The sequence below is a fragment of the Bordetella sp. genome (genome assembly GCF_051960075.1).
In the GTDB taxonomy this organism is placed as follows: Bacteria; Pseudomonadota; Gammaproteobacteria; order Burkholderiales; family Burkholderiaceae_B; genus Bordetella.
In genome coordinates this window covers 1-55,829 of sequence record NZ_JBQCER010000084.1, presented here as the reverse complement: position 1 = coordinate 55,829, position 55,829 = coordinate 1, and the positions used below count along the sequence as shown (strand labels likewise).

The following is a 55,829-nucleotide window of genomic DNA, read 5'->3' as shown; positions in this document are numbered from 1 at the left end:
CGCAGCAGCATCGCGGCAACTACAGCATCTACGCCGTGGCCGATCAGACGATCTGGCAGCCCGACCCCGAGGACTCCCGCGCGCTCAACGTCTTTGCCCGCATCATGGGCTCGCCGGGCGACCGCAACCTGGTCAGCTGGTCCGCCAACACCGGGCTGGTGCTGAAAAAACCCTTCGCCGGCCGCGACGACGACAGCCTGGGCATAGGCCTGAGCTATATCCGCGTCGGCAGCCATGCCATCGGCTACGACCAGGACAGCGGCAACACCGTGCGCAGCAGCGAAACCGCGTTGGAACTGACCTACCAGTACCAGGTCACGCCGTGGTGGCAGATCCAGCCCGACTTTCAATACACGATTCATCCTGGCGCGGGCCAGAACCCGAACAATCCGCTGCAATCCCTGCGCAACACCTTCGTAGTCGGCGTGCGCACCAACATCACGTTCTAAGCTGAGCCTCTTTCATGAAGAATCCTTTCTCTTTCTCCATCGCCCATCGAACCCACGGCGGCAGGCTGGCCGCGACCGCCCTGCTCCTGGGCCTGACCGCCGCCGCAGGCGCCGCCCATGCCGCGCCGCAAGGCTTTCTCGAAACCCTGCACCACAACACCACGCTGATCAACACGGTTCCCGACAACGGCGACCAGAACCCCTACGCCATCTTCGTGGCGCCGGTCTCGGCGGGCACCGTCAAGAAGGACGACGTGCTGGTGGACAATTTCAACAACTCGGCCAACCTGCAAGGCACGGGCAGCACCATCGTCGACTACCACCCCGATACCAAGAAGATGACGCTGTTCGCCACCATCCCGCGCGAGCTCAAGGGCTGCCCCGGCGGCATCGGTCTGTCCACGGCCATGGTGATGCTCAAGTCCGGCTGGGTGATCGTCGGCAGCACGCCTAGCAACGACGGCACCACCGACACCAAGGGCGCGGGCTGCCTGGTCGTGCTCGACTCCAGCGGCAAGGTGAATTCGGTCATCAGCAATCCCAACATCAACGACCCCTGGGGCAACATGGCCGTGGTCGACAACGGCGCCAGCGCGACGCTCTTTCTCAGCAACGCCGGCTTCGGCATCGGCTCGGCCAAGGGCGAGCCGCCCGTCGTCAAGCAGGCCACCGTGCTGCGCCTGGATCTGGACATCCCGGCCGGGCAGCCCCCCGTCGTCAAGCAGCAGTCCGTCATCGGCAGCGGCTTCGGCGCGCAAGCCGACAAGGGCGTGTTCCTGATCGGCCCGACCGGCCTGGCGCTCTCGCCGGACCGGAAAAAGCTCTACGTTTCGGACGCGATCAGCGACAGCGTCAACGTCATCGACGATCCGCTCACGCGCAGCGACAGCGCAGGCATGGGCCGCACACTGACCAAGGACGGGCTACTGCATCGGCCCCTGGCCATGACCATGCCGCCCGACGGGCACCTGCTCGTGACCAACGCGCTTAATGGCCAGGTGGTCGAAATCGATCCCGAGACCGGAAAGCAGCTCTATGCCCGTTGGATCAACGTAGACAGAGCCCAGACGCCTCCGGGCAGCGGCGACCTGTTCGGCATCGCCATGACGCCCGAGCGCGACGGCTTCTACTACGTCGCAGACGACGTGAACACGCTGGTGCTGGCCAAATGAGCGGCAACCACGGCGAGGCCCCCCGCCGTCCTGCGCGCCGCAGTTTCCTGAAAGCCGGCGGCGCGGCGGCGATCTCGGCCGGCGCGCTGGGCTCCGCCGTCCAGGCACATGAAGCGGTCGAGGCCTCTGCCCGGCGCGTCGAGCCTTTTTACGGCGAACATCAAGGGGGCATAGTCACGCCCCAGCAAAGCCACGCTTACGTCGCGGCCCTGGACTTGACGACCGACAAGCGCGAAGACGTCATCGCTCTGCTCAAGACCTGGACTACCATGGCGGCCCGCCTGACACGCGGCGAACCGGCCGCCGCCTTGAAGGAGACCGACGACAAGCCCGCAGCGGACTCGGGCGAAGCACTCGGCCTGGGCGCCGCCAATCTCACCCTCACCTTCGGCTTCGGGCCCGACATGTTCACCCGAAGCGACGGCAAGGATCGCTACGGCCTGGCCAGGCACAGGCCGCCTCAGCTCGTCGACCTGCCGCGCTTCAATGGCGATCAGTTGCTGCCCGCCAAGACCGGCGGAGACCTGTTCATTCAAGGTTGCGCCAATGATGCCCAGGTCGTTTTCCACGCAGTGCGCCAATTGGCCCGCGCCGCCTACGGCCGCGCGCAGATGCGTTGGGCGCAGGCAGGTTTTCTATCCGCCCCCCAAGGCGAAACACCGCGCAATCTCATGGGTTTCAAGGACGGCACCAACAATCCTCCCATATACGACGCCGCCCAGATGAAAAAATTCGTCTGGGCCGACGAGCAAAGCCCGGTGTGGATGCGTGGCGGCACCTATACGGTTGTGCGCCGCATCCGCATCACGCTGGAGCATTGGGACCGGATGGAGCGCGGCTTTCAGGAATCGGTCATCGGCCGCCACAAGTACAGCGGCGCGCCGCTGGGCGGCAAGCACGAGAGGGATCCGCTCGATCTGGATGCGACGGACAAGGACGGCAATTCGCTCATTCCCGACAATTCCCACGTCAGGTTATCGAACCAGGCCCTGAACAATGGCGCGCAGATCCTGCGCCGCGCCTACTCCTACAACGAAGGCACCGACTTCTATATCGAACGCTGGCCGCCCTGGCGCCAGGAAACGGAATACGACGCCGGACTGATTTTCATTGCGCACCAGAGCGATCCGCGAACGGGCTTCATTCCGATCAACGACAGGCTGTCCAAGTTCGACATGATGAATCAGTTCACCACGCACGTGGGCAGCGCCATCTTTGCTTGCCCGCCCGGCGTGCAGCCGGATTCGTACATCGGGGCGCAATTGTTCGAGGCTTGACGCGAGTTTCAGAGCCCCCGATTGACGCCGCCAAACAAAAAGCGGCGCATCCTGCCAAGGATGCGCCGCTTTTTTAACAAGCAAGGCTTACTTGTTCACCAACTTGGCCGGCTGCGACAGGGCCAGCAGCGCGCCGACCACCAGGCTGGCGGCCAGCAGGTACATGCCCGAGTTGGTCGAGCCTGTGACGCTCTTCAACCAACCTACCAGAGAGGGGCTGAAGAAACCGGCCAGGTTGCCCACCGAGTTGATCAGCGCAATGCCGGCCGCGGCGGCAGCGCCGCTCAGGATGGCCGTGGGCTGGCTCCAGAACAGCGGCAACACGGTGATGATGCCGACGTTGGCGATGGTCAACGCGATCATGGACGCCGTCACACTACCGGCCGACGTCGACCAGATCAGGCCCAGCGCCGCCACGACGGCAGGAATGGCCAGGTGCCAGCGGCGCTCGCGCATGCGGTCCGAGCTGCGCGCGATCAGGATCATGCCGATGATCGCGAAAAGGTTCGGTATCGCGCTCAGCATGCCAATCTCGAACGTGCTGCTCACACCGGCGTTTTTGATGATGGTGGGCAGCCAGAATCCGACGCCGTACAGGCCCATGACAAAACCGAAGTAGGTGAAGGCCATGACCCATACGCGCGGCATGCTCATGGCGACCAGGATGGACGGCTCTTCCTTGGCCTGATCTTCCGCCTCGATATTGCGAGTCAGGACCGCTTTCTCGCTGTCGGTCAGCCAATGGGCCTTCTCGATGCGGTCGTCCAGGTAGAACAGCACGATGATGCCGATGACGATTGCGGGGAGGCCTTCCAGCAGGTACAGCCATTGCCAGCCGGCCAGGCCATGGCCGGATACCGAAGACATGATCCAGCCCGAAATGGGGCCGCCGACCAGGCCCGACAGCGGAACGGCCAGCATGAAGAGCGTGGTCATGCGGCCGCGGCGGGCATTGGGATACCAGTAGGTCAGGTAGAGCACGATGCCCGGGAAGAAACCGGCCTCGGCCACGCCCAGCAAAAAGCGCAGCACGTAGAAGGTGGTGGCCGAATTGGTGAACATCATGGCCGAGGAGATGATGCCCCAGGTGATCATGATGCGGGCGATCCAGACCTTGGCGCCTACGCGGTGCAGGATCAGGTTGCTGGGAACCTCGAAGATGAAGTACCCGAGGAAGAAGATACCCGCGCCCAAACCGTAGATCGCGTCACTCAGGCCCAGGTCTTTGAGCATTTGCAGCTTGGCAAAGCCCACGTTGACCCGGTCCAGATACGACACCAGATAGCACAGCACCAGGAAGGGAATGAGTCGCCAGCCTACCTTGGCGTAGATGCGGTCTTCCTCGGTACTCGATGCGCTCGATATACCTTGCATGGATTGATCCATTTATGTCTCCGTAATCGTGTAATTGCCCCGGGACCCGACAGGCCCGCGAGCCGAAGCCCGGACTTCGGTAGCCGTTTAGCTAACGCGGTAAAATAGCAGGTTTCGCATCGTAAAAAAGACCAGGAAAACCCCATGGAAGCAGAACGCCAGAATCAGATCGCCGGCCGGCTGGCCGACTATGCGCAGCGCGAGCTCGCGCTACGGGGGTATCTTTGACTACGACGCCAAAGCCGAGCGTCTTCATGTCGTCAATGCCGAACTGGAAGATCCCAAGGTCTGGGACGATCCCAAGCGCGCCCAGGAACTGGGCCGTGAAAAGAAATCCCTGGAAGAGATTGTCGGCACGCTGAGCGAGTTGAGCGTCGGCATTTCGGATGCCCGCGAACTGTTCGAACTGGCTGCTTCCGATGCCGACGACGACACCATGCTGGCCGTGGACGAAGACGCCAACGGCTTTCAGTCCCGCCTGGAGAGCCTGGAATATCGCCGCATGTTCTCCAATCCGGCTGATCCCCTGAACTGCTTCCTGGACATCCAGGCCGGCGCCGGCGGCACCGAGGCGCAGGACTGGGCCTCCATGTTGCTGCGCCAGTACCTCAAGTACGCCGAGCGCAAGGGCTTCAAGGCCGAGCTCATGGAAGAATCCGACGGTGAAATCGCCGGCATCAAGTCGGCCACCATCAAAATCGAGGGCGAGTATGCCTTCGGCTACCTGCGCACCGAAACCGGCGTGCACCGGCTGGTGCGCAAGAGCCCTTTCGACTCGTCGGGCGGGCGTCATACCTCGTTCGCCAGCGTCTTCGTCTACCCCGAGATCGACGATTCCTTCGAGATCGAGATCAACCCGGCCGATCTGCGCATCGACACCTATCGCGCCAGCGGGGCGGGCGGTCAGCACATTAACAAGACCGACTCGGCAGTACGCATCACGCACAACCCCACCGGCATCGTCGTGCAGTGCCAGAACGATCGCTCGCAGCACCGCAACCGTGCCGAGGCGATGCAGATGCTCAAGTCCCGTCTGTACGAGCTGGAGATGCGCAAACGCATGGCCGAGCAGCAGAAACTGGAAGACTCCAAGACCGACGTGGGCTGGGGCCACCAGATCCGCTCCTACGTGCTCGACCAGAGCCGCATCAAGGATCTGCGCACCAACGTCGAAATTTCCAACACGCAGAAAGTGCTGGACGGCGACCTGGATCCCTTCATCCAGGAAAGCCTGAAGCAAGGCATCTGACCATTTCAAGGAAACGAACATGAGCGAAACGATTGCAGTCGTCACCGGCGCTTCGCGCGGCATCGGCGCGGCGCTGGCGCGCAGCCTGCTGGCCCCTGGCGTCAAGCTGATCACCCTGGCCCGGCGCGCCGACGCCGACCTGGCCGCCGCGGCCAAGAGCGTCGGTGCCGAACTGGAACAGATCCAGGTCGATTTGTCCGATCTGGCCGCCGCCGACGCGGCCGCCAAGCACGTGGCCGCCCTGCTCGTGCCGGGTGCCAAACGCTATCTGCTGATCAATAACGCCGGCACCGTTCATCCCGTGGCGGCGGCGCCCGCCATGACCGACGGCCCCGCCATCGCCCAGGCCTTCAATCTGAACGTCACCGCCGTCATGCTGCTGACCGCGCATTTCGTGCAGGCCGTCTCGGGCCTGGACGCCGAGCGCCGCGTGATGAACATCTCGTCGGGCGCGGGCCGCAACCCCACCGCAGGCTGGGGCGTGTACTGCGCCACCAAATCCGCGCTGGACATGTACACCCGCGTGCTCAATCAAGAGCAAGGCGAGCGCGGCGTGCGCGCCGTGTCCATGGCTCCCGGCATCGTCGACACCGACATGCAGGGTACCATCCGCGCAAGCGACCCCACGCAGTTCCCCGCCCTGTCCAAGTTCCAGGAATTCAAGGCCAGCGGCGCGCTGGCGCAGCCGGCCGACGTGGCCGCGCGCCTGGTCGACTATCTGGGCCGCGTCGATTTCGGCGCCACCGAAATCGACGATATTCGCAATTACAAGTAAGCCTCCGACATGACCGAACAAACGATCGCCCCGCAAGACGCGCAGCAAGACGAGAACCGCCTGATCGCCGAGCGCCGCGCCAAGCTGGCCAAGCTGCGCGAGGCGGGTGTCGCCTTCCCCAACGATTTCGCGCCCGATGCACAGGCCGCCATCCTTCACGACAAATACGACGACCAGAATCAGGAATTCCTTCAGGCCGCCGGCATTCAGGTGAAGGTGGCCGGCCGCATGATGCTCAAGCGCGTCATGGGCAAGGCCAGCTTCGCCACCTTGCAGGACGGCAGCGGCCGCATCCAGATCTATCTGGACAAAGGCACGCTGGGAGAAGAGCCCTATGCCGCCTTCAAGCAGTGGGATATCGGCGACCTGATCGCGATCGAAGGTTCGGTCTTCAAGACCAACAAGGGCGAACTGTCGGTGCACGCCACCACGGCACGTCTGCTGGCCAAGTCGCTGCGCCCGCTGCCCGACAAGTTCCACGGCGTAGCCGACCAGGAGCTGCGCTACCGCCAGCGCTACGTCGATCTCATCATGACCCAAGAGACGCGCCGCACCTTCATGGCGCGCAGCAAGGCCGTGGGCGCCATCCGCCAGTTCATGCTGGACGCGGGCTTTCTGGAAGTCGAGACGCCCATGCTGCACCCCATTCCCGGCGGCGCGGCGGCCAAGCCCTTCGTCACCCACCACAACGCGCTGGATATGCAGATGTTCATGCGCATCGCGCCCGAGCTGTATCTGAAGCGCCTGATCGTGGGCGGCTTCGAGCGCGTATTCGAGATCAACCGCAACTTCCGCAACGAAGGCGTGAGCCCGCGGCACAATCCCGAATTCACGATGATGGAGTTCTATGCGGCCTATGCGGACTACCGCTGGCAGATGGACTTCACCGAAGCGCTGATCCGCCAGGCCGCCGTCGCCGCGACCGGCAGCAGCACGCTGCAGTACCAGGGCCGCGAGCTGGACTTGTCCAAGCCCTTCCACCGCCTGACCATCTGCGAAGCCATCCTCAAGCATGCCCCGGAGAAAGGCCACCAGTACACGCAGCAGCAACTGGACGATGACGCCTTCGTGCGCGCCGAATTGAAGAGGCTGGGCGCCGACGTCGACGGCCCCGTGCTGTCGCGCGCCGGCCTGGGCGCCCTGCAACTGGCACTATTCGAAGAAACCGCCGAATCGCAGCTGTGGGAACCCACCTACATCGTCGACTACCCGATCGAAGTTTCGCCTCTGGCCCGCGCCTCCGACACGCGTCCCGGTATCACCGAACGCTTCGAGCTGTTCATCACCGGCCGCGAGATCGCCAATGGCTTCTCCGAACTGAACGACCCCGAAGATCAGGCCGCGCGTTTTCGAGCCCAGGTCGAGGCCAAGGACGCCGGCGACGAAGAGGCCATGTACTACGACACCGACTACATCCGAGCGCTGGAATACGGCATGCCGCCCACCGGCGGCTGCGGCGTGGGCATCGATCGCTTGATCATGCTGATTACCGACAGCCCCAGCATCCGCGACGTCATTCTGTTTCCGCATTTGCGGCGAGAAGACTGAGCGGCGCACTCGCCATCTCGCGCAAGGCGTGCGCCGTCGCCTCGTCGGCGGGCACAAAGGCCTCCAGCGCCAATTCGGCAAGCGTGATGTCCATCGGCGCTCCGAACACCGTCGTCGTGCTCAGCATCGACAAGACGGTGCCGCCTAGTTCGAGCTCCATGGGTACGGCCACGCCGTCGGCGGCGATATCGTGTCCCGTCGCGATACCGCCCGGGTAGCCGCGCAATTCCTCCCCTAGCGCGGCCAGCACCGGATCGTGCGTGGCGTCGATCTGCCGGCGCAAGCGCTCCAGCAAATGTGCGCGCCACACCGGCAGATTGCGAATGCGCGGCGCCAACCCCTCGGGATGCAGGCTCGCGCGCAGCACGTTGATCGGCGGTTTCAGCCACTGCGGCGCAAGCTGGGCGAGCAGGCGCTGGGCAGCCTGATTGCTTTCGATCAGATTCCAATGCCGGTCGACCGCCAGGGCTGGATAGTGCTCCAGGCCCCTGAGCAGCAGGCGGATCGAATCGAGCACCGCCGCGAACCCCGGCGCCTCGATCGCGCATTCGCGATACATCGGCGCGAAGCCGGCAGCGACCAGCAGCTGATTGCGCTCGCGCAAGGGTATGTCGAGATATTCGCCCAGGCGCATGACCATGTCGCGGCTGGGGTGCGAGCGCCCAGATTCCAGGAAGCTCAGATGCCGCGCCGAGATTTCCGCGCCGCAGGCCAGGTCGAGTTGGCTCAGGCGGCGGTGGCGGCGCCATTGACGCAGCAGATCGCCCGCGGTGCGCTGCGAAGCAGCTGTCGAATTCATGTGTTGTGATCCCGGATAAAGGCCTGCATGTCCTGCAGCAAGGCATGTCTGTGGGTGTGATACAGACCGTGCGGCGCGTCGGGATACTCTAGCATCCGGCCGCCCGGGATCGAATCGGCGATAGCGCGGCCGCCGGCGACAGGCTCGCTCGCATCGCGCTGCCCATGGATGATCAGCGCGGGAACGCCCACGTTGGGCAGTTCGGCGCGCAGATCGCTGCCGAGCCGGGTGCGGAAGCACTCGGTGGCGGCATGCAGCGATGTATTCAGCATGATGCTGATGGTCCGCCATATCGTGCCGTCGGACGTGTCCGTCTCGTCGGGCAGGAAGAAGTCGTCCGCTCCGGCCGCCAGCCAATTCGGAAAATCGTCGTGCATGGCCGCGATCTCCGGCTCGAACGCCGCGCCGGACAAGCGCTGCCCGGCGGCGTCCAGATAGCACGGACCGCTCGGAGCGAGCATGATCACGCTCGCGATCCGTCCGCTACCGTGACGCGTCAGCAGGCGGATGCACTCGGCTGCGCCCATGGAGTGGCCCACCAGTGTCACGTGGCGCAGATCGAGGTGTTCGATCAGGTGCGCGAGATCATCGGCGAGGCGGTCGTAGTCGTAGCCGCCTCCAGGCCGATCCGAGCGACCGTGGCCGCGGCGGTCCATTGCGATGGACCGCATGCCCCGGGCATTGAAGTGCAGCATATGCGGCGCCCACATCTGCGAATCCAGTGCCCAGGAATGGACGAATAGAATGGGCTTGCCGCGGCCCCAGTCTTCATAAGCCAGCGTGACACCGTCGTGGGTAGTGAATGTCGGCATAGTGCGATCTCCGGTCGGTCGTTGAAAGGCGTTGAAAAATTTCGGTATGGCGGCAGCTTAGGTGCCGCGTCGCACAGGAACAATTACCTGTGAGGTAAAGGCATGCACCCGTCTCTGCTGGTGAAAAGCGTCGTTCATCATCACGGCCGCGGTCCGCGGAGGCTTGCGCGTGACTCGATCGCGCGCCCGAAGCAAATTACTATCTGCCCATAGACAACGACCTCGGATCGAACATGAATCCGCCTATCGATTTTCTCGTCATCGGCGCCGGCATTGCCGCGGCATCCGTCGGCTATCGCCTGGCCCCGCATGGCCGCGTCGTGCTCCTCGAGCGCGAATCTCAGCCGGGTTATCACGCCACCGGCCGATCCGCCGCGCTATTCATGGAAAGCTACGGCTGCGCGCAGGTGCGCGCCTTGACCATGGCCAGTCGCGCCTTTCTCGAAACGCCGCCCGAAGGTTTTTCCGAGACACCCCTGCTCTCGCCGCGCGGTGCAATGGTGGTGGCCGAGCCGGGCCAGGAAGCTCAGCTGGCTCAAGCGTGGGAGACGCTGCGCACGGTATCCAAGACCATGCGCCTGTTCGATGCCGCGCAGGTCTGCGCACGAGTACCCTGCCTGCGTCCGGAGCGCGTGATCGGCGGCATCTACGAGCCCGACGCCTCCGACATCGATGTGCATGCGCTGCATCAAGGCTATCTGCGCGGCATACGCAAGGCGGGCGGGGAGATCGTCTGCAATGCCGAAGTCTCGGCGCTGGAGCGCCGAGACGGCCTGTGGCACGCCGCGTCTGGAGACCGGATCTGGAGCGCCCCGGTGGTCATCGATGCGGCCGGAGCGTGGGGCGATGCCGTAGCGAGCCTGGCTGGCGTCAAGACCCTGGGGCTTACGCCCTGCCGCCGATCGGCCTTCACCTTCGCTGCCCCCGAGGGTGTCGACGTACGCGACTGGCCCTTGGTTATCGGCATGGAAGAAAACTGGTACATAAAACCCGACGCCGGCATGCTGCTGGGGTCACCGGCCAATGCCGATCCGGTTGCGCCGCACGACGTGGTGCCCGAAGAGCTGGACATTGCCATCGCTATCGACCGCATCCAGACCATGACCACGCTGCGCATACGCAGGCCCGCGCGCACCTGGGCCGGCCTGCGTTCGTTCGTGGCCGACGGCGGTCTGGTCGGAGGTTATGCAGAGGACGCGCCGGGTTTTTTCTGGCTGGTAGCGCAAGGCGGTTATGGCATACAAACGTCGGCCGCCATGGGCGAGGCCTGCGCTGCGCTGGTGCGCGGCCTGGCCATCCCCGCACGCATTGCCGCCTACGGACTCACGCCCGAAGCGCTGGGGCCGCAGCGCCTGGATTGACGGCCCGCGCGACTACGACGCCTTGGCGCGCTTGCCCACGGCGATGGCCCACCGCTGAGCCACCTCGGGAGAGGTCGCGCACATCGCGTAGTCGGTCTTTACCCGCACGGCGCGCTCCAGCAGCTGAATGTCCGCCTCATGCTGGCGCGCCACGTGGGGATCCTCGAAGAAAATCACCCGCCGACAACGCCGTTCCAGAACCAACTCGGCAATTTGCGCGTCACCGCCCAGCGGACCGCTCAAGTAACGTTGCACCCAGAGTACGCCCTGGGGCCACCCCTTGGACCAGGCCAGCTCGTTGAGCAGCCCGCCGGTCGTGCCCGTGGCCACGCGCTGCGTAAATCTCGAAAGCAGATCGAAATGACGATCGGCGAATGCCACCATTTCCCGTTTGAGCGCATCGTGGGCGATCAGGGCAATCGTCTGCTCGCCGAAATCGAATAGGGAATCGACCTGAGGATCCGGCGCCAGGCCCGCCCTCATCCGCTCGATCTCCATCCACTCGATTGCGCCCGCCAGCGTCGAAATAAAGGGCAGCCCATGCGCGATGCACTGGCGCTTCAAGGCAAGCAGCTCCGGGAAAATCGACGACGGATCGACCGGGTCGATGAGGTAGATGGCGCCGTCGAGCGATTCCTGGCCCTCATGTGGCGGCGTCACCCGAGCCACGACCTTCATCAGGCCGCCGTCGCGCCCATAGGGATAGCGCACCAGTCCGGAGTAGCCCTGCAGCATACCCTCGCGCAGAATCGAGTCATAGGCTCTGCCTACGGTATGCAGCTCGATGCCCAACTCGCGTATCGTGGCCGAGCAGGTGCGTAGCCAGGTAAACAATGCGGCATCGGGCGTCGCGTGATGCAGGCGGTTGGCCGTAAGGCCGAAGCGAAGCGGAGTCAGCATGACCGGGAACCTTGCGCAATGATGCAAAAGGTGAATTATCCCGGCTTTCTCGCTTCAATGCACTTATTCGGCCTCGTCGATCCAGGCCATTTGAATAGCCTCGAGCACTTTCTCGCCGCAATGCGCCGGATCGTCGTCAAAGCCCGGCAGAGCCAGCACCCAATCGCGCAATTGGATAAAGCGCAGGGCTTTGGGGTCGGCCTCGGGATGAGCGTCAGTCAAGGCGGCAACGATTACATAGACGTCGGTCCACTTCATCAGTGATCTTCCTTGGCGTGATTGATCGTGTATTTGGGAATCTCGATAGTGAGATCCTGAGAGCCGATCTTGGCCTGGCACGATAGGCGCGAGGTGGGCGACAGACCCCAGGCCTTGTCCAGCATATCCTCTTCCGAATCGGTCGCCTCGTCCAGAGATCCATAGCCCTGGCGCACGATCACATGGCAGGTGGTGCAGGCGCACGACAACTCGCAGGCATGCTCGATCTCGATGTGATTGTCGAGCAGAACGCGGCAGATCGACACGCCTTGCGGCACATCGGCGATTTTCGCGCCGTCGGGGCAGAGTTCAGGGTGAGGCAGGATGGTCAGGCTGGGCATGGCTGCAATGTGTTTTGCTGTGAGCTGTGTTGGTTGCGCGTCGTGAGGCAGATTCGGTCAGGCCAGTTCGTCGAGCTTGCGGCCGGCCAGCGCCTTGCGGATGCTGCGGTCCATGCGCCGCGCGGCAAACTCCTCGGTGGCCGAAGACAAGGCCTGCACTGCGGCGCGCACCGTTTCCGCATCGTCGCTTTCAAACGCCGAGTCTGCGCCTTGCAACGCCGCGTCGACCGTCGCGCGCTCTTGGTCCGACAGCAGATCGGAGTCATTGACCAGGGCCGCGCGAACCGATTCGGCGAGCTGCCTGACCTCGACCTGCTGCTCGCGCAACATGCGGGCCTGCGCGTCGCTGTCAGCCTCGCGCACGCTGTCGGACAGCATGCGGGCGATTTCCTCGTCGGATAGACCGTACGACGGCTTGACGGTCACAGCGGCTTCGACACCCGTACTTTGTTCGCGCGCCGTCACGCTCAACAGGCCATCGGCGTCTACCTGGAAGGTTACCCGGATGCGCGCCGCGCCCGCCACCATGGGCGGAATGCCGCGCAGTTCGAAGCGCGCCAGCGATCGGCAGTCGGACACCAGCTCGCGTTCGCCCTGCACCACGTGCACGCTCATCGCGGTCTGGCCGTCCTTGAATGTGGTGAATTCCTGTGCTCGGGCCACGGGAATGGTGCTGTTGCGCGGGATAACGCGCTCGACCAGGCCTCCCATGGTTTCCAGTCCCAGCGACAGCGGGGTCACGTCCAGCAGCAGCCAGTCTTCGCCCGGCGCGCGGTTGCCGGCCAGCAGATTGGCCTGCAGCGCAGCGCCCAGCGCGACGACCTCATCGGGATTCAGATCCACCAGCGGCTCGGTGCCAAACAGCTCGCCCACCGCGCGGCGCACCAGCGGCATGCGGGTCGAGCCGCCAACCATGACCACGCCGCGAACGTCGGGGGCCGCCAGCCTGGCATCGCGCAGCGCATTGCGCGCACTGTCCAGCGTGCGTTCGACCAGCGGTTGGGCCCAGGCCTCGAATTCAGCACGAGTGATGTCGCGCGCCAGCTCGCGACCATCGGCCAGCATCAAGACGTAGCGCGCCGTTTCCTGGTCGCTCAGGGCTTCGCGTACGGCACGGGCGGTCACCATCAAGGCGCGCCGGTCTCCCGGCGTAAGATCGTGCCCGTCCGGCAGACCGGCCAATACGCGCTCGACGATCACAGCGTCGAAATCATCACCGCCCAGCGCCGTGTCGCCGCCCGTGGCGATCACTTCGAACACCCCGCGCGACAGGCGCAGGATCGAAATGTCGAACGTGCCGCCACCCAGGTCGTAGACCGCGTAAACACCCTCGGCCGCATTGTCCAGGCCATAGGCGATCGCCGCCGCGGTCGGTTCGTTCAGCAGCCGCAGCACGTTCAGACCCGCCAGACGCGCGGCGTCGCGGGTGGCTTGACGCTGCGCGTCGTCGAAATAGGCCGGCACGGTAATCACCGCGCCGACGAGGTCGTCGCCCAGCACGTCCTCGGCCCGCTGGCGCAGCACCGCCAGGATCTGTGCCGACACTTCCACCGGGCTCAAGTCGCCCTGCACCGTGCGCAGCCGAACCATGCCAGGCGCATCGACGAACTCGTACGGCGCGCCGCTGGCCTGCGCCTCGGCCAGCGAGCGGCCCATGAAGCGCTTGACCGACACGATAGTGTTGCGCGAATCGACGGTCTGTTGGGCCTGGGCCTCATAGCCCGTGGGCGCTCGCCCATCGGGCAGATACTGCACGATCGAAGGCAGCAACCCCCGCCCTTGGTCATCAGGCAGCACCTCGGCCACACTGCTGCGCACCGCGGCAACCAGGGAGTTGGTCGTGCCCAGGTCTATGCCCACCGCCAGCCGACGCTGATGCGGTGCGGGCGATTCGCCGGGTTCTGATATCTGCAATAAAGCCATGTCAGCCTCTGCGCGGCCGCCCGAAGGAGGCTGAAGCCCTCTTGGGGGACAGTAAACGTAGTGAACGTGGGGGCATATGTTTCTTCTAGGTTTCAGGGCAAGCCGCGATCGGGGCCCGCCACTAAACCGGCCGCAGGGCGGCCAGCTCTTGCTCGATCTTGTCGATGAATAACCACTCACGCACCCGCGCGGCGGCCGCCGCATAGTCGCGCCGGCCATCGAGCAGCTCGCATATTTGCTTGCGCATCCCGGCCTGCGCCGCCTCGAGCTCGGCGCGCAGCGCCGCTGCGGTTGTGGCGTCGCGACGCGCGTCGTCGAGCATCTCGCGCCACTCCATCTGCTGCATCAGGAAAGCCGGCGCCATGGCCGTATTGCTCTCGGTCTGCAAGTCCACACCGGCCTGCTCGCACAGGTACCGGGCGCGCAAGAGCGGATCGCGCAAATGCCTGTAAGCCTCGTTGGCCCGCGCCGCCCATTGCATGGCCACGCGCCGCTCCACTGCACTGGCCGTGGCATAGCGATCGGGATGTACTTGCGCCGCAACCTCGCGCCAGGCACGCTCCAGTGCCTCTTCGTCCAGTCCGAACCGCGCAGGCAGCCCGAACAGGCTGAAGTAATCGTCCACCGCCACGACAGCCCTACACCGTGAACGACTCGCCGCAGCCGCAGGTCGCTTTTTCGTTTGGGTTGCGGAATTTGAAGCCTTCGTTCAAGCCTTCACGCGCGTAATCAAGCTCGGTGCCGTCGATGTACGACAGACTCTTGGGATCGACGAAAACCTTGACGCCGAAATTCTCGAACACCAGATCGGCCGGATCGGGTTCGTCGACGTATTCCAGCTTGTAGGCCATGCCCGAACAGCCCGTGGTGCGCACACCCAGGCGCAAGCCCACGCCCTTGCCGCGCTTGGTCAGGTAGCGGGTCACGTGATTGGCCGCTTGTTGGGTCAAGGTGATGGACATGTCACTGTGCCGCAACGGCGTCGGTTTCCACGGCTTCGCCATGCTTGGCGCGATAGTCGTTGACGGCCGCCTTGATGGCGTCCTCGGCCAGGATGGAACAGTGGATCTTCACCGGCGGCAGAGCCAGCTCCTCGGCGATCTGCGTATTGCGAATGGTGAGGGCCTGATCCAGCGTCTTGCCTTTGACCCATTCGGTGACCAGCGAGCTGGACGCGATGGCCGAGCCGCAGCCGTAGGTCTTGAAGCGCGCGTCTTCGATGAGGCCGTCGGCGCCCACCTTGATCTGCAGTTTCATGACGTCGCCGCAGGCCGGCGCGCCGACCATGCCGGTGCCGACCGACTCGTCGCCCTTGTCGAAGGAGCCGACATTGCGGGGGTTTTCGTAGTGATCTAGAACTTTTTCGCTGTAAGCCATTTTGACTCTCCTGCTGGTTTTTCATCCCCCGCCTTCGGGGCGGGAGTTAGGGTGGTTGTCAACCTTCCCCGTAGGGTTGCCCGTCAACGCGCAGCGTCAATGCGCAGCCCACTGAACCGAATTCAAATCGATGCCGTCCTTGGCCATTTCCCAGAGCGGCGACATATCGCGCAGCTTGCCCACGCGGCGCTTGATCAGGTCGACGGCGAAGTCGATTTCCTGCTCGGTGGTAAAGCGGCCGATGGTGAAACGGATGGAGCTGTGCGCCAGCTCGTCGTTGCGACCCAGGGCGCGCAGCACATAAGACGGCTCCAGGCTGGCCGAGGTGCAGGCCGAACCGCTGGAGACGGCCAGCTCCTTGATCGCCATGATCAGAGATTCGCCTTCCACATAATTGAAGCTGACGTTCAGGTTGTGCGGCACGCGGTGCTCCATGCTGCCGTTGACGTAGGTTTCTTCGATCTGCGTCAGGCCTTTATAGAGACGGTCGCGCAGCATGCGGATGCGCTCGTTTTCGGTGCCCATTTCTTCACGGGCCAGACGGAAGGCCTCGCCCATGCCGACGATCTGGTGCGTGGCCAGCGTACCCGAGCGGAAACCCCGCTCGTGACCGCCGCCGTGCATCTGCGCCTCGATGCGCACACGCGGCTTGCGCCGCACATAGAGCGCGCCGATGCCTTTGGGGCCGTAAGTCTTGTGGGCCGAGAACGACATCAGATCGATCTTGAGCTTTTGCAGATCGATCACGACCTTGCCGGTAGCCTGGGCCGCGTCGACATGGAAAATGATGCCCTTCTCACGGCAGATCTCGCCGATGGTCTCGACGTCCTGCACCACGCCGATTTCATTGTTTACCATCATTACCGACACCACCGTGGTGTCCGGGCGCAACGCGGCCTTGAAGACATCCAGATCGATCAGGCCGTCCTCGCGCACGTCGAGGTAGGTGACCTCGAAGCCCTGCCGCTCGAGCTCGCGGCAGGTGTCCAGCACCGCTTTGTGCTCGGTCTTGACCGTAATGATGTGCTTGCCGCGTTCGGCATAGAAGTTGGCCGCCCCCTTGATGGCAAGATTGTCGGACTCGGTGGCGCCGGACGTCCAGACGATTTCGCGGGGATCGGCGTTGACCAGTTTGGCCACTTCGGCACGGGCGTTTTCCACGGCCTCTTCGGCCTCCCAGCCGAAGGCATGACTACGCGAGGCCGGATTGCCGAAATGCTCGTACAGCCACGGCACCATTGCGTCGACCACTCGAGGGTCGACCGGCGTAGTAGCCGAGTTGTCCAAATAAATCGGGAGATTGCTCATGATGCGTGGGACTCCTGTAGCTTATAGGGCGGCGTTGGTCTCGAGCGCCGGCGTCTCGCTGCTGGGCGCGCTGGCCGGACGCAGCACGGGCATCGCGGCGCCTTGCGCCTGAGCGGCGCGCTGCAGCTGACGTACGCGCTGCTGATCGACCAGATCTTGCAGCGAAACGGAGTCGAGGTAATCGACCATTTTCTGATTGAGCGTGGTCCACAGTTCGTGGGTCATGCACTTGCCGTTCAGGCCGTTCATGCCGTCCAGACCGCTGGTGCAATCGTGCTTGCCGCCGCAGCTGGTGGCATCAAGCGGCTCGTCGACGGCGAAGATGATGTCGGCGACGGTGATATTGCGCGCCAGACGAGCCAGGGAATACCCTCCCCCAGGGCCGCGCACGCTATCGACCAGCTCATGGCGGCGCAATTTGCCGAAGAGCTGTTCTAGATAAGACAGAGAAATATTCTGGCGTTGGCTGATGGCTGCCAGGGTGACCGGCCCGCTGTGTTGCCGCATCGCGAGATCGATCATGGCCGTTACGGCGAAACGCCCTTTGGTGGTAAGACGCATGATGGCTTTCCTCAATACCTGAGTAATTGCCTCAAGTTTACTAAATTCCCGAGTAATTTACTAGACCAATCCGCACATGCCGTAGGGTTAATCGCTTTTATCACCCGAATCGCAGAAATTGAGAACAATTCTCATCTTCAGGGAATGCCGGCCCAACAAAAAACCGCGCCTGAGCGCGGTTTTTGCGAGACAGCCCGGCTCAGGCAGCCTGGTATTGCGTTGCGCGCTTGCGCACCAGTTCCAGCACGCCCTGGCAAGCGTCTTCCAGATAGTCGAGTACTTTGCCGAAGCCTTCGGGGCCGCCGTAGTACGGATCGGGCACGGTGGCTTCTTCGAACTCGTTGGCGAAGCGCATCAGCAGCATCAGCTTGTGCTGGTAAGCCTTGGGACATTGTTGCTGCAATGCCGAAAGGTTGTCCCAGTCCATCGCCAGGATGAGGTCGAACGTGCGGAAGTCGTCCGCCGTGACTTGGCGGGCTTCGCAGTGCGTGATGTCGTAACCGCGCTTGCGGGCGGCCGCCAGAGCGCGGGCGTCCGGCGCCTCGCCGATGTGATAAGAATGCGTACCAGCGGAGTCGATGTCCACGACATCGCCCAGGCCGGCGTCATTCACCAGATGACGGAACACACCCTCTGCGCTCGGCGAGCGGCAGATGTTGCCCATGCAGACGAAAAGAACTTTGGTCATGATAGGTAAAAGTGTGAGGGAAAACCCGAAATAAGGCAAGCTTTTTTTGCAAATGCACAAGAAAGGCCGATGCGCTTATCGGCAGAACAAAAAAACATATATATCAATGGATTATAGTTAAATTCTAATCCAAGATCTAGATAAAATACCCGGGCAGCAGCACGACTTTTCCAGAACTTGATGCTCTGCGCAAACGGTGCCGCCGCCGCGGCACCACACCTATATGGCGCCGTCGAGCAGTACGCGTTTTTTCAGTGCGCTCAAGGCATCACGCGTAGCGGCGGCCTGCTCGAACTCAAGATTGCGCGCGTGGTCCATCATCTGCTTCTCCAGGCGGCGAATTTCGCGGGCCAACGCCTTTTCGTCGGACAGCAGCTCGGCGGGCACGGCCGCCTCGAGGGTATCGTGCGAAGCGGGTGCCACGACGCCGTCTATCAACTCGCGCACGGCCTTGTTCACGCCCCGAGCAGTGATACCGTGGTCTTCGTTGTGCTTGATCTGCTTGGCGCGCCGCCGCTCGGTCTCTTCCATGGCGCGCCGCATCGAATCCGTGATGTGGTCGGCGTACAAAATGGCATGGCCGTTGAGGTTGCGCGCAGCCCGGCCTATGGTCTGGATCAGACTGCGTTCGGAACGCAGAAAACCTTCCTTATCGGCATCCAGGATGGCCACCAGAGACACCTCGGGGATGTCCAGACCCTCGCGCAGCAGGTTGATGCCCACCAGGACGTCGAACGTGCCCAGGCGCAGATCGCGGATGATCTCGACGCGTTCCACCGTCTCGATGTCCGAGTGCAGATAGCGCACCTTGACGCCGTGCTCGGATAGAAAATCGGTCAGATCCTCGGCCATGCGCTTGGTCAGGGTGGTGACCAGCACGCGCTCGCCCTGCTCTGTGCGTCGCTTGATCTGCCCGAGCAAGTCGTCCACCTGAGTGCGGGCCGGTAGCACTTCCACCATCGGGTCGACCAGGCCCGTGGGACGCACCACCTGCTCGACCACGTTGTCGGTGTGCTGTTGTTCGTAGGCGGCCGGCGTGGCAGAGACGAACACGCACTGGCGCATGCGCGCCTCGAACTCCTCCAGCTTGAGCGGTCGATTGTCCATCGCCGAAGGCAGGCGGAAACCGTACTGCACCAGTGTTTCCTTGCGCGAGCGGTCGCCGCGGTACATGGCGCTCAGCTGGCCGATCGTGACGTGGCTTTCGTCGATGAACATCAGCGCGTCGGCCGGCAGATAGTCGATGAGCGTGGGCGGCGGCTCGCCGGGCGCCGCGCCGGACAGGTGGCGCGAGTAGTTCTCGATGCCCTTGCAGAAGCCCAGCTCCTGCAGCATCTCGATGTCGAAGCGGGTGCGCTGGTCCAGGCGCTGCGCCTCGACCAGCTTGCCGTCGTTGACCAGCAGCGAGGAACGCTCGCGCAGTTCCTCCTTGATGGTGCCGATGGCGCGCATCACCGTGTCGCGCGGAGTCACGTAGTGCGAGCCCGGGTACACGGCGTAGCGCGGCAGTTTCTGGCGCACGCGGCCGGTCAGCGGGTCGAACAGCTCCAGCGATTCGACCTCGTCGTCGAACAGCGTCAGGCGCAAGGCCAGCTCGGGGCTTTCCGCCGGAAAGATGTCGATTGTTTCGCCGCGCACGCGAAACGCGCCGCGCGTGAAGTCGGCATCGTTGCGGGTGTACTGCATGGCCACCAGACGCGCCAGGATCTCGCGGCGCGAAATGCGGTCGCCGGCGCGCAGGATGAGCACCATGGCGTGATAGTCGCCGGGGTTGCCGATACCGTAGATGCACGACACCGTGCCCACGATGACCGTGTCGCGCCGCTCGAGCAGGCTCTTGGTGGCCGACAGCCGCATCTGCTCGATGTGCTCGTTGATCGACGAATCCTTCTCGATGAACAGGTCACGCGTGGGCACGTAGGCCTCGGGCTGGTAGTAATCGTAGGAGGAAACGAAATACTCCACCGCGTTCTTGGGAAAGAACTCGCGCATCTCGGCGTAGAGCTGCGCGGCCAGCGTCTTGTTGGGCGCCAGCACCAGGGCCGGACGGCCCAGGCGGGCGATCACGTTGGCCATGGTGTAGGTTTTGCCCGAGCCGGTCACGCCCAGAAGCGTCTGGTACATGAGGCCGTCTTCCACCCCCTGCACCAGCCCGTCGATGGCCAAAGGCTGGTCGCCCGCGGGTGGATAGGGCTGATAAAGATGGAACGGGCTGCCGGGATAATCGACGTAGCGCACCTCGGCAGAAGGCTCGCGCAGCGATTCGGGTTCGGCGGATTCGGAAATGGCGGAGCCGGCGGGCATGCTAGACTTTGAATTGAGGGAAATCCCTCATTATCCACAGGCTTTGGTGGTGAGTCCACCTGGCCAGATCACTGACGCCAAACACGCCCATGAGCACCCTTTTCGCCTCCGTCGAACAAGCCCCCCGCGACCCCATCCTGGGTCTGAACGAGCAATTCAACGCTGACACCCGCACCGGTAAAGTGAATCTGGGCGTGGGCGTGTACTACGACGACCAAGGCCGAATTCCTCTGCTGGGCGCTGTGCGCAAAGCCGAAGTGGCCCGTATCGAGGCCGCGGCCGCCCGCGGCTACCTGCCCATCGAAGGCATCCCCGGCTACAACAAAGGCGCGCAAACCCTGTTGTTGGGCGCCGACTCGCCCCTGATCGCCTCCGGCCGCGTACTCACCGCCCAGGCCCTGGGCGGCACCGGCGCGCTCAAGATCGGCGCCGATTTTCTCAAGCAGATACTGCCCGACGCCAAGGTGCTGATCAGCGACCCGAGCTGGGAAAACCATCGCGCCCTGTTCGAGCGCGCCGGCTTCCCCGTCGAAACCTACGCATACTACGACGCTGCTACCCGCGGCCTGAACTTCGCCGGCATGTTGGCCGCGCTGCAGGCCGCGCCGGCCAAGACCATCGTCGTGCTTCACGCCTGCTGCCACAACCCTACCGGCGTAGATCTGGACTCTACCCAATGGCAACAAGTCGCCGAAGTCGTCAAGGCTCGCGACCTCGTGCCCTTCCTGGACATTGCCTACCAGGGTTTCGGCGCGGGGCTCTACGAAGACGCCGAAGCCGTGCGCATCTTCGCCGCGCAAGACATAACCATGCTCATCAGCTCGTCGTTCTCCAAGTCGTTCTCGCTGTACGGCGAACGCGTCGGCGCGCTGACTCTGGTGGCGGGCAGCAAGGACGAAGCCGGCCGCGTACTGAGCCAGCTCAAACGGGTCATTCGCACCAACTATTCCAACCCGCCCACCCACGGCGGCACCCTGGTCTCCAGCGTGCTCAATACACCCGAGCTCTTCGCATTGTGGGAAAAAGAACTGGGCGACATGCGCGACCGTATCCGCCTGATGCGCCAGCAGCTGGCCGAGAAGGTGAAGGCCGCGGGCGCAACGCAAGATTTCGGTTTCATCGTCAAGCAGCGCGGCATGTTCTCGTATACGGGACTGAGCTCGGCCCAGGTCGATGCCCTGCGCGAGCAACACGGCATCTACGCCGTGTCCAGCGGCCGCATTTGCGTCGCTGCGCTCAACAGCGGCAACATCGACGCGGTGGCCAAGGCCATCGCGGCCGTCGCCAAATAAGCGACCGACCGATCTGCCTTGAAAGCCGGCGCGGTTCAAACCGCACCGGCTTTTTCTCGTGCCGCCAACCCGAGTATCGGACGCAAGCCCGACGGAGGCGACATGAAGGCCTTTATTCCGTCCAGCCGAAGAAAGCACGCACGGCGTCCCGCTGGCGCATTGTGTCGGCGCGCCCAAGTTCCATCAGCTCTCGGGTGAAGCCGGCGTCGAACAGCAGATAGCTGGCCAGCGCCGAGGCCTTCACCGCCTCATTGCCCGACGGGCCGCTGCTGCTCAGGTGGCCGAGCATGCGGCGCAACAGTTCCGGTAGCGCCTTGGTATGCCGCGAAGCGATCACATCGATCCGCTCCGAGGGGGAGATCACCAGCAATTCTACGGGCCGCAGCGTCGTGCCGGCGCGCTGCGATGCTGGGATCAGGGCCAACGTCTGATTGATACGCTGCATGCGCTCGATGTCCACGGCCAATGCGTCGAGAAAGATGCTGGATATTGCATGGCCCGCGACCTGCGCCAGCGTGGGATAGCCGGTGTGTATATTGGGGCGGGGCACGTTCTGCGGCTCGTGCAGGCGGCTCGCGCCGATTGCCAGCAGTCGCTGCGCGCCAAGGTGTATGGCCGGAGACAGGGGGGCCACCTGACGGATCGAACCGTCGCCGAAGTATTCGACCTGCCCCCCCTGAGTCGGGATGCCCACTATTGGGAACACGAAGGGAATGGCCGACGAAGCCAGCAAATGCGCCTGCGTGATGCGCCCGGGTATGGCCACGCGCCGCGAACGAATCCAGGGTTCGATTGCGTCATTCGACTGATAGAAAATATAGTTCTCGCCCGTGCTGTAGCTCGATGCGCTCACTGCCAGCGCTCTGAGCCAGCCGGCCTCCATCAGGCCGGGGAGTCGATGCAGCGGCACCATGTGCTCGAGCAGCTCGGCCAGCGGCGTGCTGTCCAGCATCGACGTGGGCTGCTTTTGCCTCCAGAAACTGAACAGCCATTTCAAGCCGAACGACACGCGCCAGCGGCCGCCACGCACCTTGATGGACCAAAGCGCGTCGGTGCGGTAGATCTGCGAGGGGCGAAAGTTCTTCCACACGTCGACCAGACGGCGCACGCTGTGGTCGAAATCGTCGGCGTGGGTTGCCAGCGCTGCGGCATTGATCGCCCCCGCCGACGTCCCGGTGATCACACCGAACGGACTGCCCGGCTCGTTGACCCGAGCCGCGAGCCGCAAGTCCGCGATCGCCTCCAGCACGCCCACTTGGTAGGCAGCCCGGGCGCCGCCGCCTGTCAGCAATAGACCAACCGTATCCACCGGCATGCGCGGCATGTGATTTTCTCCCTGCAATACGACGCAACGGCGTTTGCGTGAAAGCGCAATCAATCTGACACTATTTTGTGCACCATCATCTCGATAATCCGGCATATTCAATGCACAGAACAACGGTTCGAACTTGCCCCATCGGTGCGGGTTGTTTCGTGCGGCTACATGGGAAAGCCATCCGGCCGTGGACGACAGATGCTTGATTTTTCAGGCAGCGCCCCTCAGAATAGCTGTATATCCATACAGCCAGAATACCCCATGGCCACCAAACTTACCGCGCGTCAGCAGGAAATTCTCGATCTCATCCGTGCCGCCGTGGCGCGTACCGGGTTTCCGCCCACACGGGCCGAGATCGCTCAGGCGCTGGGATTTCGCTCGCCCAACGCGGCGGAAGATCACCTCAAGGCCCTTGCGCGCAAAGGCGCCATCGAGCTAACCGCGGGCGCTTCGCGCGGCATACGCCTGCTCGCAGCCGACCCTGGTGTCGACGCTCATGTTCGCCAGGGTTCGCCGTCCGGCACCCTGGGCGGCATGATCACCGAATCGGCCAATGCCCTCGCCCGCCTGCTGCTGCCTCTGGTCGGACGCGTGGCTGCGGGCAGCCCCATTCTGGCGGCCGAGCATGTCGAGCGCGAAATCGGCGTCGACCCCGCGCTGTTTTCGCAAACGCCCGACTACCTGCTGAAGGTGCGTGGCATGAGCATGAGAGACGCGGGCATCCTCGAAGGCGACCTTCTGGCCGTCAAGCGCGCCTCCGATGCGCGCAATGGCCAGATCGTTATCGCCCGCATCGACGACGACGTCACCGTCAAGCGCCTGCAGCGACAGAGCGGGCGCATCGAACTGCTGCCCGAGAACCCCGACTTCGAGCCCATCGTAGTCCAGCCTGGACAAGACTTCGCGCTGGAAGGCATCGCGGTGGGACTGATCCGCACCCAACCCTTGCACTAGAGGAGCATCGATGTTGAACGAACTGGTGTTTTATACGAACCCGCAGTCTCGCGCCAACATCGTGCACTGGATGCTGGAAGAGCTTGGCGTCCCCTATCGCGCAGTGCTACTCACCTACGGCGGCACGATGAAGTCGCCGGAATATCTCGCTATAAATCCTATGGGCAAGGTGCCCGCCATCCAACATGGCGACAAAATCGTCACCGAGGGCGCAGCCATCTGCGCGTATCTAGCCGATGCCTACCCCGAAGCCGGCTTGGCCCCTGCTCCTGCCGACCGCGCCGACTATTACCGCTGGCTTTTTTTCGCCTCGAGTTGTCTCGAAGCCGCCTGGAGCAACAAGGCAGCGGGCTGGATCCCAAATTCTGAGCAGCAACGCATGTTCGGCTACGGCAGTTTCGAGCACACCGTCGATACGCTTAGCAAGGCGGTAAGCGGCAAGCGCTATATTGCGGGCGACCGTTTTTCCGCCGCCGATATCTACATCGGGCGCTCTATCGGCTACGGCATCGAATTCGGTGAACTGGGCAGCCGGCCCGAGCTGGTCGCGTACTGGAACGGCCTGAAAGACCGCCCTGCCCTGGCACGCGTTGCGGCGCAGTGCGAAGCATGGATGAAGCGTTGACGTAAAAAAACACCTCAAGGCGGGACTCACATCCAGCGCTCGAGGTGTTTTTGTGGCAAACAGGCCTTGATCGGCCAGCGAACTTGCTTAGTGCTTGACTACCGGATCGGTCGGCGTACCGGTAGCCGGCGAAGCCACAACGGTCTCGGTCTTGGAAGCCTCTTCCTTCGAGACCTCTTCGTCAGCCAGCGGCTCGGGCAAACGCTCCAGAGCCAGCTCCAGCACCTTGTCGATCCAACGTACCGGTACGATCTCCAGCGAGTTCTTGACGTTGTCGGGAATCTCGGCCAAGTCCTTGACGTTCTCTTCCGGAATCAGCACGGTCTTGATGCCGCCGCGGTGAGCAGCAAGAAGTTTTTCCTTCAGGCCGCCGATGGGCAGCACTTCGCCGCGTAGCGTGATCTCGCCCGTCATTGCAACGTCTGCACGCACGGGAATGTGCGACAGAGCCGAGACCATGGCAGTCGTGATCGCAATACCCGCCGAGGGGCCGTCCTTGGGCGTGGCGCCTTCCGGGAAATGGATGTGCATATCGCGCTTCTCGAAAACGCTATCGGCAAATCCAAGGCGGCGGGCGCGCGAGCGCACCACAGTGCGGGCAGCCTCGACCGATTCCTTCATGACATCACCCAGCGACCCGGTGCGCTGTATGGCGCCCTTGCCGGGCATGTCAACGACCTCGATCGTGAGCAGATCGCCGCCGACCTCAGTCCAGGCCAGGCCGGTCACCTGACCGATCTGGTTTTCTTTCTCGGCCATGCCAAAAGTGTAGCGGCGCACGCCCAGATAGTCGGCCAGATTGTCGCCGGTGACCCGAACAGGCGCAGATCGCAATTCAGACTTGGCCTGATCTGCAGCGTCTTTTTCGACCAGAAGCTTCTTGACTACCTTGCGGCACACTTTGCCCACTTCGCGTTCGAGCGCTCGCACGCCGGCTTCACGCGTGTAATAGCGCACAATGTCGCGCAGCGCGCTGTCGTCGACCTCGAGCTCGTTTTCCTTGACGCCGTTGTTCTTCATCAGCTTGGGCAGCAGATGTTCACGCGCAATATGGATCTTCTCGTCCTCGGTATAGCCCGACAGGCGTATGACTTCCATGCGATCGAGCAATGCCGGCGGAATGTTCAGCGTATTGCTGGTCGCCACGAACATCACGTCGGACAGATCGAAGTCGACTTCGACGTAGTGATCCTGGAAGGTGTGGTTCTGCTCAGGATCGAGCACTTCCAGCAAGGCCGATGCCGGGTCACCGCGGAAATCCATACCCAGCTTGTCGATTTCATCGAGCAGGAAGAGCGGATTGCGCACGCCGATCTTGGACAGGCTTTGCAGGATTTTGCCCGGCATGGAGCCGATATAGGTGCGTCGGTGGCCACGGATCTCGGCCTCGTCACGCACACCGCCCAGCGCCATGCGCACGAACTTGCGGTTCGTTGCCTTGGCGATGGACTGTCCGAGCGAGGTCTTGCCCACACCCGGAGGACCGACCAGGCACAGGATAGGCGCCTTCACCTTGTCGACACGCTGCTGCACGGCGAGGTACTCGATGATGCGTTCCTTGACCTTTTCCAGGCCATGGTGATCGTCGTCCAGCACTTTCTCGGCATGGCTGACGGAATCGTTGACCTTGCTCTTCTTTCTCCAAGGCAGATTAACGAGCGCATCGATGTAATTGCGCACCACGGTAGCCTCGGCCGACATGGGCGACATGAGTTTGAGTTTCTTGAACTCGGCATCGGCTTTCTTGCGCGCTTCCTTGGACATGTGCGCGGCGACGATCTTCTTCTCCAGCTCTTCGAGATCAGCGCCTTCTTCGCCCTCACCCAGCTCTTTCTGGATGGCCTTGACCTGTTCGTTCAGGTAGTAGTCGCGCTGCGACTTTTCCATCTGCTTTTTGACGCGGCCGCGTATGCGCTTCTCGACCTGGAGAATGTCGATCTCGGCCTCGAGCTGGGCCAGCAAACTTTCCAGACGCTCGGAGGTGCCGGTAACTTCGAGCATGGCCTGCTTCTGCTCGAGCTTGAGCGGCAGGTGCGCAGCGATGGTGTCGGCCAGGCGGCCCGGATCGTCGATGCCGGCCAGCGAGGTCAGGATCTCGGGCGGAATCTTCTTGTTGAGCTTCACGTACTGCTCGAACTGGGCCACGATGGCGCGGCGCAGGGCTTCGCTTTCCGAGCTCTGGCTCAGATCGGGTTCGATGGGCGTGACGACGCAGGTGAAATGCGACTCGGCGTCGTCGATGCTGTCGATGCGGGCGCGCTGTGTGCCTTCGACCAATACCTTGACGGTACCGTCGGGCAGTTTGAGCATTTGCAGAATACTGGCCACGCAGCCGATTTCGTAGACGTCTTCGGGCGTGGGGTCGTCCTTGCCGGCCGATTTCTGGGCGACCAGCATGATGCTCTTGCCGGCCTCCATGGCAACTTCAAGCGCGCGGATGGACCGCGGCCTGCCGACGAACAGCGGGATGACCATATGCGGAAACACCACGACGTCGCGCAGGGGCAATAGCGCAAGGTCGACGGGGTCGGCGGGCAGGGTCTGATGGGCAGACATAGAGATTCCTCGATAGACTGCGTATAAGGGCGGCGATCCGGACTACGGAAAAACCGATGGTTATGTCTGATATGGGAACAATAGCCGAAAAATCAAGCGCTCGTGCCGTGCGGTCATAAAAATGAAAAAACCCGTATTTGTTACGGGATTTTCATTGAAATAACCTGAAGTGGAACCAAACATGCCAGGCGGGATACGCAGGCCGCCCCAGCGGCGAGCGGGGCTGACAGCCCCCCTTGGCCTTCTGGTCGCCGTTTTTAGGCTGCAGCTTCGCCGCGTTCGGCCTTGGGCGTGCTTTCGGCATCGTCCTCGGCATAGATAAGCAGCGGCTGCCCCTGGCCCTCGACGGCGTTTTCATCGAGCACCACGCGCGTGACCTTGCTCTGCGAGGGCAGTTCGTACATGGTGTCCAGCAGCGACGCTTCCAGAATGGAGCGCAGGCCGCGCGCGCCGGTCTTGCGCTTGAGCGCCTTTTCGGCAATGGCCTGGAGCGCTCCCGGCCGCACGTCGAGCTCGGCGCCTTCCATGGCGAACAGCTTCTGAAACTGCTTGACCAGGGAGTTCTTGGGCTCAGTGAGAATACGCACCAGGGCTTCTTCATCCAGCTCGTCGAGCGTGGCAACCACGGGCAATCTACCCACCAGTTCGGGAATGAGGCCGAACTTGATAAGGTCTTCGGGCTCGACTTCGCTGAAGAGCTCGCCCACGCCGCGCTCGGACTTGGCGCGAACCGATGCCGAAAAACCGATGCCGGATTTTTCGGTACGGTCGCGAATGACCTTTTCCAGCCCGTCGAAGGCGCCGCCCACAATGAACAGGATGTTGGTGGTGTCGACCTGGACGAAGTCCTGGTTGGGATGCTTGCGCCCGCCCTGCGGCGGCACCGAGGCCACCGTGCCTTCGATCAGTTTGAGCAGGGCCTGCTGCACGCCCTCGCCCGATACGTCGCGAGTGATGGACGGGTTGTCGGATTTGCGCGAAATCTTGTCGATTTCATCGATGTAGACGATGGCGCGCTGCGCTTTCTCGACATCGTAGTTGCAGCTTTGCAGCAGCTTCTGGATGATGTTTTCGACGTCTTCGCCGACGTAGCCCGCTTCGGTGAGCGTGGTGGCGTCGGCCATGACGAACGGCACGTTGAGCATGCGAGCCAGAGTCTGAGCCAACAGCGTCTTGCCCGAGCCCGTGGGGCCGATGAGCATGATGTTGCTCTTGGAGAGCTCGACTTCGTCGCCCTTGATGTCGCCGTGGCGGATACGCTTGTAGTGGTTGTACACGGCCACCGCCAGCATGCGCTTGGGCGCCGTCTGGCCGATGACGTACTGGTCGAGGACAGTCTTGATCTCGGCCGGAGTGGGCAGCTCAGAGCGGATGGCCGCCCGCGCGGAAGCCTGGGCTTCTTCGCGGATGATGTCGTTGCACAGATCGATGCATTCATCGCAGATGAACACAGACGGCCCTGCGATCAGCTTGCGGACTTCATGCTGGTTCTTGTTGCAGAACGAGCAGTGCAGCACTTTCGCGTCGGCTGAACCCTTTTTTTCAGGCATAAATAGTCGTACCTCGATTACGCGTCGGCTGTATCCGCGCGGGACGTCAGCATCTTGTCGACGAGTCCATAAGATACCGCATCTTCGGCGGACATGAAGTTGTCGCGCTCGGTGTCCACGGCAATACGCTCGACCGGCTGGCCGGTGTTCTCGGCCAGGATCTTGTTGAGCCGCTCACGCAGATCCAGGATCTCGCGAGCCTGAATCTGGATGTCGGTGGCCTGGCCCTGCGCGCCGCCCGAAGGCTGATGGATCATGATGCGGGAATTGGGCAGCGTGTAGCGCTTACCTTTTCTTCCGGCGGCAAGAAGGAAAGCCCCCATGCTGGCGGCCAATCCCGTGCACAGCGTGGACACATCAGGCTTGACGAACTGCATGGTGTCGTAGATGGCCATGCCCGCATACACCGATCCGCCCGGCGAGTTGATATAGAAGGAAATTTCCTTGTCGGGGTTTTCCGATTCCAGAAACAGCAACTGGGCGACCACCAGATTGGCGCTGGCGTCGTTGACCGGGCCGACCAGGAAAATCACCCGCTCGCGCAGGAGGCGCGAATAAATGTCGTAGGCGCGCTCGCCGCGACCGGACTGTTCGATGACCATGGGCACGTAGCCCAGGCCGGTCGGCGTCTCGACCCTGGAGAGCGATGCCCCGCCATACATGCCGGCATAGAAATCGGTGAAACGCTGCATAGTGTTAAGCCATTCCCATCAGTTGATCGAAAGGCACCGCTTCGTCGGTGACCTTGGCCTTGCTCAGGACATGTTCAACCACATTATCCTCCAGCACGATGGCCTCGATTTCAGCACGGCGCTGGCGATCGCTCAGGTAATAGCTGACAACCTGAGCGGGTTGTTCGTAGTTCTGCGCAAAGGTTTCGATCTTGGCGCGGATCTGCTCGGGCTTGGATTGCAGCTGCTCCTGTTTGACCAGCTCGGAAACCAGCAGGCCCAGGCGCACACGGCGCTCGGATTCGCCCGAGAAAACTTCGGGCGGAATGGGCATGGTGTCTGCATTGGGTACACCGCGCTGCTTGAGATCTTCGCGGGCGGCGGCGATGCGGCTCTCGACATCGGAGTCGACCAGGGCGCGCGGCACATCGAACTTGGCGGCCTCGACCAGGGCGTCCATGACGCTGTTTTTGGTGCGCGCGTCGGCGCGGCTCTTGGCCTCGCGTTCGATATTGGCGCGGATGTCGGCGCGCAGCTTGTCGACGTTGCCGTCGGCCTCGCCCAATTGCTTGGCGAACTCGGCGTCGACGACAGGCAGAACGGCCTCGGCGACTTCACGGACGGTGATGGTGAACTCGGCGGTCTTGCCGGCTACTTCGGTGCCTTGATAATCGTCGGGGAACTTGAGCGGGAAGACCTTGGTCTCGCCGGCCTTCAAGCCCGTCGCGGCAGCTTCGAACTCGGGCAGCATGCGACCCTGCCCCAGCACAAAGGGAAAATTCTCAGCCTTGCCGCCCTCGAAGGGCACACCGTCGAGGGTACCGAGGAAGTCCAGCGTGACGCGATCGCCATCGGCGGCGGCACGGCCTTCGCGCGGCTCGTACACTGCCCGCTGCTTGCGCAGCACATCGATGGTCTTGTCGACCTCGGCGTCGGCGATTGCGCTGGTGGCGCGGGTTACGGACAGCGCCGACAGATCGGGCACGGCCACGTCGGGATAGACTTCGAAGGTGGCGGTGAAGGCCAGCGTGCTTTCATCCACGCCCTCGGTCTTGGGTTCGAGGCTGGGAGCACCTGCGACGCGCAATTTGGCTTCGTCGACGGCCTGCTCGAACGCGCGGCCGACCTGGCTGTTGATCACGTCGTAGCGGATGCCGGGGCCGTGGCTGCGCTCGAGCATGGCCATGGGCGCCTTGCCAGGACGAAAACCCTGAACCTTGGCGGTGCGAGCCACGCGCTTGAGCTGTTCCTGCACTTCTTTTTCGACAGCGGCCAGGGAGACGGCCAGATCGATGCGGCGCTCCAGGCCGGAGAGAGTTTGAACCACAGGCTGCATTACAAAGACCTATTTGCGAAAGATGGAAGAGACCGCCGGGAATCACGACGGCGAAACCGAGTATTTTACCGGAAACGCGGCCGCCTTCCCGACGGCGCTGGGGACGGACCGCCTAAATGAAAAAAGCCCCTTGCGGGGCTTTTCAGGCGAGAGCCAGAAGCTGCTTACAGCGCCTGGATCTTGGTGGCCTGGGGACCCTTGGGGCCCATCGCGGTCACGAAGCTAACGCGCTGGTTTTCTTCGAGAGTCTTGAAGCCTTGGGATTGAATTTCGGAGAAATGCGCGAACAGATCCTTACCGCCCGACTCGGGGGTGATAAAGCCGTAGCCTTTTTCCGCATTGAACCACTTGACGACGCCGGTTTCCATACTGAGTTTCCTAAACGATTGCTGATAGAGGGCTTGCGCCCGAAACCACGGATCTAGCAATGAGGGAACCAGTAAACGGCCGCCGCTAGGCTGGCACTGTACGAACTCAAGACCCCAATCCGCAGGGGACGGATAGTAGCATGCAATTTATGACGAAAACAATCAGTCATCCACCGGCAGTCCCAGAAGGTCGAGCGCGGCGTTGTAACAGTCCTCGTCGATGCAGAAAAACACGGCAACATCGCTCGGATTGACATTGTCGAGCACATCGTCGATCTGACTCTGCGCCTGGTCGAAATCGTCGACCACCGCGGCGTGGATCTCGGCCCCCGCCTCCACCAGCGCCTCGGGCACGATACGTGGGATGATTTCCAGATCTGGCTCGCCCAGCACGACATACACGGTAAGCGGCTGACCGTCGATTGTCGTGGACAGGCCCATGCCGTTTTCGAACGTGGAGAGCCGGGAGCTGAGAATGTTCATGAACGCCAGAGAAAAAATCGATTTGACGCGATTGTAGTCTTCCCGCTGTTTTGCACGCCTGCGCCGCGGGCCGCGGCAGGCGTTTTACAATTCGACATTCTTTCCGATTCGATCCTCCGATACTGTCGCACCCGCATGCTCCGGCAGGATCCAGCAGAGAACCATGGCTCGCACGAGAATTTCTTTCCTGACGAAACCAGTTGTGTTCCTGCTCGCCGGACTGTGCATCACGCTCGCCACCACAGGCGTGGTCGCGGTCGCGCTGTACCAAATGCGACTCGATGCGATGGCGCAGGCGCGCGATGTTGCGGAAAACCTCGCCATCTCGCTGGAAAAAGAAGCCGAACGCACGCTGGACATTTACCAGATCGCGATGCGCAACGTGATGACGAATCTGGAGACGCCCAGCCCGGACTTGCCTCCGGAAACCCGCCAGTTCCTGGCCTTCAATGCGGCCGACGCGGTTTCTGATCTGGGCGTGATCATCGCGACGGACTCTTCCGGCAAAGTCGTCCTGGACTCGCGCTCGATGCAGTCGTCGACAATCGACGTCGGTCGGCGAGACTACTTCCTAGTCCATAGACAGACCCCGGATATCGGCCTGTATTTAAGCAAGCCCTTCATGCCGATAACCAAGTCGGACTATGACTCCATTGCAATGAGCCTGCGCCGTGCCGACGCGAACGGCCGTTTCCAGGGAGTCGTTGCAGGCACGCTGAGCCTGCGCTATTTCCGCCATCTTTTCGACGATTCGATACTGGGCGAGAACGGCTCGCTGACCTTGATCCGCTCGGACGGCATCGTATTGATGCGGCGGCCTTACAAACCGGACGATATCGGCAAAACGCTGGCCGGCAGCCGGTCTTTCCCGCCGTTGATGCGATCGGACCACGGCACATACATTGACGTCGCCGCGCTGGACCATGTCGAAAGACTCTACAGCTTCAGGAAAGTCGGTAAATACCCCTTGGTCGTGGTGGCCGGCCTTGCGACCCGGGATATCTATGCGGGATGGCGCAAGCGCGCACTCTCCATCGGCGCAGTCACGGCCATCCTGGACGCCCTTATCATCATGCTTTGCCTGATGTTCAGCGCGCAGTTGCAGCGCAGGCTGGCGACCGAACGCCAACTGCAAAAGCTCGCATGGTTCGATACCCTCACCAGCCTGCCCAACCGCAGGCGGATCAACCGGGAAGCGCACAGAATCCTGGCCGACGCGCGCCGGTACTCATCCCAGGTCGCCGTACTGTTCGTCGATCTGGATCGATTCAAACGCATCAACGACACCCAGGGCCACGCCATTGGCGACGAGGTGCTGAGCGAGGTCGCGCAGCGGTTGCGTCGATGCGTCCAAGGCAAGGACCTAATCGGTCGCTTGGGCGGCGACGAATTCGTGGCAGTGCTCGAGCGCTGCGATGTGCACAAAGCGGCCCGCGTGGCAGACCGCATTATGGAGGCCATGCAGCGGCCTATCGCGGTCAACACGGGGCGCGGCGTCGGTATCGCGCTGGGCGTGAGCATCGGCATCGCGCTGTATCCGCATGACGGGCGCAGTGTCGATACATTGTTGCGCAACGCGGACATGGCGATGTACCGGGCCAAGAACGCCGGCCGCAACCAAATGCACTTCTATGCCTCGGAATATGAGCACGAAGCGAGGGAACATCTCGATCTGGAAATCGCGCTGCAGCGGGCGCTGCGCGAAGGCGCCTTGCAAGTCGCCTACCAGCCCAAGGTCGGGGCATGGGGCATGGTGCACGGCGTCGAAGCCCTGGCACGCTGGCATGACGACAAACTGGGCACCGTAGCGCCAGACCGCTTCATCGCCGTGGCTGAAGAAAGCGGCCTGATCACCGAACTGGACACTTGGATTCTGGAGCAGGCTTGCAGCCAGCTAGCCGCCTGGCGGGCGGCGGGCCTGGACATCCCGACCGTCTCCGTCAACGTCTGTGCCGCCGATTTCAAGCGGCCCGATTTCGCGGATTTCGTCGCCCGTACGCTGCAGGCCCACAACCTGCGCCCGTCGGATCTGACGCTGGAAATGACCGAGCGGGTGATGTTCGACGAATCTACCGACGACATTCGCGCCACGCTCGAGAGCTTGCATGCCCAGGGCATCACCCTGTCCATCGACGACTTCGGCACGGGCTACTCGTCGCTGAGCTATCTGCACCGCTTCCCCGTGCAGGAGTTGAAAATCGACAAGAGCTTCGTGCAAGGCATCGGCACCAGCGCCATGGCCGAGTCCTTGACGCAGACAGTCGTGAACATCGGCCACGCGCTCAAGCTCACCATCGTGGCTGAAGGCGTGGAAACGCTGGCGCAGCGCGATTTCCTGAGTCGCCACGGCTGCCTGATCTATCAGGGATACCTGTATTCGCCGCCGCTGGCACCGCAGGACTTCGCGCGGTGGGCTGAGGCGCGCAAGCCGTCTTGAAGATCCGGCGCGCAAGGCCGGCGCGGAATCAAAGATAAAGGCCGTCTAGCGACAGCTGCGCATTGCATCCGGGAAACAACGCCTGCAGCTTCTCGTGCGTTGGAAACTCGCCGCGCTCGACGCATTCCGCGACTTGCAGCAGCGCGCCGAGCCAGCCGTCATAGCCGGTGATGGCCTCGCGGATTTCCTGGCTCACGGCAATGCCGCCGATGAAGACCTCGATATCCTGGCCCAGCGGAATGTGCGCAAGCGAAAGCAATGCCGAAAGATAGGCCTCCTGCTGCAGATGCTCATCCCCTGGGGCAACCCGCTGCGCCAGGCGTTCCATGAAATCCGCGCGATGCAGGACCATTTGGGCCAACGGGTCCACCTTGCCGTCGGAGTCGGCGCTGTACAACATGAAACAGCACCAGCGGGCCAGTTGCTTGAGCCCGACCAGGGTCAGCGCCTGCCGGATCGAGACAATCTCGGACAACTGAGTGCGCCAGCGGGTACTGCTGTTGGCCAGGCGCAGCAATTGCACGGTCAGCGACGGCGCGGCCTTGAGCGCGCGCTCGATCTCGTCCATATACGCCTCGTGCAGAACGAGGTCGAGCACGCCCAGCAGCGCCGTGGAATTCAGGCGCGGCGCATTGCCCCTGACCAACTGGGGTCGGGTGAAATAGAAACCCTGAAAGAGATCGCAGCCGATTTCCATCGCGAGCTCGAAGTCTTCGCGTGTCTCGACCTTCTCGGCCAGCACCTTGGCGCCCGCGGCGTGAGCCGCAGCGGTGATCCGTTGCGCCACTTCCGGCCCCACAAAGGGCCAGTCGATCTTGACAAGGTCGGCATGCGGCAGGAAGGCCTGAATCTCCTGCGTAAGTTCCCGCACGTCGTCCAGCGCAATGCGAAATCCGTTTTCCCGCAGCGAGCTGCAACGCTGCGCGAGCGCCTCGTTCAGTTCGGTGTCTTCGAGAATCTCCAGAACCATTTGCTGCGCGGGCAGAATATCGACGATATCCGAAGCCAGGAAATCGCTGGAACAATTCAGAAAGCCGTCGTCCTCACCCAGCACATTATCGACGCCGATCATGCCCAGCATGTTCTGCACGACGGTCAGCGTGCAGGCGAAATCGTCGTCGATTTCAGCCGCGTCCAGGCGGCGCCCGCGAAACAGCAATTCATGGCCCACGCAGATGCCCTGCCGATTCACGATCGACTGTCGGGCGAGAAGAACTTCGGCGCTTTCTTCAACAGTCATCTGCCGGCCTCTTTTGAGACTGCCTTGGATTGAGTTTTTTTATGGTGCGAGGGAGGGGACTCGAACCCCTACACCTGTTACGGCGTCAGGACCTAAACCTGGTGCGTCTACCAATTTCGCCACCCTCGCAAAGGCCAAGCCCGATATTGTAGCTTGCTTGTTAAAATCCCGCCCCATGAATTCCCGACTAGACCTTCTGCATCCCTACCCTTTCCAGAAACTGCGCGCCCTGTTGGGCTCGGCCGGATCGGCGCCGCACAATCTTGCGCCCATCAATATGTCGATAGGCGAGCCTCGGCACGCCGCGCCCGACTGCGTGCTGAATGCGCTGCGCGACAATTTGCAAGGCCTGTCGGTCTACCCCGCCACCCAAGGCGACGCAGCGCTGCGCGAAGCCATCGCGCAATGGCTGGCGCTCCGCTACGGTATTCCTGCCCCGGACGCCGACACCCAGGTGCTGCCGGTGCTCGGCTCGCGCGAGGCTTTGTTCGCCTTTGCTCAGGTGGTGCTGGATCCGGCCCGCGGCGGCAAAGTGGTCTGTCCCAACCCCTTTTACCAAATCTATGAAGGCGCGACCCTTCTGGCTGGCGGCGAACCCTACTACGTCAACGCAGACCCGGCCCGCAATTTCGGCTGCGACTGGCTGGCCGTGCCCGAGGCAATCTGGCGCGACACCAGGCTAGTGTTCGTCTGCTCGCCCGGCAATCCGGCCGGCAACGTCATGTCGCTCGACGATTGGCGTTTGCTGTTCGAGCTTTCCGAGCGCCACGGTTTCGTGATCGCGTCGGACGAATGCTATTCCGAGATTTACCTGGATGAAGCGGCGCCGCCTCTGGGCGCCTTGCAGGCTGCGCACGAGCTGGGGCGCGATTATGCCCGGCTCATGGTGTTTTCGAGCTTGTCCAAGCGCTCCAACGTGCCAGGCTTGCGCTCGGGCTTCGTGGCGGGCGACGCCTCGCTCGTTGCGCCTTTCCTGCGCTATCGCACCTATCACGGCAGCGCCATGAGCGCGGTGGTGTCGGCCGCCAGCATTGCCGCCTGGTCCGACGAGGCCCACGTGCGCGACAATCGCCGGCAATACCGTGAGAAATTCGACGCCGTACTGCCTCTGTTGCAGCCCGTCCTGGACGTGCAGGCGCCGCAGGCCTCGTTCTACCTGTGGGCCCGTGTACCCGGCTCCGACGCCGAGTTCGCGGCTCGCTTGTATGCCGCTACCGGTGTGACGGTCCTGCCCGGCAGCTTCCTGGCCCGCGAGGCGGGCGGCATCAACCCCGGGCAGGGCCGGCTGCGCCTGGCCCTGGTGGCCGAGGCGCAGCAGTGCAGGCAAGCCGCGCAGCGCATAGCCCATTATGCGGCGACGGCGGCGGCTTCTTGATTTTCCGGCAATCCAACTGCCATTTCGTTCATTCGTTTTTGTCCACCATCTGACCTGAGTCCACAATCATGACCCTTGATCTGCAAACCGCCATCGACGGCGCCTGGGAAAACCGCGCCTTCCTGACGCCCGCCGACGCCCCCTCCGAAACCCGCGAGGCCGTCGAGCACACGCTGGACGCGCTGGACAGCGGTCGGCTGCGCGTGGCCGAAAAAATCGACGGAGAGTGGGTCACGCACCAGTGGATCAAGAAAGCCGTGCTGCTGTCCTTTCGCCTGCAGGAAAACGTGCTGATGGGTCAGTCACCCCAGATGTACTGGGACAAGGTGCCTCTCAAATTCGACGGCTACGGCGAGAACGCCTTCAAGGCCGGCGGCTACCGCGTGGTGCCGCCCGCCGTGGCGCGCCGCGGCTGCTACATCGCCAAAAACGTGGTGATGATGCCCTCCTACATCAATATCGGCGCCTATGTAGACGAAGGCACCATGGTCGACACCTGGGTCACAGTGGCTTCGTGCGCGCAGATCGGCAAAAACGTGCACTTGTCCGGCGGCGTGGGCATCGGCGGCGTGCTCGAGCCCCTGCAGGCCAACCCCACCATCATCGAAGACAACTGCTTCATCGGCGCGCGCTCCGAAGTGGTCGAAGGTGTGATCGTCGAAGAAAATTCGGTGCTGGCCATGGGCGTGTTCATCTCGCAAAGCACCAAGATCTACGATCGCGCCACAGGCAAGATCACCTACGGCCGTGTGCCCTCCGGCTCGGTCGTGGTGCCCGGCTCGCTGCCCTCGGCCGACGGTTCGCACAGCTTGGCCTGCGCCGTGATCGTCAAGCGCGTGGACGCGCAGACACGCGCCAAGACCAGCATCAACGAACTGCTGCGGGCCTGAATGTACCCCTCGACCCACACTGCGTATTCGCCGGTCCCGTGCGGGGATACCCGCATCGCTCGCCTCGGGGGCGGCCCGGCAGCTCGCTCGGGAACCACCGATGACTGACGTACTCGAGCTGGTCCGCGATCTCATCGCCCGTCCCTCGGTCACGCCGGACGACCTCGACTGCCAGCAGTTGATCGCCCAGCGCCTGACCCCGGTGGGCTTTCAATGCGAGACCATCGCTCGCGGCGGGGTCACCAATCTCTGGGCGCGACGCGGCGACAGCGGCCCGCTGATAGTATTCGCCGGGCACACCGATGTCGTGCCACCCGGTCCGCGCGAGAAGTGGGAAAGCGATCCGTTCGTGCCCACCGAGCGAGACGGCTACCTGTACGGCCGCGGCGCAGCCGATATGAAGAGTTCCATCGCCGCATTCATCGTGGCCTGCGAGGAATTCACGGCAGCCTATCCCGTGCATGAAGGATCCATCGCCCTGCTGTTGACTTCCGACGAAGAAGGCCCGGCGGTGGACGGCACCGTGATCGTCTGCGATGAACTCCAGCGCCGCGGGGTGCAGCTGGACTATTGCATCGTGGGCGAACCGACGTCGGGCGAATGTCTGGGCGACATCTGCAAGAACGGCCGCCGCGGCTCGCTGTCGGGCCGTCTCACCGTCAAAGGCGTGCAAGGCCACGTGGCCTACCCGCATCTGGCGCGCAACCCCATCCATTTGCTGGCCCCGGCCCTGACCGAACTGGTCGCTCAGGAATGGGACCAGGGCAACGAATACTTTCCGCCCACGACCTTCCAGATTTCCAACCTGAACTCGGGCACAGGCGCCACCAACGTGGTGCCGGGCGAAGCGGTGGCACTTTTCAATTTCCGCTTTTCCACGGCCAGCACGCCTGCGGGCCTGAAGGCCCGCGTGCAGGCCATACTGGACAGGCATAATCTGGAATACGAGCTGGGCTGGGAGCTGGGCGGCGAGCCTTTCCTCACACCGCGCGGGTCGCTGACCGATGCCCTGACGCGCGCGATCGCCGACGAAACCGGCGTGACGACTCAACTCTCGACCACAGGCGGCACATCCGACGGGCGCTTCATCGCCAAGATATGCCCGCAGGTGATCGAGTTCGGTCCCGGCAACGCCACCATCCACAAAATCAACGAGCGCATTCTGCTCGCCGACCTGGTGCCGCTAAAGAATATCTATCGCCGCACCCTAGAAAACCTGCTGCTGAAAGGATAGACGTGGTTTCCACAGAAGAAAGCCGCAATGCGCTGCTCACAGTGCGCGATCTGACTCGCTACGGTGTGTCGCGCCTGAATGCCGCGCAGGCGGCCCTGGGCCACGGCTCGGACAATGCCTGGGACGAGGCGGTATACCTGGTGTTGCACGCTCTGCATCTACCGCTGGACACCCTAGATCCTTTTCTCGACGCCCGCGTGCTCGACAGCGAGCGCGCCGCAGTGCTCGATCTCATCGACCGGCGCGTGGAAGCACGGGTGCCGGCAGCCTATCTCACCCGCGAGGCCTGGCTGCGCGGACATCGCTTCTACGTAGACGAACGCGTCATCGTGCCGCGTTCGCCCATTGCGGAACTGCTCGATGAAGGCCTCTCGCCCTGGGTGTCGGATCCCGACAGCGTCGAATACGTGCTCGACATGTGCACCGGCTCGGGATGCCTGGCCATTCTTGCCGCGCTGGCTTTTCCCAACGCTTATGTCGACGCGGTCGATCTGTCATCCGATGCACTGGAGGTCGCTCGGCGCAACGTGAACGACTATGACCTGCAGGACCAGCTGACTTTGCATCGAGGCAATCTGTTCGACGCGCTGCCCTCAAGGGCCTACGACGTGATCGTCTGCAACCCGCCGTACGTGAATCAGGCCTCCATGGACGCTCTTCCGCCCGAGTACCGCCACGAGCCCGAGATGGCGCTGGGCGGCGGAAAAGACGGCATGGATCTCGTGCGCCGCATTCTCGACGCGGCGCCGCGCTACCTCGCTCCGCATGGCGTGCTGGTGCTCGAGATCGGCCATGAGTACGACAACTTTGTCGCAGCCTTCCCGCATCTCGAACCCATATGGCTGGAGACCGCGAATACGTCCGACCAGATCCTGCTGCTTACGCGTGAGCAGTTAGCCTCGTGATACGCGCATCAGGATTGACACTGCGCCGCGGCATCAAGGTGCTGCTCGACGGCGCCGACTTCGTGGTGCATCCCGGCGAACGCGTCGGCATCGTGGGCAAGAACGGCGCGGGTAAATCCACGCTGTTCGCGCTGCTGCAGGGCGAACTCGATGCCGACGCCGGCTCGCTCGACCTGCCCTCGGGCTGGCGCATCGCAAGCGTGGAACAGGAAATCGCCGCGGACGACCGCCCCGCCCGGGAATTCGTCATCGACGGCGACACCCGGCTGCGCGGCTTGCAAGCGCGGCGCGCGGCGCTTGCCGATGACCAGGGCACGCAGATCGCCGAACTGGAAGCCGAGCTGGCAGACGCAGGGGCCTGGGATGCGGCATCGCGCGCCGAGCAGCTGTTGGCCGGCCTGGGCTTCAGGCCCGGCGAATGGATGAACCCGGTGACGAGTTTCTCGGGCGGCTGGCGCATGCGCCTGGCCCTGGCGCGCGCGTTGATGGCGCCGTCCGACCTCCTGCTGCTGGACGAGCCGACCAACCACCTGGACCTGGACGCCATGCTCTGGCTGGAAAGGTGGTTGGCCGCCTACCCTGGCACGGTGCTGCTGATCTCGCACGATACGGAGTTCCTGGACGCGGTGGCGCGCGCCATCCTGCACTTCGACCACGGCAAGCTCAATCGCTACAAGGGCGGCTACGACGACTTCATCACACAGCGCGCCGAGCGACTGCGCCAGGTCAGTATCGCGCACGAACGCCAGGCTCGCGAAACCGCGCGGCTGCAAGGCTTCATCGATCGATTCAAGGCCAAGGCCTCAAAAGCCAAGCAGGCGCAAAGCCGCGTGAAGGCCTTGGCCCGCATGCAGACCTTGGCCCCGCTGCATGCTGAAGCCGGCATTGACATCCGCATCCCCTCGCCCGAGCACATGCCGGACCCCTTGCTGGTAATGGAGCACATGGACGCAGGCTATGACGCGCCGATTCTGCGTGACGTGACGCTGATGGTTCGAGGCGGCGGCCGCGTGGGTGTCCTGGGGGTGAACGGCGCGGGCAAGAGCACGCTGATCAAGACCCTGGCCGAAGAGCTCGCGCCGCTGGGCGGCGAACGCCGCGCCTCGCGCGGGCTGGCCATCGGCTACTTCCATCAGCATCAACTCGACATGCTGGATCTGGATAGCACGCCTCTGCAGCATCTGGCGCGCCTGGCGCCCGATGCGCGCGAACAAGAGCTGCGCAACTACCTGGGCGGCTTCGGCTTCTCGGGGGAGACAGTATTGAGCCGAGTCGGCCCCATGTCGGGCGGCGAGAAGGCCCGGCTGGCCCTCTCGCTCATCGTCTGGCAAAAACCCAATCTGCTGCTGCTGGACGAACCCAGCAACCATCTGGACGTGGAAACCCGCGAGGCCCTGGCCGCTGCGCTGGCAGAGTTTTCCGGCAGCATGCTGCTGGTCTCGCACGACCGGCATCTGCTGCGCACGACGGTCGACAGCTTCTGGATCGTGGCGGACGGCCGAGTGCAGGAGTTCGAAGGCGACCTGGAGGACTACCGCGAGTGGCTGGCCGTGCGAAATGCGGCGCAGAAAACGGCCGAACGCATCGAGACCGCGGCGGCCAAGGCCACGGCCTCTGGCGCATCGGAACCCGGCAATGCCCTTGCGGCCGACCGCAGGACGCAGAAGCGTCAGGAGGCCCACGAGCGTCAGCGCCTGGCTGCTTTGCGCAAGCCGCTGGAAAAGCGCTTGACGCAGATCGAAGCCGACATGGAGAAAACCCGTTCGCGGCTGGCTGCGCTGGACGCGCTTATCGCAGACCCAGACTTTTATGCGGACGAGTCGCGTCGCAACGAGCGCAAGCAGGTCATGACCGAGCACGGGGAGCTGAGCAAGCGCGCCGCCGAGCTGGACGAGCAGTGGCTCGCGCTTCAGGAAGAGCTCGAAGCACTGGTATGACCACTGTTACCAGCAGATTGCGCAATCCAGGCGCAAGTTCCCCCTTTCTCGGGTTGACATTCCGTAGTGTTCGGCGCAATTTAGCTCGAAGATTTCAAACATGAACATCGGTTTTCTTTTTGGGTAGCGCGCTGTAAAGATCTGTTCAGCAAGCACTGACGGACACGGCGCACACCGGCGTGTCACACAACGGAGGAGCTTCTAAATGGACGACAAAGGCAGTTCGAAGGGAATCAGCCGCCGCACCATCCTGAAAATGGCTGCGACGACGGGGGCTGCGGCAATCGTGTCGCCGCGCATCGTTCTGGCGGCTGGCGAGCAACCCGTGAAATTCGGCGTAGACAACCCGCTCACGGGAACTTACGCGATCACCGGCAGGAACGAATTGCATGGCATGGAGTTGGCCATCGAGACGATCAATGCCAAGGGCGGGATTCTGGGGCGCCAAGCCAAGCTGATCGTCGAAGATTCGACCAGCGGCGATGCCGGTGTGGCGGTGCAGAAAGCGCACAAACTCATCGAGCGAGACAAGGTCGACTTCCTCATCGGCAACGTCAACTCGGGGCTGACCGAAGCCATCTCCCAGGTGGCTTACGCAAAAGGCGTGTTCCTGATGGACCCGGGCGGCCACGCCGACCCTATCACCGGCACGGAATGCCATTGGGACGTCTTCCAGACCTGCCCCTCCACCACCCTTCTGGTCAACGCGATCGCGCCGTCGCTCGTCAAGCGCTTCGGCAAGAAGTTCTACTTCCTGGTTCCCGACTATGCATTCGGCCACGGCCTGCTGGATGCCTACAACGTCAACCTGAAAAAGCTCGGAGCGACCAACGTCGGGGCCGACCTGATCCCGCTGGGCACCAGCGACTATTCTTCCTACCTCATCAAAGCGCAGGCGGCCAGCCCGGATGTAATCGTCATTCTGCAAAATGGCGACGACCAGACCAACGTGCTCAAGCAGACCGTGCAGTTCGGCCTGGACAAGCGCTTCCACATCGCCGGCGCAAATATCGAGCTCGAGACGCTCGAAGCGCTGCCGCCCGAAGCTCGCATCGGCAACTGGGTGATCGAGTGGTACTGGAACCAGCCCGGCGTGGCGCATGTTCAAGAATTCGTCGACGCCATCAAGAAAAAAACGGGCCGCGTGCCGACCGCGCGCACCTGGTTTGGACACACGTCGATCCAGGCCTGCGCGCTGGCCGCCAACAAGGCAAAGTCGCTTGATCCGGTAAAAATGGCCCGTGCGCTCGACGGACTGGTGCTGCCGCCCGAAGTTGCCTTGCAGCCGGGTTCGGTCGCATACCGGGCCAATCAGCATGGGCTCATCGGAACGCTGTGGGCCGGTCATGCGCAGGCCCAGGGCACCGCACCCGACGACCTGTTCCACATAGACGTCACCATCGACAGCAATACCATCGCGCCTTCCGTCGCCGAGACGGGGTGCAAGATGGTCTGGCCTTCCTGACGGCCGTCGCTGCCCGCAAGCCGGGCCATCCGCGTACTCGCGGATGGCCCGATCCCGTTTAAATGGAGGAATGGCGTGACCCAGTTGGTGCTTTTCAACATATTCAACGGACTGGTCATCGGCGCGTTCTATGCGCTCATGGCCTTGGGCCTGTCCCTGATCATCAACCTTACTAACGTCATCAACTTCGCCCACGGCGGTTTTCTCGCCCTGGGCGCCTATTTTGCCTACACCCTGGACCCATATCTGGGGTTCTGGGGTGCGCTGATCGTCTCGCCCTTTCTCGCAGCGATCGTGGGCCTGGTTGTCGAACGCGTGCTCATCAGGCCCATGTACAACCGCGACCCTTTGTACAGCCTGCTGCTCACCTTCGGCCTGGCCTTCGTGCTGCAGGACTCGGTGCGCTTCATCTGGGGCGCCCAGGGCTTGCCGCTTACGACGCCCGCCATTTTGAACACCTCGCTCAGCCCGACGCTGTTCTTCCTGACGGGCTACCGGGTCTTTATGGTGGCCTTGGTCGCCGTGGCCGTGGCGGTGCTGTTCTATGTCCTGAAAAAAACCCGGTTGGGCATGCGCATCCGTGCCGGCACGCTCGATCTCGAAATGGTCTCCGCACTGGGTGTCGATGTGCGCATCCTGCGCAACCTCAACTTCGGCCTGGGCATCTTCTTCGCAGGCCTGGCCGGCGTGCTCGCCGCGGGAATGCTTGGGCTCACACCCACTATCGGCGAGGGACTGATCATGCCCAGTTTCGTGTCGGTCATCGTGGGCGGTCTGGGCAGCCTGGTCGGTACGCTCTTCGGCGGCTTGCTGATCGGCGTGGCAGCGGGTCTGGTTACCGTGTTCTATCCCTCCGCCTCCGAGGCCTCCATCTACGTGATCATGGCGATCGTGCTGCTCTTTCGGCCGTACGGTCTGTTTGGCGAAAAAGGCGGAACGAAACTGTGAATCACCGCATGAACATACAAAAAAACACGCAATGGGTACTTTGGCTCATCTTGTTGACCATGCCCTACTGGATCACCCCGCTTGGGGGCTACACAGACCTTGCCACGCGTCTGCTGGTCATCGGCCTGGCGGCGATGGCAACCAACCTTCTGGTTGGCCATAGCGGGGTCAATTCGTTCGGCCACGCCGCCTACTTCGGCTTGGGCGCGTACGCCACGGGACTGACCCTGAAGTACTTCATGCCCAGCACGCCTGCGGCGTTAGTGATCGGGACGCTGGTCGGCACTTTGGGAGGCATGTTGATCGGTTACCTGATCGTGCGACTGCGCGGCATTTACTTCTCGCTGGCGACGATCGCGTTTGGCCAGGTGTTCTACTTCATCGCCTTTCGCTGGAACGCGGTCACGGGCGGTGATAACGGCCTGCGAGGATTCCAACGCCTGCCCATCGACCTCGGGTTCATGAAGCTCGACATCACGACCAGCCTCGCCTTCTACTACATCGTGCTTGCCGTGCTCGCGGTCTGCGCCTGGGCGATGGCCGGAATCCTGCGTTCGCCATTCGGGCATACGATGCAAGCCATCCGTGAAAACGAACGCCGGGCGCAGTTCCTGGGCATACCGGTCAACCGCCACATCTGGATCGCCTACACCATCTCCTGCTTCTTCGTCTCGATAGCGGGCTCGCTCTACGCCCTGCTCAACAACTTTGCCAGTCCCCACGATCTGGACTGGACGCAATCGGGCGACTTCGTGCTCATGGCGGTCATCGGCGGTATGCGCTCCTTCTGGGGGCCGCTACTGGGCGCTGCCATTTTTGTCGTGGCGCAGGACTACCTCTCGGGCATCACTGAAGACTGGATGTTCTTCGTCGGCCTGATTTTCGTGGTGGTCGTGCTGCTGCTGCCGCGCGGCATCGCCGGGCTGTTTCAACGGAGGGCATCATGAGCCTTCTGCAGATCCATAACGTGTCCCAGCATTTCGGCCAGCTCGTGGCGGTCAACGACGTCTCGCTCACTGTCGAGCCCGGCGAGCTGCATGCGATCATCGGCCCGAACGGCGCAGGCAAGACGACGTTTTTCAACATGATCAGCGGGTTTTATCGACCGACCAAAGGTCGTATCGTGTTCGATGGCACCGACGTGACGGACGTGCCGCCGCAAGATCGCGTCGCCATGGGCATGGCGCGCACCTTTCAGATCACGGAAGTATTTCGCGAGCTGACCGTGCGTGAAAACCTGCGGATCGCCGTCGAAGTGACACAGGGCCTCAGGCTGAAGCTGTTCCGCTCAAGGCAAACGGCGCGCGAGACCGAAGAGCGCGTCGACGAATTGCTCGATATGGGACACTTGGCCGAAAAGGCCAATCGTCACGTGGGCGAGCTGTCGCATGGTGACCAGCGTTCCACCGAAATCATGATGGCACTGGCCCTGAAACCTAAATTGCTGCTGCTGGACGAACCTGCGGCGGGCATGGGCACGCAGGAGACATACGAGACCGCGCTCCTGATACGCAGGCTGCACCGCACGCAAAAGCTGACCATCGTTCTGGTCGAACACGACATGCGCGTCATTTTCAACCTGGCCGACCGCATCACTGTGTTGACAGAAGGAGAAGTTCTGGAACGCGGAACACCCGACGAAATCGCCGCCAGCGAAAAAGTACAAGTCGCCTATCTGGGGGAAGCGCATGAAGGCGCTTGAGATACATCAACTCAACACTTACTACGGCAAGAGCCACATCCTTCACGGAATCGATCTGGAGGTCAACGAAGGAGAACTGGTAACGCTGCTGGGCCGTAACGGCGCGGGCAAATCCACCACCCTGCGCAGCATCATGGGACTGACCCCTGCCCGCGCGGGCCACGTGAAAATATTCGGCACCGACTCCACGCACCTTCCTCCGTTTCGCATCGCCGGGCTGGGGGTGGGCTTTGTGCCCGAAGGGCGCCGCGTCTTTTCCAACCTGACGGTCGAAGAGAACCTCAAAGTACCGGTGGATCGTCCTGGACCGTGGAACATCGCCCGCATCTACGAGGCCTTTCCACGCCTGGCCGAACGCAAAGGAAACAAGGGCGGGCAGTTGTCCGGCGGCGAACAGGAAATGTTGTCCATCGCCCGCGTCCTGCTGCTCAACCCCAAGCTGCTCATGCTCGATGAACCTTCACAGGGTTTGGCTCCGATCATCGTGCAGAATGTCTTCGACATCATCGTCGCCGCGCGCAACGAGGGCACTGCCGTACTCCTGATCGAACAAAACGTGCGCGCCGCGATTCGGGTGGCCGACCGCGCCTACGTGCTGGACCGCGGTTCCATCACCTATAGCGGCGCCGCGGCAGAATTCGGCAAGGACGAAAAACGCGTGCAGGAACTGGCCGGCGCCAGCGCGCAGAAATGGGAATTCCCTGACGACTGACGTCCCGAGAATCAACTGCCGTGGATATCCGCACACTCGATATAGACGATCTAGAGCTCATCTGCCGCCATCGCGAAGAGATGTTTCGCGACTCGGGCAGAGGCGATGACGTGCTGCGGCCCATGACCGAGCATTTTCGTGTCTGGGTCAAACCGCGCTTGCTGGACGGCTCGTACTTCGGCTATGCGATGGTCGACGGCGGCGTGCCCGTGGCGGGAATCGGCCTGATGCTGATCGACTGGCCGCCGCACCCCTCGCACCCGACCCAGGACAAACGCGGCTATGTGCTCAATGTGTTCGTCGAGCCTGCGTACCGCAATCGCGGGCTGGCCCGCGAACTGATGCGTCTGGCGGAAGCGGAGTTCGCTCGCCGCGGCGTCGGATACGCGATTCTGCACGCAACGGCCAAGGGTCGGCCGCTCTACCAGGACGAGGGCTGGACGGGCACCACGGAGATGGCCAAGGCCGTGCCGCGATAAAGGTCAGCGATGCCCGAATGATGGCGGTTACGGCGCCCTCGTTGGACTGAGTCAAATTGTCTAAAAGTGATCTGGATTTTAACGATGTCCAGGGTAACATCGCGGTTGCTTTCATTGACCTAACCGGTTCAACCTCGAAACAGAAACGGGCATCATGATTGTCGGTATAGACTTGGGAACGACCCATAGCCTGATCGCCTGCTGGAAAGACGGCGCCCCTCAATTGATTCCAAACTCGCTGGGCAGCGTCCTCACGCCGTCCTGCGTCAGTCTCGACGAAGACGACACCGTGCTGGTCGGCCAAGCCGCCAGGGAGCGTCTGCAGAGCCACCCCGATCGCAGCACCGCTTTGTTCAAGCGCAACATGGGTAGCGCCCGGGAGTTCAAGCTGGGGCGGCGCACTTTCCGCCCCGAAGACTTGTCGGCTTTGATCTTACGCACGCTCAAGGAAGACGCCGAGGCCGCAATGGGCGAGCCGGTTACGGAAGTGGTGATCTCGGTGCCTGCGTATTTTTCGGACGGCCAACGCAAGGCCACCCGACAGGCAGCCTTGATCGCTGGTCTGCACGTGGAACGACTGATCAACGAACCAACTGCGGCCGCCCTGGCCTATGGGCTGCATCAGCGCGACGGCGAATCCCGTTTCCTCGTATTCGATCTGGGTGGCGGTACTTTCGATGTATCGATTCTCGAGCTTTTCGAGGGTGTCATGGAAGTGCGTGCTACCGCAGGCGACAATTTTCTGGGCGGCGAAGACTTCACCAACGAGATTGCGCATTGGTTCATGCAGTCCAGCGGCTTGCCGGAAAAAGCAAGGCGCGATATCCAGTTCATGCAGCATCTGACTGCTCGGGCTGAACTCGCCAAGCGCAATCTGACCACGCAACCCCGGACCGAACTGACCGTGCATTGGCAAGGCCAGAATTACGCGCTGGAACTCTCCGAAGAGCATTACCAGCAGTTGTGCGAACCGCTTTTGACACGCCTGCGAGCACCGCTGGAACGGGCGCTTCGTGATGCGGGACTGCATGCCAGCGACATGCAGGAGATTGTCCTGGCGGGCGGCGCCACCCGCATGCCGATGATCCGAAATCTGGTGACTCGCATGTTCGGCCGCTTTCCCACTACGCAGTTCAATCCGGACGAGGTCGTGGCCATGGGAGCCGCAGTGATGGCCGGTTTGAAAGCGCGCGACGAGAGCCTGCGAGAAGTCGTCATGACTGACGTGTGCCCTTATTCGCTCGGCGTGGGAGCCACGCGTACCCTGCCCAACGGACAAAATATCGACGGACAGTTCATTCCCATCATCGAGCGCAATACCGTGGTTCCGGTCAGCCGGGCCTACGACTTTTGGCCTACGAACGACGGTCAGAAAGTCATGATTTTGAAGATATATCAAGGCGAATCACGCCTGGCGCAAGAAAATATAGAGATTGGAAAACTGTCGGTACCGCTCGAAGGAGGTTCACGCGCCGAGGGCAAGATCGAAGTGCGCTTCACTTACGACGTCAATGGTTTGCTCGAAGTCGAGATCACGCGCGCCAAGACCCAGCAACTCTACCGTCTGGTGATCCAAAATAGCGAAACCTCGATGACTGATGCGCAGGTCGAAAAACGCTTTCAGGAATTGAGCAGCCTGAAAATACATCCTCGCGATCAGCTGGAAAACCGTACCGTCATTGCACAAGCCGACCGCATCCATACGTTCCTGCGCGGCCAGAGCCGTCAGCACATGGCAAACGAAATCGGCGGATTTGAAACGATATTGGCAGGTCAGGACCCACGCCGAATCGAGGCGGCGCGTGAAAGGCTGCTGCAGGTCATTGCTTATTTCGAGCGGGCCGGAGTATTCGAAAGCGATAGTGAACTAAGCTGAGGAACCTCGACATGTTCGACGTGCTCGGCATCGCGCCGACCCAGGACACCAAGGCCATACGGCGAGCCTACGCTACGGCGCTCAAGCAACTGGATCAGCAAGTCCAACGAGAAGCCTTTGAGCGATTACGGTCGGCCTATGAACAGGCAATGAAATGGGCGGAGCGCCACGCTGCCGCGCCCGAACCTACCAACCAGCAAGCGGTTCCTGCGAATACCGAAACCACCTCCTCCACTGCCGAACTCGCCGATTTCAATCAGATCGAAGCACAACGTGAAGCAGCGCTGCATCAAGCCGCCGCCGATGAACTGCGCCACGCCATCACTCAGCGCCATGCAGTCATCCATCGATGGGTGGCCGAGTTGATGGAAGCTTCGGACGAGCAGCTGCCGCAGCGTTGGCGCGCCGCCCTGGAGGACCCCGAGCTACAGCATCTGGAGGCTAGTGCGGTGTTTTCTTCCGCGATCATGGCGGCTCTGGCCGTGCGGCCCGAAGGCAAAATCGCGTTGTTCGAAGCCGCTTCGCAGCGTTTCGACTGGCGGCGCATCGCCCCTTCCGAACACTACACTCCCGAGCTGACTTGGTTGCAGCAAGTCATGGCCGAAGCTGGCGCGGTCGACCGACTGGGTGACGAGCACCGCCGCGGATGCAAACGCATCATCGGCAAAATGCGGAGCATTGCCCAGCCGGACAAAAAGGAGTTGCGAAAAGTCCGCACCGACGTGCTGCTTTATCTGTTCAGCAAACCAGCCTGGCTCACCTTGCATGTATCCCGGGGAACTCAAGAGAACTGGCGCCAGGCATTGATGACCCTAACGCCCGCCAAGCGAAATTCCGGATCCGGCAGAAAAAATATTTTCGGTTGGTGGGGAACTTTCGTCTTTATCTCAGCAATTCTGAAATTGCTGAGCGCGCTCTTGCCGACAGCGGCGAACACCGGCAAGACCGCGCCCCCCCCTCCGTTGATGATAGGACAGCCGACGCCTAGCACTTCTTATTCGCTGCCCGGTGCGTACAAGATCCGGATTGCACTTCCTCGTGTGGTCAGCAGTGCTCAGTCGGGTACGACCGAGCTTTCCCATCAATTCATGATTCCCCTGCTACCGAAAAATCCCAATGGACCGCTACGCAAGATATTGCTGAACATTCCAGATCCCGGTTATCCGGCCCAGGCGCGTGCCCAGGGCAGGCAAGGAGAAGTACAGATCGAAATGCTCATCGACTGGAGCAAGGAAATCAAAGCCTGGGTGCGGCGGTCTTCGGGCTCTCCAGATCTCGATCGGGCAGCCTTGAATGCCATTCAATCCGCTACGATTTCCGGAAACGAAAAGCTGTCGGAAGTTGTACTGGCCACCATGCCGTTTACCTTCAAGCTCGGTCGCACGGACGAACCTTGAAGATTTTCAGCCGATGATCTCCAGCTTGGCGATGCCCAGCGCCAGGGTCTTGGCGCCCACGTCGCGGAACTGGATCTGCGCCTGGGCATCCTGCCCTGCCCCGCTCAAGCCGATGATGGTGCCGTCGCCGAATCGCGCATGGCGCACGCCCTGACCGATGCGATAGTGGATGTCGCCCACCTGCACGCCGCTGGATACGCCGCGCGGCGCGCGCGGCGTGATACTGCTGGCATGCGTTCGGCCGAACGCGTCGCCACGCCAACCGCCGACCGACGGCGATGTATTGCCGCGGCCGCCATTGAAATCATCGCCCCACGATCCGCCGCGGGCGAGGCCCGCCTTGGGCGTGATCCATTTCAGATGCGATTCGGGGATCTCATCGAGAAAGCGTGAGCGCATGGCGTAGCGCGTCTGGCCGTGCAGCATGCGGCTTTGCGCCAGGGTCAGATACAGCCGCTCGCGCGCCCGGGTGATGGCCACGTACATCAGGCGACGCTCTTCTTCCAGGCCGGCTTGTTCGAGGATGCTGTTCTCGTGCGGGAACAGGCCTTCTTCCAGACCGGTGATGAAGACCGCATCGAACTCCAGGCCCTTGGCCGCATGCACCGTCATGAGCTGCACGGCGTCCTGCCCGGCCTCGGCCTGATTGTCGCCGGCCTCGAGCGCGGCGTGCGACAGGAAGGCGTCCAGCGGGCTCAGGCCCACGGCGACCACGCCGTCGGCGTCGATTGCCGCTGCGTCCGCTTCGCCGCTCGCGGGCGGCGCAATGCCGGCCGCCAGGCCGTCGTAGTTCTCTTCATTGGCGAACACAGCCGCGGCGGTGATGAGTTCGTTGAGGTTCTCCAGCCGCTCGGCGCCTTCGCGCTCGGTCTTGTAGTGCGCGATCAAGCCGCTGCCGTCGAGCATATGCTCGACCAGTTCGGGCAGGGGTAGTTCGCGCGTTTCCTGGGCCAGGCGGGCGATGAGCTGGGCGAACTGCGCGAGGTTGGAGCCGCCCTTGCCGGCCACCATGGCCACCGCACCGTGCAGGCTGGTGTCGTGCGCGCGCGCGGCGTCGGCCAACTGCTCCAGCGTGCGCGCGCCGATGCCGCGTGTGGGAAAGTTGACCACCCGCATCCACGAGGTGTCGTCGTTGGGGTTGGCCATCAAGCGCAGATAGGCTAGCGCGTGCTTGATCTCCTGCCGCTCGAAAAAGCGTTGGCCGCCATAGACCTTGTAAGGAATCCCGGCAGAGAAAAGATTGTGCTCCAGGACGCGCGACTGCGCATTGCTGCGGTAGAGCACGGCAATCTCGCGGCGCGCGCGCCCTTCGGCAACCAGGGCGCGCACTTCGTCGACCAGCCACTGCGCCTCCATGGAGTCATTCGGCTGCTCGATGACGCGCACCGGCTCGCCCTCGCCCTGGTCGGTCCACAGGTTCTTGCCCAGGCGGCCGCTGTTATGGCCGATGAGTGCGTTGGCCGAATCCAGAATGTGGCCGAAGGAACGGTAATTCTGCTCCAGGCGGATGACCGTGCCGTGCGCGTAGTCGCGCTCGAAGTCGGCCATATTGCCCACGTGCGCGCCGCGAAAAGCGTAGATGGACTGGTCGTCGTCGCCCACCGCGAAGATGTGCGCCCCGCCCCCCGCCAACAGCCGCAGCCACTTGTACTGCAGGATGTTGGTGTCCTGGAATTCGTCGACCAGGATGTGGCGAAAGCGCCGCTGGTAGTGCTCGCGCACCGGCGCGTTGCGCGAAAGCAGCTCGTAGGCGCGCAACAGCAGCTCGGCGAAATCCACCACGCCTTCGCGCTGGCACTGCTCTTCGTAGAGCTGGTAAAGCTCGACCAGGCGACGGCTGTGGGCGTCCCAGGCTTCCATCTGGCCGGGGCGTTCGCCGCCCTCTTTGGCATTGTTGATGAAGCGTTGCACGTCGCGCGGCGGGTATTTCTCGTCGTCCACGCCATGCGCCTTGAGCAGACGCTTGATCGCCGCCAACTGGTCGGCCGTGTCGAGGATCTGGAAAGTCTGCGGCAGCCCGGCGTCCCGGTGGTGCGCGCGCAGCATGCGGTTGCACAGTCCGTGGAAAGTGCCTATCCACAGGCCGCGCGTATCAATGGGCAGGACGGCCGTCATGCGCGCGAGCATCTCTCGCGCGGCCTTGTTGGTGAAAGTCACGGCCAGCAGACCGTATGGGCTGGCCTGGCCGGTCTGGATGAGCCAGGCCATGCGGGTGGTCAGCACACGCGTCTTGCCGCTGCCGGCGCCGGCCAGCACCAGCGCATGTTGCGCTTCCAGCGTGACGGCGGCCCGCTGTTCGGGATTGAGTTTGTCCAGCACTACGAAAAAGTCCCCAAAAACGATTCGGCCCCCAACTGGGGGCCGAAAACCTTGAGCCAGTGCAGCGATTATGCCGCGTAACGGCGCAGACGCATGGCGAACTGCTCCAGTCCGGTGATGCCGCTCTTTTGAGCGCGCTGGCACCAGGCCTGCAGATCGGCCAGCAATTGCTCGCTGCTGGCGCTGGAGCTTTCCCAGAGACGGCCCAGTTCGCGACGCATCTGCACCAGAGTGGACAGCATGGGATGCTGGGCGATGGCGCTGTCGACCTCGGCGATCTGCTCGGGCTGCAGCACTTCCTCGTTGCGGGTCAGGGAGCGGCGCAGGCGGATGCGATCGGAACGGCTCTGCAGCTTGGAAAGCTCTTCGCGAGCGGCCTGACGGATGACATCGGCGTAGCGGGCCATGACCTCGTAGCGGTGCGTGATCACGCCCTGCAATGTGCTCAGATCGATGGCGCGGGCTCCGGTGTCGAGCTTGAGCTTGGGGGCCACCTTCTTGATCTTTGCCAGGCCCAGCACGCGCAGCACGCTGATATAGCCCCAGCCCACGTCGATTTCGAACCACTTGGTCGAGAACTTGGCCGAGGTGCCGTGTGCGTGATGGTTGTTGTGCAGCTCTTCGCCGCCGATGATGAAGCCCCATGGGAACACGTTGGTGCTGGTGTCCGGGCTGTTGAAGTTGCGGTAACCCCAGTAGTGGCCAATGCCGTTGACCACGCCCGCCGCCCAGAAAGGAATCCAGGCCATTTGCACGGCCCACACGGTCAGGCCGATAGCGCCGAACAGCGAGATGTCGATAGCCAGCATGATGAGCACACCCCACAGGCTGTGCTTGGCATAGAGGTTGTCTTCCAGCCAGTCGCTAGGCGTGCCGTGGCCGAATTTGGCCATGGTTTCCTGGTTGGTCGCCTCGACGCGGTAGAGATCGGCGCCGCGGAACAGCACCTTCCAGATGCCGAACAGCATGGGCGAATGCGGATCGCCCTCTTTTTCGCACTTGGCGTGATGCTTGCGGTGAATGGCGACCCATTCCTTGGTGACCATGCCGGTCGTCATCCACAACCAGAAGCGGAAGAAGTGCATGACCGCCGGATGCAGATCCAGGCCCCGGTGGGCTTGACTGCGGTGCAAGAAGACCGTGACGGCCACGATGGTGACGTGGGTCATGACCAAGGTGTAGATGACGACCTGCCACCAATGCGCCTGCATCAGGCCGCCTGCAAGGAAAGTAGAAATAAGTTCCATAAAGCTGTAGTTCCGCCTCTGTAGAGGTACACGTAAAGTACCGAAAGGGATTCTACTGATTCTAGCCTACCCAAGGCCGATTTTGACAGCTAAATTTCAAATACTTCCTATGCAAAATCAAGGACTAAGGATGCGCACATCGAGCTTCGGGCGCGCAGTGCTGGCCATGGCCGCCCTGGCATGCGCCGCTCCGGCTCTGGCCGAGGGCCAGACCCCGCCGCCGCTGCAACCCGGCCAGCAGATCGTCCTGGCCAATTACTTCGAACTCAGCGGCACCGGCTGCAGCGCCTTGAGTCCACCCATCATCACCATCACCCAGAAACCCGCGCTGGGCACCCTTACCGTGTCGCGCACCGAGGGGGTGGTCAACACCAGCTCACCCAAGTGCGCAGTGCGGTCCAAGGCGCTGCCTATTTCCCAGGTGTTGTATACAGCCAACAAACCGGGACTCGACAATATGGCCTGGTCCGTCACCTTTCAGCAACGCTGGGGCCCCCATGGCCGATATCCGCGCATGGACTACGGCAGCGCTCGGCTGAAGATCAACCCTGGGGCGCTTCTTCCGGCGCAGCCGATTCCGGCTCCGTCGACGCCGCCGGCTCATCCATGAGCGGCTCGGCGCTTTCGTCCGGCGTTGCCGCTGCGGCGCGGGCCACGGCCTTCCTGCGTTCGAACACGGCGGCGAAGAAGCCGTCCGTGCCATGCCGGTCGGGACGCAGCTGCACGTAGGGACCGCTCAGCGCCAGGTCCGGCACGCGCTGGGCCAGCAGCGCCGCCGCGTCCAGCCGCTCGAAGTCCGGATGTTCCGCCAGGAAACGCTCCGCCTGACTGGCGTTCTCTTCTTCGAGCAGGCTGCAAGTGGCGTACACCAGCCTTCCGCCGGGCGCAACGCAGCGCGCAGCGCTCTTGAGAATGCGGTGCTGCAATTCAGTCAGCTCGGACAGCGCCTCGGGGTGCTGGCGCCACTTCAGGTCGGGATTGCGGCGCAGCGTGCCGATACCGCTGCAAGGCGCGTCGACCAGTACGCGCTGAGCCTTGCCGGCCAGGCGCTTGACGCGCGTGTCGTTCTCGCCTTCGATGACAACCGGCACGACGTTGGACAGGCCGCTACGCGCGAAGCGAGGCTTGGCGCGCGCCAAGCGGGCCGCCGACACGTCGAAGGCATAAAGCCGACCGGTTGAGCGCATCAACGCCCCCAACAGCAGCGTCTTGCCGCCAGCGCCGGCGCAGAAATCGATGATCATCTCGCCACGGCGCGGCGCCACCAGCAGCGACAGCAACTGACTGCCCTCGTCCTGCACTTCCAGGCTGCCGTTCTCGAACTGCGGCCAGCGGTTCACCGGAGGATGCCCGGCCACACGGATGCCCCAGGGCGAATAGGGCATGGGTTCGGGCGCGTAGCGCGCGCCAGGGCCGTCGCGCAGCACGGCCAGCAGCGCATCGCGCTCGACCTTGAGCGGATTGGCGCGCAGATCCAGCGGTGCGGGCTGGTTCAAGGCCTGCATCAGGCTCTCGGACTCGTCAAGGCTTCCCAGGCGCTGCGCCAGCCAATCCGGCATGCTGTGGCGCACTTCGCGCGATAACGTGGCGGGGTCGATCTTCGCGGCCTGCGAAAGCCAGTCGTCCTCGTCGGGTTGCAGCGCCTCGGCCAGGCGCTCACGTCCGATCGTGGCCGCCAGACCCAGAACCGCCAGACGGCGCGCGGCGGGCCCCACGCCAGTCTCGGCAAGGCGGCGATAGCGGCGCAGGTGCCGCAGCACGTCATAGACCGCCTCGGATATCTCGCCGCGGTCGCGGCCGCCCAGCTTGGGATTGGCTCGCAGCCACAGCGACAGGACGGCATCGGCAGGTTGCTCCCATTGCAGGACTTCTCCCAGCACGCGCTGGACCTGCTCGATGCGCATGGCCGCCAGCGGCATGCGAGGACGGTCGTCGCGCGGCGCGGGACGATTGCCGCCCGTGGCTCGGCCACGGGGTAGCGAAGGTTTGCTCATGAATGTTCCAGCATGAAAAGTCGTTGCGGCTCGCCCGCCACCTCGA

General features: G+C 62.8%; 50 protein-coding genes and 1 tRNA gene. 25 read left to right on the top strand and 26 right to left on the bottom strand.

Annotation, left to right across the window (positions count from 1 at the left end; translation table 11 throughout):
• The 3 genes from ACTHJ1_RS14320 to efeB all read left to right on the top strand — a co-directional run.
• A partial coding sequence (locus tag ACTHJ1_RS14320) for a carbohydrate porin (RefSeq protein WP_440193492.1) occupies nucleotides 1-449 on the top strand: 449 nt, incomplete at its 5' end.
• Between the two features lie 14 nt (nucleotides 450-463).
• The gene (locus ACTHJ1_RS14315) at nucleotides 464-1,621 is read left to right on the top strand and encodes a hypothetical protein (protein ID WP_440193490.1); all 1,158 of its coding nucleotides are present in this window, start codon (nucleotides 464-466) and stop codon (nucleotides 1,619-1,621) included.
• Nucleotides 1,618-2,898 (top strand): iron uptake transporter deferrochelatase/peroxidase subunit, encoded by a 1,281-nt coding sequence (gene efeB, locus ACTHJ1_RS14310; RefSeq protein ID WP_440193488.1) that lies wholly within the window; start codon nucleotides 1,618-1,620, stop codon nucleotides 2,896-2,898. The genes ACTHJ1_RS14315 and efeB overlap by 4 nt, the downstream gene beginning before the upstream one ends.
• A gap of 87 nt (nucleotides 2,899-2,985) precedes the next feature.
• Here efeB and ACTHJ1_RS14305 read toward each other — a convergent pair whose 3' ends face one another.
• The gene (locus ACTHJ1_RS14305) at nucleotides 2,986-4,284 is read right to left on the bottom strand and encodes an MFS transporter (protein WP_440193486.1); all 1,299 of its coding nucleotides are present in this window, start codon (nucleotides 4,282-4,284) and stop codon (nucleotides 2,986-2,988) included.
• Between the two features lie 132 nt (nucleotides 4,285-4,416).
• Between ACTHJ1_RS14305 and prfB the strand changes: the two genes are divergently transcribed.
• The 3 genes from prfB (at nucleotide 4,417) to lysS (ending at nucleotide 7,844) form a co-directional block, all read left to right on the top strand.
• A protein-coding gene (gene prfB, locus ACTHJ1_RS14300; protein ID WP_440193484.1) for a peptide chain release factor 2 occupies nucleotides 4,417-5,521 on the top strand; the annotation gives its coding sequence in 2 pieces (ribosomal slippage) (nucleotides 4,417-4,497 and nucleotides 4,499-5,521; 1,104 coding nt in all).
• A gap of 19 nt (nucleotides 5,522-5,540) precedes the next feature.
• Nucleotides 5,541-6,296: an SDR family oxidoreductase gene (locus ACTHJ1_RS14295; protein ID WP_440193482.1), complete on the top strand. Its 756-nt coding sequence runs from the start codon at nucleotides 5,541-5,543 to the stop codon at nucleotides 6,294-6,296.
• Nucleotides 6,297-6,305: 9 nt separating this feature from the next.
• Complete coding sequence (lysS, locus tag ACTHJ1_RS14290; protein ID WP_440193480.1) at nucleotides 6,306-7,844, top strand: lysine--tRNA ligase; 1,539 nt, start codon at nucleotides 6,306-6,308, stop codon at nucleotides 7,842-7,844.
• On the opposite strand, the gene ACTHJ1_RS14285 is transcribed toward lysS, so the two are convergent.
• Nucleotides 7,810-8,643 carry a helix-turn-helix domain-containing protein gene (locus tag ACTHJ1_RS14285; protein ID WP_440193478.1) on the bottom strand — a complete coding sequence of 278 codons (834 nt, stop codon included), beginning with the start codon at nucleotides 8,641-8,643 and terminating at the stop codon, nucleotides 7,810-7,812. The two genes, lysS and ACTHJ1_RS14285, sit on opposite strands and share 35 nt — an antisense overlap.
• Nucleotides 8,640-9,455: an alpha/beta fold hydrolase gene (locus tag ACTHJ1_RS14280; RefSeq protein WP_440193476.1), complete on the bottom strand. Its 816-nt coding sequence runs from the start codon at nucleotides 9,453-9,455 to the stop codon at nucleotides 8,640-8,642. The genes ACTHJ1_RS14285 and ACTHJ1_RS14280 overlap by 4 nt, the downstream gene beginning before the upstream one ends.
• A 233-nt stretch (nucleotides 9,456-9,688) precedes the next feature.
• Between ACTHJ1_RS14280 and ACTHJ1_RS14275 the strand changes: the two genes are divergently transcribed.
• Nucleotides 9,689-10,816: an NAD(P)/FAD-dependent oxidoreductase gene (locus tag ACTHJ1_RS14275; protein WP_440193474.1), complete on the top strand. Its 1,128-nt coding sequence runs from the start codon at nucleotides 9,689-9,691 to the stop codon at nucleotides 10,814-10,816.
• Nucleotides 10,817-10,828: 12 nt separating this feature from the next.
• Here the strand turns inward: ACTHJ1_RS14275 and ACTHJ1_RS14270 are convergent, their stop codons facing one another.
• From ACTHJ1_RS14270 to uvrB, 11 genes are all read right to left on the bottom strand, one after another.
• Nucleotides 10,829-11,716: a methylglyoxal synthase gene (locus tag ACTHJ1_RS14270; protein WP_440193472.1), complete on the bottom strand. Its 888-nt coding sequence runs from the start codon at nucleotides 11,714-11,716 to the stop codon at nucleotides 10,829-10,831.
• A gap of 63 nt (nucleotides 11,717-11,779) precedes the next feature.
• Complete coding sequence (gene iscX, locus ACTHJ1_RS14265; protein WP_440193470.1) at nucleotides 11,780-11,974, bottom strand: Fe-S cluster assembly protein IscX; 195 nt, start codon at nucleotides 11,972-11,974, stop codon at nucleotides 11,780-11,782.
• A complete protein-coding gene (gene fdx, locus ACTHJ1_RS14260) occupies nucleotides 11,974-12,315 on the bottom strand; it encodes an ISC system 2Fe-2S type ferredoxin (protein WP_440193468.1) in 342 nt (113 codons plus the stop codon). The genes iscX and fdx overlap by 1 nt, the downstream gene beginning before the upstream one ends.
• 57 nt (nucleotides 12,316-12,372) lie before the next feature.
• Complete coding sequence (gene hscA, locus ACTHJ1_RS14255) at nucleotides 12,373-14,238, bottom strand: Fe-S protein assembly chaperone HscA (RefSeq protein ID WP_440193466.1); 1,866 nt, start codon at nucleotides 14,236-14,238, stop codon at nucleotides 12,373-12,375.
• 121 nt (nucleotides 14,239-14,359) lie between these two features.
• Nucleotides 14,360-14,869 carry a Fe-S protein assembly co-chaperone HscB gene (gene hscB, locus ACTHJ1_RS14250; protein ID WP_440193464.1) on the bottom strand — a complete coding sequence of 170 codons (510 nt, stop codon included), beginning with the start codon at nucleotides 14,867-14,869 and terminating at the stop codon, nucleotides 14,360-14,362.
• Between the two features lie 7 nt (nucleotides 14,870-14,876).
• On the bottom strand, nucleotides 14,877-15,200 hold the full coding sequence (iscA, locus tag ACTHJ1_RS14245; RefSeq protein WP_440193462.1) for an iron-sulfur cluster assembly protein IscA: 324 nt from the start codon (nucleotides 15,198-15,200) through the stop codon (nucleotides 14,877-14,879).
• A gap of 1 nt (nucleotide 15,201) precedes the next feature.
• Nucleotides 15,202-15,615, bottom strand: a complete 414-nt coding sequence (gene iscU / locus ACTHJ1_RS14240; RefSeq protein ID WP_440193460.1) for a Fe-S cluster assembly scaffold IscU — start codon at nucleotides 15,613-15,615, stop codon at nucleotides 15,202-15,204.
• A gap of 96 nt (nucleotides 15,616-15,711) precedes the next feature.
• Nucleotides 15,712-16,923, bottom strand: a complete 1,212-nt coding sequence (locus ACTHJ1_RS14235; protein ID WP_440193458.1) for an IscS subfamily cysteine desulfurase — start codon at nucleotides 16,921-16,923, stop codon at nucleotides 15,712-15,714.
• Between the two features lie 21 nt (nucleotides 16,924-16,944).
• Nucleotides 16,945-17,484: a Fe-S cluster assembly transcription factor gene (locus tag ACTHJ1_RS14230; protein ID WP_440193456.1), complete on the bottom strand. Its 540-nt coding sequence runs from the start codon at nucleotides 17,482-17,484 to the stop codon at nucleotides 16,945-16,947.
• Nucleotides 17,485-17,683: 199 nt separating this feature from the next.
• Nucleotides 17,684-18,175 (bottom strand): low molecular weight protein-tyrosine-phosphatase, encoded by a 492-nt coding sequence (locus ACTHJ1_RS14225; RefSeq protein ID WP_440193496.1) that lies wholly within the window; start codon nucleotides 18,173-18,175, stop codon nucleotides 17,684-17,686.
• A 216-nt stretch (nucleotides 18,176-18,391) separates the two neighbouring features.
• The gene (uvrB, locus tag ACTHJ1_RS14220; protein ID WP_440193454.1) at nucleotides 18,392-20,476 is read right to left on the bottom strand and encodes an excinuclease ABC subunit UvrB; all 2,085 of its coding nucleotides are present in this window, start codon (nucleotides 20,474-20,476) and stop codon (nucleotides 18,392-18,394) included.
• An 89-nt stretch (nucleotides 20,477-20,565) separates the two neighbouring features.
• On the opposite strand from uvrB, the gene ACTHJ1_RS14215 reads away from it, so the two are divergent.
• Nucleotides 20,566-21,768 carry an amino acid aminotransferase gene (locus tag ACTHJ1_RS14215; RefSeq protein ID WP_440193452.1) on the top strand — a complete coding sequence of 401 codons (1,203 nt, stop codon included), beginning with the start codon at nucleotides 20,566-20,568 and terminating at the stop codon, nucleotides 21,766-21,768.
• A 112-nt stretch (nucleotides 21,769-21,880) separates the two neighbouring features.
• On the opposite strand, the gene ACTHJ1_RS14210 is transcribed toward ACTHJ1_RS14215, so the two are convergent.
• Nucleotides 21,881-23,092 carry a patatin-like phospholipase family protein gene (locus tag ACTHJ1_RS14210; protein WP_440193450.1) on the bottom strand — a complete coding sequence of 404 codons (1,212 nt, stop codon included), beginning with the start codon at nucleotides 23,090-23,092 and terminating at the stop codon, nucleotides 21,881-21,883.
• 159 nt (nucleotides 23,093-23,251) lie between these two features.
• Here ACTHJ1_RS14210 and lexA point away from each other — a divergent pair, with 159 nt between their 5' ends.
• Together lexA and ACTHJ1_RS14200 are read left to right on the top strand one after the other, a co-directional pair.
• Nucleotides 23,252-24,037, top strand: a complete 786-nt coding sequence (gene lexA / locus ACTHJ1_RS14205; RefSeq protein ID WP_440193448.1) for a transcriptional repressor LexA — start codon at nucleotides 23,252-23,254, stop codon at nucleotides 24,035-24,037.
• 10 nt (nucleotides 24,038-24,047) lie between these two features.
• Nucleotides 24,048-24,662, top strand: coding sequence for a glutathione S-transferase family protein (locus ACTHJ1_RS14200; RefSeq protein WP_440193446.1), 615 nt, complete (start codon nucleotides 24,048-24,050; stop codon nucleotides 24,660-24,662).
• A gap of 87 nt (nucleotides 24,663-24,749) precedes the next feature.
• On the opposite strand, the gene lon is transcribed toward ACTHJ1_RS14200, so the two are convergent.
• The 6 genes from lon to ACTHJ1_RS14170 all read right to left on the bottom strand — a co-directional run bounded on the left by lon (nucleotide 24,750) and on the right by ACTHJ1_RS14170 (nucleotide 31,626).
• On the bottom strand, nucleotides 24,750-27,218 hold the full coding sequence (gene lon, locus ACTHJ1_RS14195) for an endopeptidase La (RefSeq protein ID WP_440193444.1): 2,469 nt from the start codon (nucleotides 27,216-27,218) through the stop codon (nucleotides 24,750-24,752).
• A 257-nt stretch (nucleotides 27,219-27,475) separates the two neighbouring features.
• A complete protein-coding gene (gene clpX, locus ACTHJ1_RS14190; RefSeq protein ID WP_440193442.1) occupies nucleotides 27,476-28,768 on the bottom strand; it encodes an ATP-dependent Clp protease ATP-binding subunit ClpX in 1,293 nt (430 codons plus the stop codon).
• Nucleotides 28,769-28,785: 17 nt separating this feature from the next.
• Nucleotides 28,786-29,460: an ATP-dependent Clp endopeptidase proteolytic subunit ClpP gene (clpP, locus tag ACTHJ1_RS14185; protein ID WP_440193440.1), complete on the bottom strand. Its 675-nt coding sequence runs from the start codon at nucleotides 29,458-29,460 to the stop codon at nucleotides 28,786-28,788.
• A gap of 4 nt (nucleotides 29,461-29,464) precedes the next feature.
• The gene (gene tig, locus ACTHJ1_RS14180) at nucleotides 29,465-30,775 is read right to left on the bottom strand and encodes a trigger factor (protein WP_440193438.1); all 1,311 of its coding nucleotides are present in this window, start codon (nucleotides 30,773-30,775) and stop codon (nucleotides 29,465-29,467) included.
• A 164-nt stretch (nucleotides 30,776-30,939) separates the two neighbouring features.
• Nucleotides 30,940-31,143 carry a cold-shock protein gene (locus ACTHJ1_RS14175; protein ID WP_019939305.1) on the bottom strand — a complete coding sequence of 68 codons (204 nt, stop codon included), beginning with the start codon at nucleotides 31,141-31,143 and terminating at the stop codon, nucleotides 30,940-30,942.
• A gap of 162 nt (nucleotides 31,144-31,305) precedes the next feature.
• Entirely contained in the window at nucleotides 31,306-31,626 is a 321-nt protein-coding gene (locus ACTHJ1_RS14170) for a hypothetical protein (protein WP_440193436.1), read from the bottom strand.
• A 163-nt stretch (nucleotides 31,627-31,789) separates the two neighbouring features.
• Between ACTHJ1_RS14170 and ACTHJ1_RS14165 the strand changes: the two genes are divergently transcribed.
• Entirely contained in the window at nucleotides 31,790-34,063 is a 2,274-nt protein-coding gene (locus ACTHJ1_RS14165) for a putative bifunctional diguanylate cyclase/phosphodiesterase (RefSeq protein ID WP_440193434.1), read from the top strand.
• A 28-nt stretch (nucleotides 34,064-34,091) separates the two neighbouring features.
• Here ACTHJ1_RS14165 and ACTHJ1_RS14160 read toward each other — a convergent pair whose 3' ends face one another.
• On the bottom strand, nucleotides 34,092-35,303 hold the full coding sequence (locus ACTHJ1_RS14160; RefSeq protein WP_440193432.1) for an EAL and HDOD domain-containing protein: 1,212 nt from the start codon (nucleotides 35,301-35,303) through the stop codon (nucleotides 34,092-34,094).
• A 42-nt stretch (nucleotides 35,304-35,345) separates the two neighbouring features.
• Nucleotides 35,346-35,432, bottom strand: a tRNA-Leu gene (locus tag ACTHJ1_RS14155).
• 46 nt (nucleotides 35,433-35,478) lie between these two features.
• On the opposite strand from ACTHJ1_RS14155, the gene dapC reads away from it, so the two are divergent.
• From dapC to ACTHJ1_RS14090, 13 genes are all read left to right on the top strand, one after another.
• Nucleotides 35,479-36,678, top strand: a complete 1,200-nt coding sequence (gene dapC / locus ACTHJ1_RS14150; protein WP_440193430.1) for a succinyldiaminopimelate transaminase — start codon at nucleotides 35,479-35,481, stop codon at nucleotides 36,676-36,678.
• A gap of 68 nt (nucleotides 36,679-36,746) precedes the next feature.
• Nucleotides 36,747-37,568: a 2,3,4,5-tetrahydropyridine-2,6-dicarboxylate N-succinyltransferase gene (gene dapD / locus ACTHJ1_RS14145; protein ID WP_440193428.1), complete on the top strand. Its 822-nt coding sequence runs from the start codon at nucleotides 36,747-36,749 to the stop codon at nucleotides 37,566-37,568.
• A gap of 100 nt (nucleotides 37,569-37,668) precedes the next feature.
• Entirely contained in the window at nucleotides 37,669-38,802 is a 1,134-nt protein-coding gene (gene dapE / locus ACTHJ1_RS14140; protein ID WP_440193426.1) for a succinyl-diaminopimelate desuccinylase, read from the top strand.
• A gap of 2 nt (nucleotides 38,803-38,804) precedes the next feature.
• A complete protein-coding gene (gene prmB / locus ACTHJ1_RS14135) occupies nucleotides 38,805-39,707 on the top strand; it encodes a 50S ribosomal protein L3 N(5)-glutamine methyltransferase (RefSeq protein WP_440193424.1) in 903 nt (300 codons plus the stop codon).
• Nucleotides 39,704-41,644: an ABC-F family ATP-binding cassette domain-containing protein gene (locus ACTHJ1_RS14130; RefSeq protein ID WP_440193422.1), complete on the top strand. Its 1,941-nt coding sequence runs from the start codon at nucleotides 39,704-39,706 to the stop codon at nucleotides 41,642-41,644. Before prmB ends, ACTHJ1_RS14130 begins: the two co-directional genes overlap by 4 nt.
• A gap of 205 nt (nucleotides 41,645-41,849) precedes the next feature.
• A complete protein-coding gene (locus tag ACTHJ1_RS14125) occupies nucleotides 41,850-43,109 on the top strand; it encodes an ABC transporter substrate-binding protein (RefSeq protein ID WP_440193420.1) in 1,260 nt (419 codons plus the stop codon).
• A gap of 75 nt (nucleotides 43,110-43,184) precedes the next feature.
• Nucleotides 43,185-44,057 (top strand): branched-chain amino acid ABC transporter permease, encoded by an 873-nt coding sequence (locus tag ACTHJ1_RS14120; protein ID WP_440193418.1) that lies wholly within the window; start codon nucleotides 43,185-43,187, stop codon nucleotides 44,055-44,057.
• 8 nt (nucleotides 44,058-44,065) lie between these two features.
• Entirely contained in the window at nucleotides 44,066-45,004 is a 939-nt protein-coding gene (locus tag ACTHJ1_RS14115) for a branched-chain amino acid ABC transporter permease (RefSeq protein WP_440193416.1), read from the top strand.
• Nucleotides 45,001-45,759 carry an ABC transporter ATP-binding protein gene (locus ACTHJ1_RS14110; protein ID WP_440193414.1) on the top strand — a complete coding sequence of 253 codons (759 nt, stop codon included), beginning with the start codon at nucleotides 45,001-45,003 and terminating at the stop codon, nucleotides 45,757-45,759. The genes ACTHJ1_RS14115 and ACTHJ1_RS14110 overlap by 4 nt, the downstream gene beginning before the upstream one ends.
• Complete coding sequence (locus ACTHJ1_RS14105; RefSeq protein ID WP_440193412.1) at nucleotides 45,746-46,471, top strand: ABC transporter ATP-binding protein; 726 nt, start codon at nucleotides 45,746-45,748, stop codon at nucleotides 46,469-46,471. The genes ACTHJ1_RS14110 and ACTHJ1_RS14105 overlap by 14 nt, the downstream gene beginning before the upstream one ends.
• A gap of 20 nt (nucleotides 46,472-46,491) precedes the next feature.
• The gene (locus ACTHJ1_RS14100) at nucleotides 46,492-46,950 is read left to right on the top strand and encodes a GNAT family N-acetyltransferase (protein ID WP_440193410.1); all 459 of its coding nucleotides are present in this window, start codon (nucleotides 46,492-46,494) and stop codon (nucleotides 46,948-46,950) included.
• Between the two features lie 154 nt (nucleotides 46,951-47,104).
• Nucleotides 47,105-48,826 carry a molecular chaperone HscC gene (locus ACTHJ1_RS14095; RefSeq protein WP_440193408.1) on the top strand — a complete coding sequence of 574 codons (1,722 nt, stop codon included), beginning with the start codon at nucleotides 47,105-47,107 and terminating at the stop codon, nucleotides 48,824-48,826.
• A gap of 11 nt (nucleotides 48,827-48,837) precedes the next feature.
• The gene (locus tag ACTHJ1_RS14090; RefSeq protein WP_440193406.1) at nucleotides 48,838-50,223 is read left to right on the top strand and encodes a TonB family protein; all 1,386 of its coding nucleotides are present in this window, start codon (nucleotides 48,838-48,840) and stop codon (nucleotides 50,221-50,223) included.
• A gap of 6 nt (nucleotides 50,224-50,229) precedes the next feature.
• On the opposite strand, the gene ACTHJ1_RS14085 is transcribed toward ACTHJ1_RS14090, so the two are convergent.
• Both ACTHJ1_RS14085 and ACTHJ1_RS14080 read right to left on the bottom strand, forming a co-directional pair.
• Nucleotides 50,230-52,542, bottom strand: a complete 2,313-nt coding sequence (locus tag ACTHJ1_RS14085; protein WP_440193404.1) for a UvrD-helicase domain-containing protein — start codon at nucleotides 52,540-52,542, stop codon at nucleotides 50,230-50,232.
• Nucleotides 52,543-52,610: 68 nt separating this feature from the next.
• Nucleotides 52,611-53,789, bottom strand: a complete 1,179-nt coding sequence (locus ACTHJ1_RS14080) for a DesA family fatty acid desaturase (RefSeq protein WP_440193402.1) — start codon at nucleotides 53,787-53,789, stop codon at nucleotides 52,611-52,613.
• Between the two features lie 130 nt (nucleotides 53,790-53,919).
• Here ACTHJ1_RS14080 and ACTHJ1_RS14075 point away from each other — a divergent pair, with 130 nt between their 5' ends.
• Nucleotides 53,920-54,399, top strand: a complete 480-nt coding sequence (locus ACTHJ1_RS14075) for a hypothetical protein (protein WP_440193400.1) — start codon at nucleotides 53,920-53,922, stop codon at nucleotides 54,397-54,399.
• On the opposite strand, the gene ACTHJ1_RS14070 is transcribed toward ACTHJ1_RS14075, so the two are convergent.
• Entirely contained in the window at nucleotides 54,332-55,669 is a 1,338-nt protein-coding gene (locus tag ACTHJ1_RS14070; RefSeq protein WP_440193494.1) for an RsmB/NOP family class I SAM-dependent RNA methyltransferase, read from the bottom strand. The genes ACTHJ1_RS14075 and ACTHJ1_RS14070 overlap by 68 nt on opposite strands.
• Nucleotides 55,670-55,829 lie beyond the last annotated feature (160 nt).

Excerpts from the sequence above, each read along its gene's own strand:
- ACTHJ1_RS14280 (WP_440193476.1), bottom strand. The coding sequence starts at position 9,455 with ATGCCGACATTCACTACCCACGACGGTGTCACGCTGGCTTATGAAGAC.
- iscA (WP_440193462.1), bottom strand. The coding sequence starts at position 15,200 with ATGTCCATCACCTTGACCCAACAAGCGGCCAATCACGTGACCCGCTAC.
- ACTHJ1_RS14230 (WP_440193456.1), bottom strand. The coding sequence starts at position 17,484 with ATGCGTCTTACCACCAAAGGGCGTTTCGCCGTAACGGCCATGATCGAT.
- tig (WP_440193438.1), bottom strand. The coding sequence starts at position 30,775 with ATGCAGCCTGTGGTTCAAACTCTCTCCGGCCTGGAGCGCCGCATCGAT.
- ACTHJ1_RS14270 (WP_440193472.1), bottom strand. The coding sequence starts at position 11,716 with ATGCTGACTCCGCTTCGCTTCGGCCTTACGGCCAACCGCCTGCATCAC.
- ACTHJ1_RS14115 (WP_440193416.1), top strand. The coding sequence starts at position 44,066 with ATGAACATACAAAAAAACACGCAATGGGTACTTTGGCTCATCTTGTTG.
- ACTHJ1_RS14210 (WP_440193450.1), bottom strand. The coding sequence starts at position 23,092 with ATGCCGCGCATGCCGGTGGATACGGTTGGTCTATTGCTGACAGGCGGC.
- hscA (WP_440193466.1), bottom strand. The coding sequence starts at position 14,238 with ATGGCTTTATTGCAGATATCAGAACCCGGCGAATCGCCCGCACCGCAT.
- ACTHJ1_RS14105 (WP_440193412.1), top strand. The coding sequence starts at position 45,746 with ATGAAGGCGCTTGAGATACATCAACTCAACACTTACTACGGCAAGAGC.
- dapE (WP_440193426.1), top strand. The coding sequence starts at position 37,669 with ATGACTGACGTACTCGAGCTGGTCCGCGATCTCATCGCCCGTCCCTCG.
- ACTHJ1_RS14095 (WP_440193408.1), top strand. The coding sequence starts at position 47,105 with ATGATTGTCGGTATAGACTTGGGAACGACCCATAGCCTGATCGCCTGC.
- iscU (WP_440193460.1), bottom strand. The coding sequence starts at position 15,615 with ATGGCTTACAGCGAAAAAGTTCTAGATCACTACGAAAACCCCCGCAAT.
- uvrB (WP_440193454.1), bottom strand. The coding sequence starts at position 20,476 with ATGCCCGCCGGCTCCGCCATTTCCGAATCCGCCGAACCCGAATCGCTG.
- lexA (WP_440193448.1), top strand. The coding sequence starts at position 23,252 with ATGGGAAAGCCATCCGGCCGTGGACGACAGATGCTTGATTTTTCAGGC.
- dapD (WP_440193428.1), top strand. The coding sequence starts at position 36,747 with ATGACCCTTGATCTGCAAACCGCCATCGACGGCGCCTGGGAAAACCGC.
- efeB (WP_440193488.1), top strand. The coding sequence starts at position 1,618 with ATGAGCGGCAACCACGGCGAGGCCCCCCGCCGTCCTGCGCGCCGCAGT.
- ACTHJ1_RS14170 (WP_440193436.1), bottom strand. The coding sequence starts at position 31,626 with ATGAACATTCTCAGCTCCCGGCTCTCCACGTTCGAAAACGGCATGGGC.
- fdx (WP_440193468.1), bottom strand. The coding sequence starts at position 12,315 with ATGCCCAGCCTGACCATCCTGCCTCACCCTGAACTCTGCCCCGACGGC.
- ACTHJ1_RS14235 (WP_440193458.1), bottom strand. The coding sequence starts at position 16,923 with ATGAGCAATCTCCCGATTTATTTGGACAACTCGGCTACTACGCCGGTC.
- ACTHJ1_RS14125 (WP_440193420.1), top strand. The coding sequence starts at position 41,850 with ATGGACGACAAAGGCAGTTCGAAGGGAATCAGCCGCCGCACCATCCTG.
- clpX (WP_440193442.1), bottom strand. The coding sequence starts at position 28,768 with ATGCCTGAAAAAAAGGGTTCAGCCGACGCGAAAGTGCTGCACTGCTCG.
- ACTHJ1_RS14165 (WP_440193434.1), top strand. The coding sequence starts at position 31,790 with ATGGCTCGCACGAGAATTTCTTTCCTGACGAAACCAGTTGTGTTCCTG.
- ACTHJ1_RS14110 (WP_440193414.1), top strand. The coding sequence starts at position 45,001 with ATGAGCCTTCTGCAGATCCATAACGTGTCCCAGCATTTCGGCCAGCTC.
- lysS (WP_440193480.1), top strand. The coding sequence starts at position 6,306 with ATGACCGAACAAACGATCGCCCCGCAAGACGCGCAGCAAGACGAGAAC.
- ACTHJ1_RS14200 (WP_440193446.1), top strand. The coding sequence starts at position 24,048 with ATGTTGAACGAACTGGTGTTTTATACGAACCCGCAGTCTCGCGCCAAC.
- lon (WP_440193444.1), bottom strand. The coding sequence starts at position 27,218 with ATGTCTGCCCATCAGACCCTGCCCGCCGACCCCGTCGACCTTGCGCTA.
- dapC (WP_440193430.1), top strand. The coding sequence starts at position 35,479 with ATGAATTCCCGACTAGACCTTCTGCATCCCTACCCTTTCCAGAAACTG.
- ACTHJ1_RS14285 (WP_440193478.1), bottom strand. The coding sequence starts at position 8,643 with ATGAATTCGACAGCTGCTTCGCAGCGCACCGCGGGCGATCTGCTGCGT.
- ACTHJ1_RS14090 (WP_440193406.1), top strand. The coding sequence starts at position 48,838 with ATGTTCGACGTGCTCGGCATCGCGCCGACCCAGGACACCAAGGCCATA.
- ACTHJ1_RS14215 (WP_440193452.1), top strand. The coding sequence starts at position 20,566 with ATGAGCACCCTTTTCGCCTCCGTCGAACAAGCCCCCCGCGACCCCATC.
- ACTHJ1_RS14075 (WP_440193400.1), top strand. The coding sequence starts at position 53,920 with ATGCGCACATCGAGCTTCGGGCGCGCAGTGCTGGCCATGGCCGCCCTG.
- ACTHJ1_RS14080 (WP_440193402.1), bottom strand. The coding sequence starts at position 53,789 with ATGGAACTTATTTCTACTTTCCTTGCAGGCGGCCTGATGCAGGCGCAT.
- ACTHJ1_RS14315 (WP_440193490.1), top strand. The coding sequence starts at position 464 with ATGAAGAATCCTTTCTCTTTCTCCATCGCCCATCGAACCCACGGCGGC.
- ACTHJ1_RS14305 (WP_440193486.1), bottom strand. The coding sequence starts at position 4,284 with ATGGATCAATCCATGCAAGGTATATCGAGCGCATCGAGTACCGAGGAA.
- iscX (WP_440193470.1), bottom strand. The coding sequence starts at position 11,974 with ATGAAGTGGACCGACGTCTATGTAATCGTTGCCGCCTTGACTGACGCT.
- clpP (WP_440193440.1), bottom strand. The coding sequence starts at position 29,460 with ATGCAGCGTTTCACCGATTTCTATGCCGGCATGTATGGCGGGGCATCG.
- ACTHJ1_RS14175 (WP_019939305.1), bottom strand. The coding sequence starts at position 31,143 with ATGGAAACCGGCGTCGTCAAGTGGTTCAATGCGGAAAAAGGCTACGGC.
- ACTHJ1_RS14160 (WP_440193432.1), bottom strand. The coding sequence starts at position 35,303 with ATGACTGTTGAAGAAAGCGCCGAAGTTCTTCTCGCCCGACAGTCGATC.
- ACTHJ1_RS14295 (WP_440193482.1), top strand. The coding sequence starts at position 5,541 with ATGAGCGAAACGATTGCAGTCGTCACCGGCGCTTCGCGCGGCATCGGC.
- ACTHJ1_RS14275 (WP_440193474.1), top strand. The coding sequence starts at position 9,689 with ATGAATCCGCCTATCGATTTTCTCGTCATCGGCGCCGGCATTGCCGCG.